The 56,319-nt window shown below is 63.0% G+C and carries 53 protein-coding genes and 1 pseudogene (2 of these 54 cut by a window edge); 36 read left to right on the plus strand and 18 right to left on the minus strand.

Annotation, left to right across the window (positions count from 1 at the left end; genetic code table 11):
* The 7 genes from glpD to ACS3WA_RS04355 all read left to right on the plus strand — a co-directional run.
* Positions 1-917 carry the 3' portion of a glycerol-3-phosphate dehydrogenase gene (gene glpD / locus ACS3WA_RS04325; RefSeq protein ID WP_438277327.1) on the plus strand. 628 nt of this gene lie to the left of the window's left edge, so only the last 917 of its 1,545 coding nucleotides appear in the window; its start codon lies beyond the left edge, outside the window; the stop codon is at positions 915-917.
* A complete protein-coding gene (locus ACS3WA_RS04330) occupies positions 914-1,993 on the plus strand; it encodes an ABC transporter ATP-binding protein (protein ID WP_438277328.1) in 1,080 nt (359 codons plus the stop codon). Before glpD ends, ACS3WA_RS04330 begins: the two co-directional genes overlap by 4 nt.
* Positions 1,994-2,004: 11 nt before the next feature.
* Positions 2,005-3,090 carry an ABC transporter ATP-binding protein gene (locus ACS3WA_RS04335; RefSeq protein ID WP_438277329.1) on the plus strand — a complete coding sequence of 362 codons (1,086 nt, stop codon included), beginning with the start codon at positions 2,005-2,007 and terminating at the stop codon, positions 3,088-3,090.
* Positions 3,090-3,992, plus strand: a complete 903-nt coding sequence (locus ACS3WA_RS04340) for a carbohydrate ABC transporter permease (protein ID WP_438277330.1) — start codon at positions 3,090-3,092, stop codon at positions 3,990-3,992. Before ACS3WA_RS04335 ends, ACS3WA_RS04340 begins: the two co-directional genes overlap by 1 nt.
* The gene (locus tag ACS3WA_RS04345; RefSeq protein WP_438277331.1) at positions 3,992-4,798 is read left to right on the plus strand and encodes a carbohydrate ABC transporter permease; all 807 of its coding nucleotides are present in this window, start codon (positions 3,992-3,994) and stop codon (positions 4,796-4,798) included. Before ACS3WA_RS04340 ends, ACS3WA_RS04345 begins: the two co-directional genes overlap by 1 nt.
* Before the next feature lie 117 nt (positions 4,799-4,915).
* Positions 4,916-5,245: a DUF2160 domain-containing protein gene (locus ACS3WA_RS04350; protein WP_438277332.1), complete on the plus strand. Its 330-nt coding sequence runs from the start codon at positions 4,916-4,918 to the stop codon at positions 5,243-5,245.
* Positions 5,246-5,361: 116 nt separating this feature from the next.
* Positions 5,362-7,098, plus strand: a complete 1,737-nt coding sequence (locus ACS3WA_RS04355) for an ABC transporter substrate-binding protein (protein WP_438277398.1) — start codon at positions 5,362-5,364, stop codon at positions 7,096-7,098.
* A gap of 117 nt (positions 7,099-7,215) precedes the next feature.
* Here the strand turns inward: ACS3WA_RS04355 and ACS3WA_RS04360 are convergent, their stop codons facing one another.
* The gene (locus tag ACS3WA_RS04360; RefSeq protein ID WP_438277333.1) at positions 7,216-7,719 is read right to left on the minus strand and encodes a DUF1993 domain-containing protein; all 504 of its coding nucleotides are present in this window, start codon (positions 7,717-7,719) and stop codon (positions 7,216-7,218) included.
* 490 nt (positions 7,720-8,209) lie between these two features.
* Between ACS3WA_RS04360 and soxC the strand changes: the two genes are divergently transcribed.
* Together soxC and ACS3WA_RS04370 are read left to right on the plus strand one after the other, a co-directional pair.
* Entirely contained in the window at positions 8,210-9,487 is a 1,278-nt protein-coding gene (soxC, locus tag ACS3WA_RS04365; protein ID WP_438277399.1) for a sulfite dehydrogenase, read from the plus strand.
* Complete coding sequence (locus ACS3WA_RS04370; protein WP_438277334.1) at positions 9,474-10,040, plus strand: c-type cytochrome; 567 nt, start codon at positions 9,474-9,476, stop codon at positions 10,038-10,040. Before soxC ends, ACS3WA_RS04370 begins: the two co-directional genes overlap by 14 nt.
* A 95-nt stretch (positions 10,041-10,135) precedes the next feature.
* Here ACS3WA_RS04370 and ACS3WA_RS04375 read toward each other — a convergent pair whose 3' ends face one another.
* Entirely contained in the window at positions 10,136-11,302 is a 1,167-nt protein-coding gene (locus tag ACS3WA_RS04375) for a DJ-1/PfpI family protein (protein ID WP_438277335.1), read from the minus strand.
* Positions 11,303-11,555: 253 nt separating this feature from the next.
* A complete protein-coding gene (locus ACS3WA_RS04380; RefSeq protein ID WP_438277336.1) occupies positions 11,556-13,001 on the minus strand; it encodes a helix-turn-helix domain-containing protein in 1,446 nt (481 codons plus the stop codon).
* A 168-nt stretch (positions 13,002-13,169) separates the two neighbouring features.
* On the opposite strand from ACS3WA_RS04380, the gene aceA reads away from it, so the two are divergent.
* The 3 genes from aceA (at position 13,170) to ACS3WA_RS04395 (ending at position 15,481) form a co-directional block, all read left to right on the plus strand.
* Complete coding sequence (gene aceA, locus ACS3WA_RS04385; protein ID WP_438277337.1) at positions 13,170-14,477, plus strand: isocitrate lyase; 1,308 nt, start codon at positions 13,170-13,172, stop codon at positions 14,475-14,477.
* Positions 14,478-14,489: 12 nt separating this feature from the next.
* On the plus strand, positions 14,490-14,696 hold the full coding sequence (locus ACS3WA_RS04390) for a DUF4170 domain-containing protein (protein WP_011509641.1): 207 nt from the start codon (positions 14,490-14,492) through the stop codon (positions 14,694-14,696).
* A gap of 224 nt (positions 14,697-14,920) precedes the next feature.
* Positions 14,921-15,481 (plus strand): hypothetical protein, encoded by a 561-nt coding sequence (locus tag ACS3WA_RS04395; RefSeq protein ID WP_438277338.1) that lies wholly within the window; start codon positions 14,921-14,923, stop codon positions 15,479-15,481.
* 28 nt (positions 15,482-15,509) lie between these two features.
* Here ACS3WA_RS04395 and ACS3WA_RS04400 read toward each other — a convergent pair whose 3' ends face one another.
* On the minus strand, positions 15,510-16,664 hold the full coding sequence (locus ACS3WA_RS04400) for a PQQ-dependent sugar dehydrogenase (protein WP_438277339.1): 1,155 nt from the start codon (positions 16,662-16,664) through the stop codon (positions 15,510-15,512).
* Between the two features lie 124 nt (positions 16,665-16,788).
* Here ACS3WA_RS04400 and ACS3WA_RS04405 point away from each other — a divergent pair, with 124 nt between their 5' ends.
* Entirely contained in the window at positions 16,789-17,052 is a 264-nt protein-coding gene (locus ACS3WA_RS04405) for a hypothetical protein (protein WP_438277340.1), read from the plus strand.
* A 6-nt stretch (positions 17,053-17,058) separates the two neighbouring features.
* Here the strand turns inward: ACS3WA_RS04405 and ACS3WA_RS04410 are convergent, their stop codons facing one another.
* Entirely contained in the window at positions 17,059-17,712 is a 654-nt protein-coding gene (locus ACS3WA_RS04410; RefSeq protein ID WP_438277341.1) for a glutathione S-transferase family protein, read from the minus strand.
* 161 nt (positions 17,713-17,873) lie between these two features.
* Positions 17,874-19,169 (minus strand): glycosyltransferase family 87 protein, encoded by a 1,296-nt coding sequence (locus ACS3WA_RS04415; protein WP_438277342.1) that lies wholly within the window; start codon positions 19,167-19,169, stop codon positions 17,874-17,876.
* A 236-nt stretch (positions 19,170-19,405) separates the two neighbouring features.
* Here ACS3WA_RS04415 and ACS3WA_RS04420 point away from each other — a divergent pair, with 236 nt between their 5' ends.
* The 9 genes and pseudogenes from ACS3WA_RS04420 (at position 19,406) to feoB (ending at position 29,990) form a co-directional block, all read left to right on the plus strand.
* Positions 19,406-20,608 carry a pyridoxal phosphate-dependent aminotransferase gene (locus tag ACS3WA_RS04420; protein WP_438277343.1) on the plus strand — a complete coding sequence of 401 codons (1,203 nt, stop codon included), beginning with the start codon at positions 19,406-19,408 and terminating at the stop codon, positions 20,606-20,608.
* Positions 20,609-20,895: 287 nt separating this feature from the next.
* Positions 20,896-21,453: a DUF992 domain-containing protein gene (locus ACS3WA_RS04425; RefSeq protein WP_438277344.1), complete on the plus strand. Its 558-nt coding sequence runs from the start codon at positions 20,896-20,898 to the stop codon at positions 21,451-21,453.
* A gap of 163 nt (positions 21,454-21,616) precedes the next feature.
* Positions 21,617-22,099, plus strand: a complete 483-nt coding sequence (locus ACS3WA_RS04430; protein WP_438277345.1) for a DUF992 domain-containing protein — start codon at positions 21,617-21,619, stop codon at positions 22,097-22,099.
* A 163-nt stretch (positions 22,100-22,262) separates the two neighbouring features.
* Complete coding sequence (locus tag ACS3WA_RS04435) at positions 22,263-24,338, plus strand: elongation factor G (protein WP_438277400.1); 2,076 nt, start codon at positions 22,263-22,265, stop codon at positions 24,336-24,338.
* A 274-nt stretch (positions 24,339-24,612) separates the two neighbouring features.
* Positions 24,613-24,932, plus strand: a pseudogene (locus ACS3WA_RS04440) (helix-turn-helix domain-containing protein).
* 7 nt (positions 24,933-24,939) lie between these two features.
* Complete coding sequence (locus ACS3WA_RS04445) at positions 24,940-26,691, plus strand: SulP family inorganic anion transporter (RefSeq protein ID WP_438277346.1); 1,752 nt, start codon at positions 24,940-24,942, stop codon at positions 26,689-26,691.
* Between the two features lie 138 nt (positions 26,692-26,829).
* Positions 26,830-27,681 carry a shikimate dehydrogenase gene (locus ACS3WA_RS04450; RefSeq protein WP_438277347.1) on the plus strand — a complete coding sequence of 284 codons (852 nt, stop codon included), beginning with the start codon at positions 26,830-26,832 and terminating at the stop codon, positions 27,679-27,681.
* Positions 27,682-27,795: 114 nt separating this feature from the next.
* Entirely contained in the window at positions 27,796-28,113 is a 318-nt protein-coding gene (locus ACS3WA_RS04455) for a FeoA family protein (protein WP_438277348.1), read from the plus strand.
* On the plus strand, positions 28,110-29,990 hold the full coding sequence (gene feoB, locus ACS3WA_RS04460) for a ferrous iron transporter B (protein WP_438277349.1): 1,881 nt from the start codon (positions 28,110-28,112) through the stop codon (positions 29,988-29,990). Before ACS3WA_RS04455 ends, feoB begins: the two co-directional genes overlap by 4 nt.
* Before the next feature lie 75 nt (positions 29,991-30,065).
* Here the strand turns inward: feoB and ACS3WA_RS04465 are convergent, their stop codons facing one another.
* Entirely contained in the window at positions 30,066-31,205 is a 1,140-nt protein-coding gene (locus tag ACS3WA_RS04465) for an alpha-hydroxy acid oxidase (protein ID WP_438277401.1), read from the minus strand.
* Positions 31,206-31,314: 109 nt separating this feature from the next.
* Between ACS3WA_RS04465 and ACS3WA_RS04470 the strand changes: the two genes are divergently transcribed.
* The 8 genes from ACS3WA_RS04470 (at position 31,315) to ACS3WA_RS04505 (ending at position 40,558) form a co-directional block, all read left to right on the plus strand.
* Entirely contained in the window at positions 31,315-31,512 is a 198-nt protein-coding gene (locus ACS3WA_RS04470) for a hypothetical protein (protein WP_438277350.1), read from the plus strand.
* Positions 31,513-31,717: 205 nt separating this feature from the next.
* Entirely contained in the window at positions 31,718-33,064 is a 1,347-nt protein-coding gene (glmM, locus tag ACS3WA_RS04475) for a phosphoglucosamine mutase (RefSeq protein WP_438277351.1), read from the plus strand.
* 132 nt (positions 33,065-33,196) lie between these two features.
* Positions 33,197-34,444 carry an MFS transporter gene (locus ACS3WA_RS04480; protein ID WP_438277352.1) on the plus strand — a complete coding sequence of 416 codons (1,248 nt, stop codon included), beginning with the start codon at positions 33,197-33,199 and terminating at the stop codon, positions 34,442-34,444.
* Positions 34,445-34,655: 211 nt separating this feature from the next.
* Positions 34,656-35,507 (plus strand): outer membrane protein, encoded by an 852-nt coding sequence (locus ACS3WA_RS04485; protein ID WP_438277353.1) that lies wholly within the window; start codon positions 34,656-34,658, stop codon positions 35,505-35,507.
* 172 nt (positions 35,508-35,679) lie between these two features.
* A complete protein-coding gene (locus tag ACS3WA_RS04490) occupies positions 35,680-36,516 on the plus strand; it encodes an outer membrane protein (protein WP_438277354.1) in 837 nt (278 codons plus the stop codon).
* Between the two features lie 837 nt (positions 36,517-37,353).
* Positions 37,354-38,526 (plus strand): phosphoserine transaminase, encoded by a 1,173-nt coding sequence (locus ACS3WA_RS04495; protein WP_438277355.1) that lies wholly within the window; start codon positions 37,354-37,356, stop codon positions 38,524-38,526.
* A 165-nt stretch (positions 38,527-38,691) separates the two neighbouring features.
* Positions 38,692-40,281 carry a phosphoglycerate dehydrogenase gene (gene serA, locus ACS3WA_RS04500; protein ID WP_438277356.1) on the plus strand — a complete coding sequence of 530 codons (1,590 nt, stop codon included), beginning with the start codon at positions 38,692-38,694 and terminating at the stop codon, positions 40,279-40,281.
* 76 nt (positions 40,282-40,357) lie between these two features.
* Entirely contained in the window at positions 40,358-40,558 is a 201-nt protein-coding gene (locus ACS3WA_RS04505) for a hypothetical protein (protein ID WP_438277357.1), read from the plus strand.
* A gap of 16 nt (positions 40,559-40,574) precedes the next feature.
* Here ACS3WA_RS04505 and ACS3WA_RS04510 read toward each other — a convergent pair whose 3' ends face one another.
* A complete protein-coding gene (locus ACS3WA_RS04510) occupies positions 40,575-42,140 on the minus strand; it encodes a S10 family peptidase (protein WP_438277358.1) in 1,566 nt (521 codons plus the stop codon).
* Between the two features lie 405 nt (positions 42,141-42,545).
* Between ACS3WA_RS04510 and ACS3WA_RS04515 the strand changes: the two genes are divergently transcribed.
* Positions 42,546-43,838 (plus strand): adenylosuccinate synthase, encoded by a 1,293-nt coding sequence (locus ACS3WA_RS04515; protein ID WP_438277359.1) that lies wholly within the window; start codon positions 42,546-42,548, stop codon positions 43,836-43,838.
* Between the two features lie 153 nt (positions 43,839-43,991).
* The gene (locus tag ACS3WA_RS04520) at positions 43,992-45,515 is read left to right on the plus strand and encodes a hypothetical protein (protein ID WP_438277360.1); all 1,524 of its coding nucleotides are present in this window, start codon (positions 43,992-43,994) and stop codon (positions 45,513-45,515) included.
* Between the two features lie 92 nt (positions 45,516-45,607).
* Here ACS3WA_RS04520 and ACS3WA_RS04525 read toward each other — a convergent pair whose 3' ends face one another.
* The 3 genes from ACS3WA_RS04525 to ACS3WA_RS04535 all read right to left on the minus strand — a co-directional run bounded on the left by ACS3WA_RS04525 (position 45,608) and on the right by ACS3WA_RS04535 (position 46,593).
* Complete coding sequence (locus tag ACS3WA_RS04525) at positions 45,608-45,826, minus strand: hypothetical protein (RefSeq protein ID WP_438277361.1); 219 nt, start codon at positions 45,824-45,826, stop codon at positions 45,608-45,610.
* Between the two features lie 249 nt (positions 45,827-46,075).
* Positions 46,076-46,324 (minus strand): GCG_CRPN prefix-to-repeats domain-containing protein, encoded by a 249-nt coding sequence (locus ACS3WA_RS04530; protein WP_438277362.1) that lies wholly within the window; start codon positions 46,322-46,324, stop codon positions 46,076-46,078.
* Between the two features lie 26 nt (positions 46,325-46,350).
* Positions 46,351-46,593 (minus strand): hypothetical protein, encoded by a 243-nt coding sequence (locus ACS3WA_RS04535; RefSeq protein WP_438277363.1) that lies wholly within the window; start codon positions 46,591-46,593, stop codon positions 46,351-46,353.
* 309 nt (positions 46,594-46,902) lie between these two features.
* On the opposite strand from ACS3WA_RS04535, the gene ACS3WA_RS04540 reads away from it, so the two are divergent.
* Both ACS3WA_RS04540 and ACS3WA_RS04545 read left to right on the plus strand, forming a co-directional pair.
* A complete protein-coding gene (locus ACS3WA_RS04540) occupies positions 46,903-47,862 on the plus strand; it encodes an AraC family transcriptional regulator (RefSeq protein ID WP_438277364.1) in 960 nt (319 codons plus the stop codon).
* 89 nt (positions 47,863-47,951) lie between these two features.
* Positions 47,952-48,497, plus strand: coding sequence for a DUF4112 domain-containing protein (locus ACS3WA_RS04545; protein WP_438277402.1), 546 nt, complete (start codon positions 47,952-47,954; stop codon positions 48,495-48,497).
* Between the two features lie 42 nt (positions 48,498-48,539).
* Here the strand turns inward: ACS3WA_RS04545 and ACS3WA_RS04550 are convergent, their stop codons facing one another.
* The 5 genes from ACS3WA_RS04550 to ACS3WA_RS04570 all read right to left on the minus strand — a co-directional run bounded on the left by ACS3WA_RS04550 (position 48,540) and on the right by ACS3WA_RS04570 (position 51,629).
* The gene (locus ACS3WA_RS04550; protein WP_438277365.1) at positions 48,540-48,827 is read right to left on the minus strand and encodes a hypothetical protein; all 288 of its coding nucleotides are present in this window, start codon (positions 48,825-48,827) and stop codon (positions 48,540-48,542) included.
* Between the two features lie 313 nt (positions 48,828-49,140).
* Complete coding sequence (msrB, locus tag ACS3WA_RS04555; RefSeq protein ID WP_438277366.1) at positions 49,141-49,548, minus strand: peptide-methionine (R)-S-oxide reductase MsrB; 408 nt, start codon at positions 49,546-49,548, stop codon at positions 49,141-49,143.
* Positions 49,549-49,571: 23 nt separating this feature from the next.
* The gene (gene msrA, locus ACS3WA_RS04560; protein ID WP_438277367.1) at positions 49,572-50,294 is read right to left on the minus strand and encodes a peptide-methionine (S)-S-oxide reductase MsrA; all 723 of its coding nucleotides are present in this window, start codon (positions 50,292-50,294) and stop codon (positions 49,572-49,574) included.
* 185 nt (positions 50,295-50,479) lie between these two features.
* Entirely contained in the window at positions 50,480-50,749 is a 270-nt protein-coding gene (locus ACS3WA_RS04565) for a DUF7662 domain-containing protein (protein ID WP_438277368.1), read from the minus strand.
* Between the two features lie 4 nt (positions 50,750-50,753).
* Positions 50,754-51,629, minus strand: a complete 876-nt coding sequence (locus tag ACS3WA_RS04570) for a UTP--glucose-1-phosphate uridylyltransferase (RefSeq protein ID WP_438277369.1) — start codon at positions 51,627-51,629, stop codon at positions 50,754-50,756.
* Positions 51,630-51,923: 294 nt separating this feature from the next.
* Between ACS3WA_RS04570 and ACS3WA_RS04575 the strand changes: the two genes are divergently transcribed.
* Both ACS3WA_RS04575 and ACS3WA_RS04580 read left to right on the plus strand, forming a co-directional pair.
* Complete coding sequence (locus ACS3WA_RS04575) at positions 51,924-53,336, plus strand: lytic murein transglycosylase (protein ID WP_438277370.1); 1,413 nt, start codon at positions 51,924-51,926, stop codon at positions 53,334-53,336.
* A gap of 151 nt (positions 53,337-53,487) precedes the next feature.
* Positions 53,488-55,137 carry an SGNH/GDSL hydrolase family protein gene (locus ACS3WA_RS04580; protein ID WP_438277371.1) on the plus strand — a complete coding sequence of 550 codons (1,650 nt, stop codon included), beginning with the start codon at positions 53,488-53,490 and terminating at the stop codon, positions 55,135-55,137.
* Between the two features lie 102 nt (positions 55,138-55,239).
* Here ACS3WA_RS04580 and ACS3WA_RS04585 read toward each other — a convergent pair whose 3' ends face one another.
* Both ACS3WA_RS04585 and ACS3WA_RS04590 read right to left on the minus strand, forming a co-directional pair.
* A complete protein-coding gene (locus ACS3WA_RS04585; protein WP_438277372.1) occupies positions 55,240-55,566 on the minus strand; it encodes a hypothetical protein in 327 nt (108 codons plus the stop codon).
* A 262-nt stretch (positions 55,567-55,828) separates the two neighbouring features.
* A protein-coding gene (locus tag ACS3WA_RS04590) for a glutamate synthase subunit beta (RefSeq protein WP_438277373.1) crosses the window boundary here: on the minus strand, positions 55,829-56,319 show its final stretch. Its footprint extends 964 nt past the window's final position; the window shows 491 of its 1,455 coding nt (coding positions 965-1,455); the start codon falls outside the window, past its right edge; the stop codon is at positions 55,829-55,831.

Below are 56,319 nucleotides of genomic sequence, written 5' to 3' on the forward strand. Positions count from 1 at the left end.
CGGGCGGCCCCTGGGTCGAACAGGTGCTTACCTTGGGTGCGGGCGTGAACACGCGCGCAAGAGTTCGGCTGGTGCAGGGGTCGCACATCGTGGTCAGGAAGCTCTATGACCACGACCGCGCCTACATCTTCCAGAACAGCGACGGCCGGATCGTGTTCGCGATTCCGTATCAGGACGACTTCACCCTGATCGGCACCACCGATCGTGACTACGAGGGCGATCCCGCCAGGGTAAAGGCCTCGGATGATGAGATCGCCTATCTCTGCGCTTCCGTCGGCGAGTATCTGGCGAAGCCGGTAACGCCGCAGGACGTGGTCTGGACCTATGCCGGCGTGCGTCCGCTCTATGACGACGGCGCGAGCGAAGCCAAGGCGGCGACGCGCGAGTACGCGTTCGAACTCGATACGCCGGGCGGCGTTCCGCTGCTGTCGGTTTACGGCGGAAAGATCACGACCTATCGCCGGCTCGCCGAGGAGGCGCTGGAAAAACTGTCGTCCTATCTGAAAGGTGCCAAAGCGCGCGAGGGCTGGACGGCGAAAGCGCCGCTGCCCGGTGGCGACATGGAGGTGTCGGCGGTCGCGGCGCTGACGGCGGAGTTGATGCGCGGCTATCCTTTTTTGACAAGGGCGCATGCGAGCCGTCTCGCACATGCGTACGGCACGCGCACGGCAAAGCTTTTGGGCACGGCAAAATCCATGGCCGATCTCGGGCGGGATTTCGGCGCGACGCTGACCGAAAGCGAAGTCCGCTATCTGATTTCGCACGAATGGGCCTGCACCGCGGCCGATATCGTCTGGCGGCGCTCCAAGCTCGGCTTGCGGATGTCCGCGTCCGACATTGCAGCCCTCGACGACTGGCTCGCCGCGCAGCGCACACAGAGCGGATGCCCGCCGAGAGAAGCGGGAGCGCGAGCATGAGCGTCGCCCTCGACCATGTCACGCGGGTGGTCGACGGCGTGCCGACGATCCGCGACGTGTCGCTGACGCTGGAGCGCGGTGCTCTCAGCGTGCTGCTCGGTCCGACGCTGGCGGGCAAGACCTCGATCATGCGTCTGCTTGCTGGCCTCGACAAGCCGACGCAGGGCCGCGTGCTGGTCGACGGCAAGGACGTCACCGGCCTTGACGTGCGCAAGCGTTCGGTCGCGATGGTCTATCAGCAGTTCATCAACTATCCCTCGCTCACGGTCTACGAGAACATCGCTTCGCCCTTGCGGGTGCAGGGCAGGCCGAAGGCCGAGATCGATGCACGGGTGCGTGAGGCGGCGCAATTGCTGAAGCTCGCGCCATATCTCGATCGCATGCCGCTGCAACTCTCTGGCGGCCAGCAGCAGCGCACCGCGATCGCCCGCGCGCTGGTGAAGGGCGCCGATCTCGTTCTCCTCGACGAGCCGCTCGCCAATCTCGACTACAAGCTGCGCGAAGAACTGCGCACCGAACTGCCGCGCATCTTCGAGGCCTCCGGCGCGATCTTCGTCTATGCGACCACCGAACCATCCGAGGCCTTGCTGCTTGGCGGCCGCACCATCTGTCTCTGGGAGGGCGAGGTGTTGCAGGTCGGCGAAACGCCAAAGGTCTATCGTCATCCGGAAACCATGCGCGTTGCGCAGGTGTTTTCCGATCCGCCGCTAAATATTGTCGGAATCGAAAAGCGGAACGGCACGGTGCGATACGAAGCGGGCATCGAAGCCCCGGCAAACGGGCTTTACGCTGCGTTGCCGGACGGCGCCTATCGCGTCGGCTTCCGTCCCCATCAGCTTCAACTCGCGGACGGCCGCACCGGCCGCCATGTATTTTCGACTGAAGTGATTGTCACCGAGATCACGGGTTCGGAAAGCTTTGTGCACATCAAGCGTGCGCAGGCCGACTGGGTCGCCGTGCTTGAAGGTGTGCAGGAATTCCTGCCGGGCCAAAAGATCAAGGTCGCGCTCGATCCCGACGACGTATTCGCTTTCGATACCGGCGGCCGTCTGGCCGCCGCACCCGGCACGGCGTGAGGAGACGGCGCATGGCGCGCATCGATCTCGTCGATCTCGCTCACTCCTATGCTGGCAACGACGCCGATCCGGAGTCCTTCGCGCTGAAGCCGATCTCGATGACCTGGCGACAGGGCGGAGCATATGCGTTGCTGGGTCCGAGCGGCTGCGGCAAGACCACGCTGCTCAACCTCATATCCGGCATCGTGCTGCCCTCGCGCGGAAAAATCCTGTTCGACGGGGTCGATGTCACCTCGCTGTCGACACGACGGCGCAATATCGCGCAGGTGTTCCAGTTTCCGGTGATCTACGACACCATGACCGTCGGCGAGAATCTCGCTTTCCCGCTGAAGAACCGCGGCATTGCCAGATCGAGGATCGCGGCGCGGGTCGCCGAGATCGCGGCGCTGCTCGATCTCACACCGGTCCTCGAGCGCAAGGCGACGCGGCTGACCGCGGACGCCAAGCAGAAGATCTCGCTCGGCCGCGGGCTGGTGCGATCGGACGTTGCCGCCGTGCTGTTCGACGAGCCGCTGACGGTGATCGATCCCGAAATGAAATGGGAGCTGCGCTCGAAGCTGAAGGCGCTGCATCGCGCTCTCGATCTCACCATGATCTACGTGACTCACGATCAGACCGAAGCGCTGACCTTCGCCGATACCGTCGTGGTGATGCACGACGGTCGCGTCGTGCAGAGCGGTAGTCCGGCGGAACTGTTCGACAAGCCGGCTCATACGTTTGTCGGCTATTTCATCGGCTCACCCGGCATGAATATCGTCCCGGCCGTGGTGAGCGGCCGCGAGGCGCGCATCGACGGTCATGTCATCCGGCTGACGCGCGCCTATGACAGGCTGCCGGCGGGCGCGGCCATCGAGATCGGCGTGCGTCCCGAATTTGTTCACGTTGCGGCGCCGTCACCGGATCTTCTCGACGCCACGATAGACCGGATCGACGATCTCGGCCGTGTCAGGTTCGCGCGGGTCCGGGTCGGCGATGCGAAGTTCGCGGCGCGTGTGCCGCCTGGCTTTTCGATTCCCGGCACGAAGGCGGGTCTTGTCTTCGACCCCGCCCGCGTGCACGTCTATGCCGATAGTCGCCTTGTCGAAGGAGGCGCCTGATGGACAAGACGGTCAACCAGAAAGCCTGGTTCCTGGTGCTGCCGGTGTTCCTGACCGTTGCGTTCTCGGCGGTGCTGCCGCTGATGACGGTGGTCAATTATTCGTTCCAGGACACGTTCGGCAACAACCAGTTTTTCTGGAACGGCGTCGGCTGGTTCAAGGAACTGCTCGATCCGTCCACCGACCTCGGTAGCCGCTTCTTCGCCTCGCTCTGGCGCAACCTGTTTTTTTCGGCGGCGATCCTCGCCATTGAAGTGCCGCTCGGCATCATCGTCGCGCTGTCGATGCCGCGAGAGGGCTGGCGGGTGGCGGCATGTCTCGTCATCCTCGCCTTGCCGTTGCTCATTCCGTGGAACGTGGTCGGCACCATCTGGCAGATTTTCGGCCGTCCCGACATCGGCCTGCTCGGCTACACGCTGAACAGCATGGGCATCGACTACAATTACGTCTCCAACGAGTTCGACGCCTGGGCGACCGTCATCGTGATGGATGTCTGGCACTGGACCAGCCTGGTGGCGCTGCTGTGCTACGCCGGGCTCAAGTCGATTCCCGACGCTTATTATCAGGCGGCGCAGATCGACGGCGCCTCGCGCTGGGCGGTATTCACCGCGATCCAGTTGCCCAAGATGAAACGCGTGCTGCTGATCGCGGTGCTGTTGCGCTTCATGGACAGCTTCATGATCTATACCGAGCCGTTCGTGGTCACGGGAGGCGGCCCCGGCAATTCGACGACGTTCGTGTCGATCGAACTGGTCAAGATCGCGCTCGGGCAATTCGATCTCGGCAAGGCGGCGGCGTTGTCGCTGGTCTACAACCTCATCATCATCATCGTGTGCTGGGTGTTCTATACCGTCATGACCAATGCCGGCGCGGATCGCAGGCCGAGCGAGGGAACGGCATGATGCAGTCCATTCCCGGCCGCCGGATCATCCTTTCGCTGTTTCTGGTCTTCCTGCTGTTGCCGATCTATTGGCTCGTCAACATGAGCTTCAAGACCAACACCGAGATCGTCACGACCATGACGCTGTGGCCGCACGAGCCGACGCTCGAAAATTACATGCGCATCTTCACCGACGAGAGCTGGTATTCCGGCTACATCCATTCGCTCAACTATGTGCTGATCAACACCGTCATCTCGATCTCGTTCGCGCTGCCCGCCGCCTATGCGTTCTCGCGCTATCGCTTTCTCGGCGACAAGCATCTGTTCTTCTGGCTGCTGTCGAACCGGATGGCGCCGCCGGCGGTCTACGCGCTGCCTTTCTTCAATCTCTATTCCGCGATCGGCCTGTTCGATACGCCATGGGCGGTGGCGCTGGCGCACTGCCTGTTCAACGTGCCGCTCGCAGTGTGGATTCTGGAAGGCTTTGTTTCCAGCGTGCCGCGCGAGATCGACGAGACCGCGTTTCTCGACGGCTATTCATTTCCGAAGTTCTTCGTCAAGATCCTGGTGCCGCTGATCGCGAGCGGCATCGGCGTGGCGGCGTTTTTCTGTTTCATGTTTTCGTGGGTCGAACTGCTGCTGGCGCGCACGCTGACATCGGTGGACGCCAAGCCTATCTCGGCGGTGATGACGCGCACGGTGTCCGCCGCCGGCATGGATTGGGGCTTGCTTGCAGCCGCCGGCGTGCTCACCATCATTCCGGGCGCGCTGGTGATCTGGTTCGTCCGCAACTACATCGCGCGCGGCTTTGCGCTCGGCCGGGTGTGAGGGAAGGCGTCAATGACGAAAAACCGCAGTTTCGTACGAGGCCTTACCTCTCTCCAACCCTCTCCCCAATGGGAGCGGGAGCGCGTTTCGTATCGCGGCAAGGTCCAGGATTAGACCATGAGCCACATCGCATGGATGGCTTGGACGTGGCCGACCGCGATTTTTTTCGCGGCGCTGGCGCTGACGCTGCTGACGATGACCTATCTTGCCGCCGCCTATCCGGAAGCCGAGCGCGTCGGAATCCTGCGCATCCCGACCACGCGCGGCGATCGGTTGTTCATTTCACTGATCGCGACTGCGGTCATCCACCTGTTGTGGATCGGGTTCGCGGGGACGGATTCGATCGCGACAATTCCTGTCGGGGAAGAAGGAGTAGAAATATCGAGCCTGTGGCTCGCGACCGCTATGTCGTTCGGGGCGGCCGTGCTGATCTTCCGCACGGTCTGATGGATGAAAGGAACGGTTTCCGGACCTAAGTCGTATCCAGTGCTGCAACGGAGGAAACGAAGATGCTGAACCTGAGAAAACGAGGAAGCCCCGCAACCCAGTCGCGCCTGCTGGCGATGACGAGCGCCGCCGCGCTGGTTGCGACTTTGACGCTGGCGTCGCCTGTGCGAGCGGACGACGCCACGATCCAGAAGTGGATCGACAATGAGTTCCAGCCTTCGACCTTGTCCAAGGCCGATCAGTTGAAGGAGATGCAGTGGTTCGCCAAGGCTGCCGAACCGTTCAAGGGCATGGAGATCAACGTCGTGTCGGAAACGATCACGACGCACGAATATGAATCGAAGACGCTGGCCAAGGCCTTCACCGAGATCACGGGGATCAAGCTCAAGCACGATATCATCCAGGAAGGCGACGTCGTCGAGAAGCTGCAAACCCAGATGCAGTCCGGCAAGAACGTCTACGACGGCTGGATCAATGACTCCGATCTAATTGGCACGCACTTCCGTTACGGTCAGACCATCGCATTGTCCGACTACATGGCTGGCGAGGGCAAGGACGTCACCGATCCGATGCTCGATGTCAACGACTTCATCGGCAAGTCGTTCACCACCGCTCCGGACGGCAAGCTCTATCAACTGCCCGACCAGCAGTTCGCCAACCTCTATTGGTTCCGCTACGACTGGTTCACCAATCCCGATTACAAAGCCAGGTTCAAGGCCAAGTACGGCTACGAGCTCGGCGTGCCGGTGAACTGGTCGGCCTATGAGGACATCGCGGACTTCTTCACCAACGACATCAAGGAAATCGACGGCGTCAAGGTCTACGGCCACATGGATTACGGCAAGAAGGATCCCTCGCTCGGCTGGCGCTTTACCGACGCCTGGCTGTCGATGGCCGGCAACGGCGACAAGGGCATCCCGAACGGCAAGCCGGTCGACGAATGGGGCATCCGCATGGAGGGCTGCCGTCCGGTCGGCTCCTCGATCGAGCGGGGCGGCGACACCAACGGTCCGGCCGCGGTTTATTCGATCGTGAAGTATCTCGACTGGCTGAAGAAGTATGCACCGCCGCAGGCGCAAGGCATGACGTTCTCCGAAGCCGGGCCGGTGCCGGCGCAGGGCAACATCGCCCAGCAGATCTTCTGGTACACCGCCTTCACCGCCGACATGGTGAAGCCGGGTCTGCCGGTGATGAATGCGGACGGTACGCCGAAGTGGCGCATGGCGCCGTCGCCGCATGGCGCGTACTGGAAGGAGGGCATGAAACTCGGTTATCAGGACGCTGGCTCGCTCACGCTCCTGAAATCGACGCCACCCGATCGGCGCAAGGCCGCCTGGCTGTATCTCCAGTTCATCGTCTCCAAGACGGTCAGCTTGAAGAAGAGTCATGTCGGTCTCACCTTCATCCGTGAATCCGACATCTGGGACAAGTCGTTCACCGAGCGCGCGCCGAAGCTCGGCGGCCTGATCGAGTTCTACCGCTCGCCCGCGCGCGTGCAGTGGACGCCGACCGGCAACAACGTGCCCGATTATCCGAAGCTCGCGCAATTGTGGTGGCAGAACATCGGCGATGCCTCGTCCGGCGCCAAGACGCCGCAGCAGGCGATGGACGCGCTCGCCGCCGCCCAGGATTCGGTAATGGCCCGGATCGAGAAGTCCGGCGTGCAGGGCGCTTGCGGTCCGAAGCTCAATCCGAAGAAGACCGCCGAATACTGGTATGAAAAATCGGCAAAGGACGGCAACATCGCGCCGCAGCGCAAGCTCGCCGACGAAAAGCCGAAGGGCGAAACCATCGACTACGACACGCTGATCAAGTCGTGGCCGGCGACGCCGCCGAAGCGGGCTTCGAACTGACGCGTTTTCTTCACGCGAACTGGAATCCACGTCGCTGGAAAACGCTATAATACGAGAAAGGCCGGGAGCGATCACGGCCTTTTGCTGTAATGCGCAAAGCGCTAATCCATCGGACGTCTACTTCACGCCCATGAAATCCCGTTTGCCGAGTTCGACGCCGTTATGGCGCAGGATGTCGTAGGCGGTCGTCGCATGGAAATAGAAATTCGGTAACGCGAACTGACTGAGATATTGCTGGCCCTTCAGCGTCATCGTCTTGTCCGGGCCTGCGGGAAAGGTGACGTCGCGACCGTCCGCGCCGTCGAATTTGGCCGGCGTAACGCCCTTCACGTAATCCGTCGCTCTGGCGAGGCGCTGCTGCAAATCGTCAAATGTCTTCTCCGTGTCGGGCGTGCTCGGCACCTCCGAACCGGATAGCCGCGCGCAGGTCTTCACGGCGAAATCGCAGGCGACCTGGATCTGGCGCGTCAGCGGCAGCATGTCCGGATAGAGCCGTGCGGTCAGCAGGGTTTCGGGCGCGATCTTTCGTGCGCCCGCATGGGCTTCGGCTTTCCTGAGAATGTCGGAAAGCGCGCCGAGCGTTTGCAGGAAGGCCGGCGCGGCGGAATCGTAAAATGACATGGGAATGCCTTTGTTTGCTCTGTGGTGCGGAAGCTGACGGCGAAACAGCGGAACGTGCTGCCATCTGCAAATGGGAAGCCTTGTTCCATATCGCAACCTCCATCACGGCCGGAAAAGTCCAGCCCATGACGGTCCTTTCGACCGCATCGTCCGCGCCGCTTCATCGCAGAGAAACACGCTGTCGAGCCTACTTTGGTCGAAGCCGTGTTCACCACCATGTTAGTTCACAAGCGAGCCGAGCGGCCGCTACGCTTCATCATCCGCGAGGGATCAGCTTTGCGGAGAATTCGAGTTGAACGTCAAGCCGGGACTTCACCAGGCGTGGTGCGGTTCTCGACTGATCGTAGAATCTCTTAAGGAGAGCAACTTGAACAGCGATGAAAAGGTCGTCTACGACGACAAGGCTCGCCACATGGCCGAGCAGATGGTGATGGCCGAACAGCGCCAGATCGCCCGGCGTCTCCAGGAAGACTGCGACTGCAAGGATGGAATGTTTCCGCGTCGGATGATCTCAAGCCGGCGCGGCTTTCTGTTCGCGGCGGGATCGCTCGTCGGCGCAGCCGGTGCGGCCACGATCGCCCACGCCGAGACGGCGCAAGCGCCGCCCGGTGCCGAGTTTTTCAATGTGCCGGACGATCCGACCAAAGAGCAGGGACGCCCGGTCGCGGATCAAAGCTATGGAACGCGGTCTCAGTTCGAGACCGAAGTTCGCATGCGCTACCCGACGCCCAACGCCAACACCTCCTGGAGTCTCACTCCGCTCGACAAGGGACTGGGCAACATCACGCCCTCAGGACTCCATTTCGAGCGGCATCACGGCGGGATACCGACGATCGATCCTGCCCGGCACAACTTGCTGATCCACGGCATGGTGGATCGGCCGATGACGTTCTCGATGGCCGACATCAAGCGGCTGCCTTCGGTGACACGCAAGCATTTCATCGAGTGTTCGGGTAACGGCCTGACGGAGTGGAACAAGCCGACGATGAAGACCGTGCAGGGAACGCACGGGCTGCTCAGCACGTCCGAATGGACCGGTGTTCAGTTCGCGACGTTCGCACGCGAGACCGGATTGAAAGAAGGTGCAGCCTGGGTGCTGGCGGAGGGCGCCGACGCCGCAGTCATGACGCGCAGCATTCCGATGGAGAAAATGCTGAAGGACGCACTCATCGTCTATGGACAGAACGGTGAAGCGATCCGCCCCGAACAGGGTTATCCCCTGCGGCTTCTGCTTCCCGGTTATGAGGGAAACACCCACATCAAATGGCTGCGGAGGCTACAGGTCAGCGACAAGCCGTTCATGACGCGCGAGGAGACTTCCAAGTACACCGATCTCCTCGGAGACGGCAAGGCGCGCATCTTCACGCTCGACATGGAGGCGAAGTCGGTCATCACGTTTCCGTCCGGCGACATGAAACTGCCCGGTCCTGGTTTCTACAACGTCAGCGGTCTTGCATGGACAGGGCGCGGGCGGATCCAGTCCGTCGATGTCTCGCTCGATTCAGGAAAGACCTGGTATCCGGCGCGCCTGGAATCGCTTCCCGAGCCGATGTGCACGGTGCGCTTCAGCTTCCCATGGATGTGGGACGGCAAGGCTGCGGTGCTGCAGAGCCGCTGCATCGACGAGACCGGCTATGTCCAGCCCACGCTCAAGCAACTGGTCGCGATACGCGGTGACAATGGGCCGTTCGGTTCGGTCTATCACCTCAACGCGATCCAGAGCTGGGCCGTCAGCGAGGCGGGAGATGTGACCAATGTCCATGCGTAGGAAATATCTCGTTCTTGCGATCGGCGTCTGCCTGTTCTCCGGCGGCGCGAGCGCCCAATCGAGGATCGATCACTTCGGATTCGGTCGGGATGCGACAGCGGATGAAATGGCCAGGTATTTAGCGATCCCGCCGTCGGGCGCGGGACTTCCCGCGGGGAGCGGCACGGCAAAAGCAGGCGCGGCCATTTTTGCCAATACCTGCGCCGCCTGTCATGGCGACAAGCTGCAGGGAAATCCGGCCAAGGGCATAGGCGGTGATCGTCTGATCGGCGGGCGGGGCACGCTCGCAAGCAAGACGCCGGTCAAGACGGTGGAGAGCTACTGGCCATATGCCACGACGCTATTCGATTACATCAAGCGTGCGATGCCGTTCAATGCGCCCGGTTCGCTCAAGGACGACGACGTGTATGCGCTGGTCGCCTACATCCTGTCGGAAGCCAAGGTCATCAAACCGAACGAGACCATGGACGCGAAGACCTTGCCGAAGGTGGAGATGCCCAACAGGGACGGCTTTATCCCTGATCCCCGGCCTGAGCTTCAATTGTACCGATGAACTCCCGCGTCGGTGCGGATAAAACGTCCCGCTCCGGCAACAAGCGATGCCAGATGTGTTTGACGTCCGGGAATCCTGACCCGGCCGCGTGGACTTTATAGAGACGGAACAGCGGCTGATGACCGATCGCCGGCATATTCAAGCTGCATGGCGACGGAGTCGGCAGTCCCTCGTCCGTAGCGGGTTTCGATGGCATTAAGCACCTGAGCCAGGACGATAGCCGGCGGCTGATCGGTGATCGCCGGGAGCCGATACTGGGCGGGCCAGTCCGTCGTAATCCGATCCGGGACGAGGCGGATGCCGTTGCGAGTGCGGAGGTCGGCGGCGGGAGCGAACGTGATCGCATGCGAGCGATAGGTCCGCGACCAGGCATCCGCGACCAGCGCCAGCGACACCTCGTCAACGCCGGGCTTGAGTTCGATGCCGAGTTGCTCGCGGTTCCAGAACGCGATGGTGTTGAAGATCGCTGTCAATGCGAACGGACGCGTGAAGCGGAAGGCGTCGCTGTCGTGGCTCGCATCCCACCGGGGAAGGCCAATTTCGCGGCCGACTGCCTCAGCCTTGTCTCGCCCTGCAATGGCCTCGATGAGGGCGAGTGACATCGGCATGGATGCGGAAATCCCTGTCGTCGTTGCGACGCCGCGATCGACAACTATCCTGCGATCGGGGACGTAGCGGATGGCGGGATGCTTGTCGCGCAACTCCTTGAGGTAATACCAATGGGTCGTCGTGCGTCTGCCGTCGAGCAGTCCGGTATTGCCCACAACCTTGGCGCCGGCGCAGACGCCGATAATGATGGCGCCCTTTTCCGCCTGGCTCCTGATCCACTCCAGGGCCGTTGGATCGTCGTCGCGGCTCATGGCAGGGACAATGACGTAGTCGGCGCCTTCCGGATGCTGCCTGTCGAAGTCAGCAGCCGTCGCTTGCGGCTCAACCTTGAGCGCCGGAAAGAGCGTCACTGTTCCCGGCCTCGTCGCCAGCATCACCACGTCGGCGACGTCGGCACGTCGAAGGATGCCATAGGGCATCAGATAATCGGTAGCCTCGGTGGCGTCGTTGATGCCCAGGATTGCGACCAGCGGCCGCTGGCGCTTGGGCGGCTTCAAGGCCACGATGGCGGCGTCGATTTCCTGACGTGCGATCGGCGGCATTGCCTTGCCCGGCGATGGCACCGGAGGCAGCGTGGCTATCCAGACCGCGCCAGCCATCGCGAAGAGAACCAAAGCGGCTGGACCTGCCCATAACACGAATGATCGCTTCATGCTGGGATGCTCCAATAGTCGACGGTGCAAGACTCCTCAGTGGCGAAGCTCTGGATTGTTGATGCGTTTTCTTCACGCGCACCGGATTTATCCTCGGGTCAGGCCAAGGATATGCTTCGCTCGAAAACGCTAATTGCGCGCGCAGCGGCAGGTTCCAAGGAATCAATACCCCAGGTCACGCGATTTCAACTTGCGCCGGCGAAGATTTCCAGATCGCCGCTAACGCTTCCTCCCGAATGACGAAGGAAAATCCTCACACCTCCCTCGCATTCGAAAACGCAAAGCTCGTCACGCGCCGCGTGGTTTCATCCAAAATCAGCGTGCGGGTGATCGGCGGCTCGGCGCGCTGGGCGCAGTTCTCGCGCTCGCACAGCCGGCAGTTGACGCCGATCGGCGTGCCTTCGGCGTTGTCGAGGTCCATGCCCGCGGCATAAACCAGCCTTGATGCGTGTCTGATTTCGCAGCCCAGGCCGATGGCGAAGCGCGGCTGCGCCTGCGGATGCGGCGCAACCGGACGGCGCACCATCTGCGCGATCGAGAAATAGCGGCTGCCGTCGGGCAGTTCGATCACCTGCTTCAAAAGACGATCGGGCGTATCGAAGGTGGAGTGGACGTTCCACAAGGGGCAGGTGCCGCCGAATTTCGAGAACGGAAACGTGCCCGACGAGAAACGCTTGGAGACGTTGCCGGCGTTGTCGACGCGCAGCATGAAGAACGGCACGCCGCGCGCGTTTGGCCGTTGCAGCGTGGTCAGGCGATGGCACACTTGCTCGAAGCCTGTGTTGAATCGCTGCGCCAGGACGTGGATGTCGTAGCCGAGCGATTCCGCGGCCGCATGGAAGGCCTGGTAGGGCATCAGCACACAACCGGCGAAATAGTTCGCCAGCGTGATGCGGTAGAGCCGGCGTGATGTGTCGTCGAGTGGGCCGGCGCGCGCGATGATCGTGTCAAAAGCGGGCGTGCATTCGGCGAGTCCGATCTGGAACGCAAGCTGGAAGGCGCGACCGGGTCCGTCCGCCAGTTCGGAAATCAGAAGTTGGCGGCGGTGACGGTCGAATCGGCGCAGCGTTTCGCGCATGACGTCCACCGGCATGATGCGCGTCTGAATCGAATGCTTTTCCCGCAGCCGCACGCTCAGCGCCACGAAAAGTTCCTGCGCCGGAACGTTGATCTCGTCGCGCAGGTTTTCCGCCGCCTGTTCGAGTTCAGGGAAATAATTGCGATTGGCCTCGATCAGGTCGCGCACGCGCTCGATCGGATTGGTCTCAAAGCGCGCGCCTTCGTCGCGGTCGGCAAACTGTGCGGCGGCCAGCGTCTCGCCGCGCCGCGCCTCGGTGTAGGCGGCATAGAGGCGCTGCAGCGCATGAGTCACGCCGGGGCACAGTTCGGCCAGATCGCGCAGTTCCTGCTTCGGGATGTCGATCCGCCGGAACAGCGGATCGGAAAAGATCTCGTTCAATTCGGCAAAGAAGCGATCCTCGTGGGCAGTGGCGAGATCGCGCAGATCGAGGTCGTAGGTTTCCGCGAGACGAAGCAGGATCTGAGCGGTGACCGGGCGCTGGTTGCGCTCGATCAGATTGACGTAGCTCGGAGAGATGCCGAGTCCCTCCGCCATCTGGGTCTGCGACAGCCCAAGCTGTTGCCGGATACGGCGGAACCGCGGGCCGACGAAGAGCTTTTTACCCGAAACCGTTGCCATACTGGCTCTCGTTTATGACAAGAATTACAAAATAACATCTATGACGTGAATATATGTTACATGACATCATCATTTGAGATCAAGCCGTCTATACGAATTGATTTGATTGGCGTTTATCTAGAGCCACGTTTTGCAACGCAATGTCACGAATGTGGACTGGAGACAATGATGTCAAAGACCTTTGAGCAGCTCGTTCCCGCCCCCAAGGGCCGTTTCGAGGGAATCAGCCGTCCGTACACCCCTGAGGAGGTCGAGCGGCTGCGCGGCTCGGTGGAGATCAAGTACACGCTCGCAGAAAAAGGCGCGAACCGGCTGTGGAAGCAACTCAACGAGATGCCCTATGTGAACTCGCTCGGCGCCGTCACCGGCAACCAGGCGATGCAGCAGGCGCGCGCCGGCCTGCCCGCGATCTATCTCTCAGGCTGGCAGGTCGCCGCGGACGCCAATACTGCGGGCACGATGTATCCTGACCAGAGCCTTTATCCGGCCAATGCAGGGCCTGAGCTTTGTCGCCGTATCAACCGCACCTTCCAGCGCGCCGACCAGATCGAGCACGCCGAAAGCGGTGCCAAGATCGACTGGTTCGTGCCCATCGTGGCCGATGCGGAAGCCGGCTTCGGCGGACCGCTCAACTCCTTCGAGATCATGAAAGCATATATCGAGGCAGGCGCGGCCGGCGTCCATTTCGAGGACCAGCTCGCATCGGAAAAGAAGTGCGGCCACATGGGCGGCAAGGTGCTGATCCCGACCGCCGCGCATGAGCGCAACCTGATCGCCGCGCGGCTCGCCGCCGACGTCTGCGGCGTGCCGACTTTCGTGCTGGCGCGCACCGACGCCGAAAGCGCCAAGCTCATCACCTCGGACATCGACGAGCGCGACCACGAGTTCATCACCGGCGAACGCACGGCGGAAGGCTTCTATCGCCTCAAGCCCGGCAGCGGTCTCGATCACTGCATCAAGCGCGGGCTGTCGTTTGCGAAGTACGCTGATCTTCTGTGGTGGGAGACTTCCAAGCCCGACCTCGACGGCGCGCGCAAGTTCGCCGAAGCCGTGAAGAAGGTCTATCCGAACAAGCTGCTGGCCTATAACTGCTCGCCCTCGTTCAACTGGGAAGCCAATCTGGACAAGGACACCATCGCGCAGTTCCAGAAGGAGATCGCCGCGATGGGCTACAAATTCCAGTTTGTCACGCTGGCGGGCTTCCACTCGCTCAACCACGGCATGTTCGAACTGGCGCGTGGCTACAAGGCCGAAGGCATGGCGGCCTATTCCCGTTTGCAGCAGGCCGAGTTCGCCTCGGAGCAGTTCGGCTATTCGGCGACGCGCCATCAGCGCGAGGTCGGCACCGGCTACTTCGATCTGGTCTCGACCACGATCAGCGGCGGTCAGTCGTCGACGACCGCGCTTCACGACTCCACCGAAGCCGCGCAGTTCAAATCGCAGGGTTCGGATATCAGGGCTCAGGCGGCCGAATAAGAGGAGGCTTTCATGACTGGCAGCAATTTCTGGGTGATCGGCGGCGAGTTCGGTTCGATGAATTTCCACAAGCTCGTGGAAGGCTCGGCGCAGGTCCAGGGTCCGTTCAAGACGAGGAAGGAAGCCGAGGACGCCTGGCGGGTGGTGTCGGAAGAAAACCGTCACCGCGCCGGCGTGCGCTTCTCCATCGTGGAAGAGCCCAATCGCATGGCGAGCTGACGCGCCAATCTTCACGTAGAAACGTCCAGGGAAGCGGACGGCCCTGCCCGGGCAACCGGGGCGGGGCCGTTCGTTTTTTGGCAGCGATGTGCCAGGCGGATCGCCGGTTTCGTTGGCTATAAGCCTTTGATCTTCAATGGCCTTTGCGGAAAACGCTGTTGCTGCTAGGTTGCATGGTTACCGGCGGGTTAATGGCGGCCGGGTTCTGCGGGAGAGGCGACTGAATGTCGGACGCACCGGGCAAGGGAACGGGGGCGGCGGAAACCGTCAAGCCCACGCGGCTGCGCGATGCGCTGCGCCGGGCTCGGATCGAGGCTGCTGATCGCACCGGCGTCGTCGTCGACCTGCGCGATGCGGAAGAGGCGCGGCTCGAGATCCTGAATGAGGCACTCGATCCGCTGTTTGCGGAGGTGCCCGACCAGATTGATCTGTTCGAGCGCGGCATCAGTCACGGTGACACGCCACGGCTGTGGATCGACGTGGTGGCGCATGTCCTGATGGGCCGCGACAAGCGCATGTACCGTTTCGTCCAGGATACCCGTCATGGCCGGATCGTGCTCGCGGAATCCCACGACGTGGCCGCGGTCGCGGACGCCGTCACCGATTATGTCGCCCGCCGCATGATCGAGCGCGAGCGTGCGCTGGCGGCGACATCGACGACGCCGCAGCAAGTTGAGGCGCAAGAACCGCGCCGCAGCCGCTTCTGGGCGTTCGCATTCGGATTCATCGCCGGCATTGTCGCATTGTTCGGGCTCGCGCTCGTCGCGGCGCTCAGGAGCCCATAACGCGCGGCGGCCTTGATCGTGGCGTGGTTCACTTCCCCGCCGGCGAGACCCGCAGGATACGCCCGTCCGCATTATCGGTCAAAAGCCACAACGCCCCGTCCGGGCCCTGCCTGACATCGCGGATGCGCTCGTTGAGATTTTGCAGGAGCCGCTCCTCGGCGGTGACGGCATTGCCATTGAGCGAAAGCCGCACCAGCATCTTGCCCGCCAGCGCGCCGGTGAACAGGCTGCCTTGCCATCCCGGAAACAGCGTTCCGGTATAGAACGCCATGCCGGAAGGCGCGATCGACGGCACCCAGTATTTGATCGGCTGCTCCATGCCGGGCTTCGATGTGCTCTCATGGATCTTCGCGCCGTTGTAATCGATGCCGTAGCCGATCACCGGCCAGCCATAGTTCTTGCCTTTGCCGATGATGTTGACCTCGTCGCCGCCGCGCGGGCCATGCTCTATCTCCCAGAGATCGCCGGTCGCGGGATTGAACGCGAGGCCTTGTCCGTTGCGGTGGCCGTAGCTCCAGATTTCCGGACGCGCGCTGTCATGGCCGACGAACGGATTGTCCCGCGGCACCGAGCCGTCGGGTGCGATCCGGACCAGCTTGCCGTTGTCGACGCGAAGGTTCTGCGCCTCGTCACGCGGGCCGAAATGGTCGCCGAGCGTGACGTAAAGATCGCCGTCGCGCGCGCCTTGCGCAATACGGCAGCCATGATTGGCCTGGCCGCCGGGGCCGACCTGCGTGAAGATCACCTTCACCTGATCGAGCGCGGTGGCATCCTCATTAAGCCGCGCCCGGGCGACGGAGGCATTGCCGCCGCTATCGGCGGAGTAACAGATATAGAGCGTGCGATTGTCCGCAAAGTCGCGGTCGAGCGCGACGTCGAGCAGGCCCGCCTGGCCCCTGACATAGGGCTTCGGCACGCCCTTCAGGGGTGACGACAATACGCCATCGGGAGTGACGATGCGGATGCGCCCCGGACGTTCGGTCACCAGCATCCGTCCGTCCGGCAGGAAGGCGAGAGCCCAGGGATTGACCAGGCCGCTGGCGATGGTTTGCACCTGAAGCTGCCCGGCCGACGATTTGAATGCCGTGCTTTCGGCGCGCACGCCGGCGGCGTTCCCGAACAGAGCGGTCAGCACGATGGCTGCACTTAGCACGACCGTAGCCCACGCGTTGGATGCTCTCATCGAATCGTCCCGTCGTCGAGCGGATAATCCCGACGACAAACGCCGGTGACCGCAAAAAGATCACGAGGCGCGATCCGCGAAAACCCGATCGGTTCAGGCGGGGATCGGCACAGTCATCGAGACCTTGATCGATATCATCGCGAAGGCCAGGCAAAGGCAAATAGCGGCGGCCGCAATCGCCAGCGACGCGGCGACCGCCTTGGTCAGGCGCGGGGAGGCGAGGCGTGTGATGGGTGCCACAAACCCACTACTCGTGCTCTGCGATCGCATCGTTCATCAATCCTTCGAGGACGAATCACTCGCAATGCGCGAGTCTTTCACCTTGCGCGGGCAGGATTGGGGCAGCGGCGGCATGAAAGATGTCCAAAGCAAGGCTAGCGCCGGCTGAACGCGATCAGGTGCTGGCGGCGATGCCGGCCGTCGCATTCCCCGACGGGGCGGCGCGCCCGTCCATGCCCGCAAAGCCGGGCTGCTGTTCGATCCGTCGCAGCCAGGTGCGGATCGAAGGAAACGCGGTGAGGTCGAAGTCGCACTTGTCGGCGACATGGGTGTAGGCATAAAGCGCGATGTCGGCGATGGTGAGTTGCTCGGCGGCGAAGAAGTCGTGGGTTCTCAGATGATTCTCCATGACCTGAAGCGCCGCATAGCCGCGCTCCATCCAGTCATCCAGCGCATGGGTTTGCAGATCGCGGCCGCCCTTCACCAGCGAGAGCCAGAAATAGGCGGCGCCGATATTGGGCTCCAGCGCGTGCTGTTCGAAGAACATCCACTGCAGCGCTTCGGCTCGCTCGATCGGGGAGTCCGGAGCCAGCGCGGTTCCGAGCGCGACATACCACAGGATCGCATTGGACTCCGCCAGGTAGCGTCCTTCCTCCACCTCCAGCAAGGGCACCTGTCCGCTCGGATTCTTCGCGAGAAAATCCGGCGTGCGGCTTTCGCCGCGCAGGATATCGACCTCGACGGCCTGATAGGGCGCGCCAAGCAAGGACAGCGCAAGGCGAACCTTGTAGCTGTTTCCCGAGCGTTGCATCGAATAGAGCTTATACATGCGGGGAATGGCTGGATCCGTTCGGGCCGAAGAAGCGGGCTGGTTCTGCACGGGTAAACAATGATGCGGCCGGCGGCGCATCGCAAGGGCTGGAACGGTCTGATCGTTCAACACATGCGAAAAGCCCGATAGCTGCTGCCGCCGCGCGTTTCAGGAGAAAATCATGTCGGCAAACCGCGCGGATCGATATCACATGCGCGCGAGTTCGCGGTTCCGGAGCGCTGATCCTGGCGGTCGCGCCACGCGCGACGGAGCGTGAGCGCATAGAGCGCAAGCAGAGCGATCGCGCCGAGCGGTATGCCCGTCGCACCGGCCACGGTGCGGGCAAGCAGCGGCGACGCCCATGCCGCCGCCAGCACATTGATTTCGAAATCCCGGAAGCCGCCGGCGAACCCGAGAGTCGTCATGAATGCGATCGCCGGCGCGAGGATCGTCAGGTCGTAGTCGAGCGTGTGCGGCGAAGCCAGAAGAGCGGCGATGATCAGGATCGCGGCCTTGAGATTGTTGTCGTAACGGCCGCGCCAGATCCATGCGACGCCGCAGATCGTTGCGGCCGATGTCAGGCCCTGGGCGATATAGGCGAGAGATAAGCCGCCGCCCCACATCCGTATCGCGGCGAACACGCTCTGCAGTTTCTCGAACCCGACGCTGCCTTGTTCCAGCAACAGCCGGCGCGACACATCGGTCGATGCGAGAAAGGCGAACCACACATCGGTGCCGAATGCGAGCGAAGCGATCAACGCAAGCACGATCACCGCGAGCGTCGCCGCGGCAACGGTTCGCCAATGGCCGGACACGATCAGCGCGACCGGAATCACCAGCGCGAATTGCGGCTTGTAGGCGAGACAGCCGAACAGCAGGCCGGAGAGCAGCGGCCGTGTCGGCAAGGTGAGCAATGCCGCGCCGAACAAGCCGGCGGTGAGCAGGCCGTTCTGACCGTGGCCGACATTGATGAAAATGGCCGGAAAGGCGAGCGCGGGAAAGATCCAGATGGCGGCCGGATCGCCGCGCGCCTGCCGCAGGGGCCGGAGAATCGCGGCGATCACGCCGAGATAAAAGGCGAATGTCGCCGCCTGCCACACCGCGAGCGCGATCGGATAGGGCATCAGCGCCAGCGGCGCTGCGAGCAGGAGAAAGAGCGGCGGATAGAACCAGGCGTAATAGGGTACGCCGGCGCCGAAGATCTGCTGCTCGCGCGCGTAATGCGCAGCCATGTCGTAGACCTCGACCGCACGCCCTTCGAGTGCGAGCGATCCGGCAGCGTAGAAGCTGGAGAAGTCGGTGCCGAGCGGTTTACCCTGGGGGTCGATCAGGCCATGGGACAGCGCGACCCATATCACCGCTGCGACCACGTAGAAACCGAGCAGCATGATGCTGTAGCCGCGGACGCGCTCGACCGTCAGCCACGCACCGGTCCGAAGGTTGTCCGTTAAGCCAGCTTGCCAGAAATAAGTCATTTCGCTGTTTAAATTTGCGAATATTTCGCAACGCTGCAGGGAAAATGCTGCGAGGACATGCGACGTCTGCACACTAGCCGCCGCGCTTTAATGTTTCCTGAAGCGGAAGAGACCAAAAAGTTATAGCCAATCTTCTTGCGGTGCAGCGGAACGCGATTTAGTGTGCATCGATCTCATCATGAAGATTTGTGACAGTCGCGGCGTTGCTGGATCACGGCGCCCGTATGGAGACGATGATGCCTTTTCTCTCTGCTGCGCTCGATCGTGTGAAGCCGTCCGCGACCATCGCGGTCACGGATAAAGCGCGTCGGCTCAAGGCGGAGGGACGGAACGTCATTGGCCTCGGCGCGGGCGAGCCGGATTTCGATACGCCGGCCAATATCAAGCTGGCGGCGGTCCATGCGATCGAGGCCGGCAAGACCAAGTATACGGCGGTCGATGGCATCCCAGAGTTGAAGGAAGCGATATCAGCCAAATTCGAGCGCGAGAACGGCCTGACCTACAAGCCGAACCAGATCATCGTCGGCACCGGCGGCAAGCAGGTTCTCTACAACGCGCTGATGGCGACGATCAATCCGGGCGACGAGGTCATCATTCCCGCGCCGTACTGGGTCAGCTATCCCGAGATGGTGGCGCTGGCGGGCGGCGAATCCGTGCCCGTCATTTGCACGGCGGAATTCGGTTTCAAGCTGCAGGCCGACGCGCTGGAGCGGGCGATCACGCCGAGGACGAAGTGGATCATCCTCAACTCGCCGTCGAATCCGACCGGCGCGGCCTATACGCGCGCCGAGTTGAAAGCCCTGACCGACGTGCTGGTGAAGCACCCGCAGGTCTGGGTGATGACCGACGACATGTACGAGCATCTGGTCTATGACGACTTCGAATTCACCACGCCCGCGCAGGTCGAGCCGAAACTGTTCGACCGCACGCTGACGGTGAACGGCGTGTCGAAGGCCTACTGCATGACCGGCTGGCGGATCGGCTATGCCGGCGGCCCCGCGCAACTCATCAAGGCGATGGCGACGATCCAGTCGCAGTCGACCTCGAACCCGTCGTCGATCTCACAGTGGGCGGCGGTCGAGGCGCTGAACGGGCCGCAGGAGTTCATCGGTGCGAACAACAAGGTGTTCAAGGAGCGCCGCGACCTCGTGGTGGCGATGCTGAACCAGGCCAAGGGCATCGATTGTCCGCGGCCGGAAGGCGCGTTCTACGTCTATCCCTCCTGCGCCGGAACCATCGGCAAGACCACGCCGTCGGGCAAAAAGCTCGAGACCGACGTGGATTTTGTCACCGAACTGCTGGAGGCCGAAGGTGTTGCAGTGGTGCAGGGCTCGGCCTTCGGTCTAGGCCCGGCGTTCCGGATTTCCTATGCGACCAAAACCGCCGATCTCGAGGATGCCTGCAACCGCATCCAGCGTTTCTGCGGCAGCTTGCGCTGACGGCTGCCTCCGTCGTCGCGTTATCACATGTCGTCCCTGCGCAGGCAGGGAGCCATGTCCTCGTCACCATGTCTTTGTCACCGAGGTGAAGATGCGAGACTGTGTTGAGCCTCGCGCCATCTTGCAGATGTCGCGTAACTTCGCTGGCTCTGCTTTTCGGCCCTTCATTAAGTTTTAGCAACGTTGCCGGCATTTTGATGCCGCGATGTGGCAGCCGCCTTGTTTTGGACACGGCGGTTCCATCATGTTCCACCCACCTTTCCCAACTTCCCAGCGGAGATCAACTCATGCGTTTCCCAAGACTTCTTGCCGTGGCCGCCGTGACGCTCGTGGCGTCGGTTGCGGGCGCCCATGCCCAACATCGTCAGGTTCAGGCCGGAATCCTCGAATGCGAGGGCGGTCAGAACGTGGGCTATGTGGTCGGCTCGACGACGGAATTGCAGTGCGTCTTTCGCAGTAACTCCGGCGCGCCGCTTGAACCCTATATCGCGCGGGTGCAGCGTTTCGGCCTCGACCTTGGCGTAACGTCGCAGACCGGGCTCGCATGGGTGGTCAATGCACCGAGCCACAGGCTCGGCCCCGGCGCATTGGCCGGTCACTTCGGCGGGGTCGGCGCCAACGCCACGGTCGGCGTCGGCATCGGCGCCAACCTGCTGGTCGGCGGATCCGACAACTCGATTTCGCTGCAGCCGCTGAGCCTGCAGGGCCAGACCGGCCTCAGTGCGGTGGCTGGCGTCGTGGACGTCGATCTGCGTCCGGCGGATATGCGTCCGACGCCTCGCTACAAGCGGCATCGGCATCACCATCGCCGTCATCATCACCATCACCATCGGCATCATAGCTGATCGGATCGGACGAAGACCCGAGAGAGGCCCGCGACAGCGGGCCTCTTTTTTGATGTTCATGGCTGCAAGTTCGCGTCTGGCGAGAGGCGGGCCGCTGTGCAATAAAATGCGCACGCCATAAGTGTGGCGATCGGTGTCTGCATCACTTTCATCCGGAGTTTTCATGCGCGGAATTCCAGTTCTGACGGGCGCTGCGGCGGCGGTCGTCATGTCGATCGCGGGCGCTCTTGCGCAGCAGCCCGCTGAGCGCGTCAAGGTCGGCGTTCTCGAATGCCGCGGCGCAGCCAGCGTCGGGTTTATCGTCGGTTCGGTGACCAATCTCGGCTGCGTGTTTCACATGGAGGGCCTGCCCGAAGATCGCTATGTCGCGACGATCCGCAAAGTCGGCGTCGATCTCGGCATCACCCAGGAATCGGCGCTGGCCTGGGCCGTTTACGCGCCAGTGGCGCGGCTCGGCCCCGGCGATCTCTCCGGCGACTACGCGGGCGCGCAAGGCAGTGCCTCGATCGGCGTCGGACTTGGCGGCAACGTGCTGATCGGTGGCTCCGCCAACTCGATTGCCCTGCAACCGCTCAGCATACAGGGGCAGGTCGGCCTCAACATTGCGGCCGGTCTCGCCGCGCTGGAATTGCGTCCGGGGCGTTGACAACTTTTGGGGAGCCCGGATTTGCTCCCCGCAGCGATTGAAACCGCCATTTCCGCGCCTCACCTTGCCGCACGATGTTTTCCCGCTTGCCAAAACCGGAGCGCGGGAGGAGCATCATCGTGCCGACCCAATCATGGGCCGACTTCCCAATCACGAGGCGGCAATGGGACCAGACCTCAGAGGTCCGCAAGGCACCCCCCAAGGCACCCAAGCATCGGGCCCCCGGTGCATTGCGCTGGTGGGCCCTTTCCAGAGCGGTAAAACCACCCTTCTCGAAGCGATCCTTGCCCGAACGGGCGCAATCCCCAAAGCAGGCAGTGTCGATCAGGGCACCAGCGTCGGCGACGCCAGCGCCGAAGCACGCCAGCACAAGATGGGCGTCGGGCTGACCTCAGCCACCACCAGTTTCATGGGCGAAACCTATTCCTTTATCGACTGTCCGGGTTCGATCGAATTCGCACACGACATGCGCGCGGCGATCCCCGCGGTCGATGCCGCCGTCGTGGTCTGCGAGGCCGATGAGCGCAAGCTGCCGCAGTTGCAGATCATCCTGCGTGAGCTGGAAGACCAGAACATTCCCCGATTTCTGTTTCTCAACAAGATCGACAAGGCGAACAAGCGAATTCGTGAAACGCTGGCGACGTTGCAGCCGGCGTCACGGACGCCGCTGGTATTGCGCCAGATTCCGATCTGGAACGGCGACCTGATCGCCGGCTTCGTCGATCTCGCGCTGGAGCGCGCCTTCGTCTATCGCGAACACATGGCCTCCGAAGTGGTCCAACTGGACGGCGGCGATCTCGACCGCGAAAAGGAAGCCCGCTTCTCGATGCTGGAGAAACTCGCCGATCACGATGACGCGCTGATGGAGCAATTGCTCGAGGATATCCCGCCGCCGCGCGACGCGGTGTTCGACGATCTCGCGCGCGAATTGCGCGAAGGCCAGATCTGCCCGGTGCTGCTCGGTTCGGCTGCGCGCGAGAACGGCGTGCTGCGGCTGATGAAGGCGCTGCGGCACGAGGCTCCCGGCATCGGCGCGACCGCGAAGCGCATGGGCGTGGCCGGCAGCAAGGAGGCGCTGGCCTACGTTTTCAAGACCGTGCACCTTCAGCATGGCGGCAAGCTGTCGCTGGCGCGGGTACTGACAGGTCGTTTCGACGATGGCGCCGCGGTGCTGGCGTCGTCCGGCGAGGGCGGAAAAATCTCCGGCATTCTCGCCGCGACCGGCGCGCAGGAGACCAAGCGTGCATCGGCTGAAGCCGGCGAGATGATCGCGTTCGGCAAGCTCGAGGCCGTGAAGACCGGCGATACGCTGACGACCGCAAGGGTCGCGCCGCCGTCGCTGGTCAGCCTCGCGGCGGCCGCGCCGGTGCTGGCGATGGCGCTTGCGGCCGGAGACCGCAAGGACGATGTCAAGCTCGGGCAGGCTCTCGCCAAGCTCAACGAGGAAGATCCCTCGCTTGCCGTCATTCACAATGCGCAGACCCACGATACCGTGCTGTGGGGGCAGGGCGAGATGCATCTGCGCGTCGCGCTGGAGCGACTGCACGATCGCTTCGGCGTCAACGTGAAATCGCATCCGCCCGCGATCGGCTATCAGGAGACCATCCGCAAATCCATGACCCAGCGCGGACGCCACAAGAAACAGTCCGGCGGACATGGCCAGTTCGGCGACGTAGTTCTGGAAATCACCCCGCTACCGCGCGGTTCGAACTTTGTTTTCGTCGACAAGATCGTCGGCGGCGCGGTGCCGCGCAACTATATCGGCGCGGTGGAGGAAGGCGTGGTGGACGGACTCTCGCGAGGCCCGCTCGGCTTTCCCGTGATCGATGTGCAGGTGACGCTGGTCGACGGCTCCTATCACAGCGTCGACTCCTCGGATCAGGCCTTCCGTACGGCGGCGCGCATCGGCGTGACCGAGGCCCTGCCTCAATGTCAGCCGGTGCTGCTGGAGCCGATCCATGTGGTCGAGATCGTTTGTCCGAGCGAGGCGACCGCGAAGATCAACGCCATCCTGTCGGCGCGGCGCGGCCAGATTCTCGGCTTCGATACCCGTGAGGGCTGGACCGGCTGGGACTGCGTGCGCGCCATGATGCCGGAAGCCGAGATCGGCGATCTCATTGTCGAACTGCGGTCGGCGACGGCGGGAGCGGGGAGTTTTACCCGCCAGTTCGATCGCATGGCTGAAGTCAACGGCCGGGCCGCGGACCAGATCATTGCCGCGCGTCGGGTCGCCGCTTAGAGTCTGTTTGGAAAGTCACCCGGCACCTCCCGACCGTTCCCCGGACGCAGCGCAGCGTGAAACGGTGCGCTGCTGAGCCGGGGTCTTTGCGAGGTTTTCTGCAACGATCCCGGGTCTGCGCAGCGTCACTTCGTGCCACAGCGGCCGGAGGTCTTGCGCGCCTGATCGCCGGGACTTGGCGGGCCGCCCTGTCTTGGCCGTACAATGATGTATTTTACATCATTGTAATTATGTAAGACATCACTTATAACATCCTACATATGTATATCAAGCGTTGATCACATCCTTTCAGATGCGGGCGGCGCGCGCTCCTGGGCATTGACCAGAAAACGCTCGCCGCGCTGGCGGGAGTCCTTGCTGGCCATCCAGCGGATGGGAGCGAGCGAGGGCCGGTGCGCGGCGTTGTCGATATGCTGGTGAAAGTGGTCGACGCATTCAATTGCGCCGGCGTCGAACGGATTGGAAAAACATGCGCGCAGCGACGATGGCGGGCGCGGCGTGCGCCTGAAACAGCCGGGACCTCGCGCCGTCCCGGCGGCTGATACGGTCACCGAACCGCACTTACCGGCGACCCGCGCGCGATGCGAGGACTGAGTGCGGGATGAGCATTGCCGACGGACGACCCCACCCAATCCGCCAGCCGACCTTCGCAGAACTGTTCACGCCGAAACTCCTCACGGTGTTGCGCGAGGATTACCGTGGCGCTGATTTCCGCGCCGACGTCGTCGCCGGACTCACTGTGGCGATCGTGGCGCTGCCGCTGTCGATGGCCATTGCCATCGCCTCCGGCGTCACGCCGGATCGCGGCCTGACCACCGCGATCGTAGGCGGATTTTTTGTCTCGCTGCTCGGCGGCAGCCGGTTCCAGGTCGGCGGTCCCGCCGGCGCGTTCATCGTGCTGGTGGCGCTGACGGTCGAACGTCACGGAATCGACGGCGTCATCCTCGCGACTTTCATGGCGGGCGTCTTGCTGATTGCCGCCGGGCTGATGCGGCTCGGCACCTACATCAAGTTCATTCCCTATCCGGTTACGGTGGGCTTCACCGCCGGCATCGGCGTCATCATCTTTGCGGGCCAGATCAAGGACCTTCTTGGAATCACACTGGCGAAGGAGCCGAGCGGGCTTATTCCGAAGCTCGCGGCGCTGGCGCGGGCCGGCGACACCATCAGTATGTCCGCGGTCGCGGTAAGCATCATCGCGGTCGTCATCATCGTCGGCCTGAAGAAGCTGCGGCCGGCGTGGCCCGGCATGTTGATCGCGATCGTGGTCGCCGCCAGTGCCGCATGGGCGCTGTCATTACCGGTGGAGACCATCGGCACGCGCTTCGGCGGAATTCCGCGCGAATTGTCCTGGCCGGTCTGGCCGACATTTTCGCTCGACAAGATGCAGGCGGTGTTTCCCGACGCGGTGGCCTTCGCGCTGCTGGGATCGATCGAGTCGCTGTTGTCGGCGGTGGTGGCCGACGGCATGACCGGACGGCGGCATCGCTCGAATTGCGAATTGATGGCGCAGGGCGTCGCCAACGTCGCTTCCGCGCTGTTCGGCGGCATCTGCGTCACCGGACTGATCGCGCGGACCGCGACCAATATCCGCGCCGGCGCTCGCGGTCCTGTCGCGGGGATGCTGCATTCGGCGTTCCTGTTGCTGTTCATGCTGATTGCGGCGCCGCTGGCGAGCTATATTCCGCTTGCGGCGCTGGCTGCAGTGCTGGCGGTTGTCGCCTGGGACATGGTCGAGAAGCGCGAATTCGCGACTCTGATCCGCGCATCGCGGGGTGACGCCGTCGTGCTGCTCGCCACCTTCCTGCTGACCATCTTCCGCGATCTCACCGAGGGCATTCTGGTCGGATTCGCGCTCGGCGCGGTGCTGTTCATCAACCGCATGGCGCAGACTACCGGCGTCGAAGCCGGCATTCCGCTGGTGGCCGAGGACAAGGCCGATGACGCCAACGGTGATCGTCAGCCCTACGATGCCGCGCTGGTGGCCGATCCGGACGTCGTCATATACCGCATCACCGGAGCATTCTTCTTCGGGGCGGCCTCCGAGGTCGGATCGGTGCTCGATGCCATTATGGAGCGACAAAAGGCGTTTGTCGTGGATTTCGCCGCGGTTCCGCTCCTCGATTCCACCGGGGCAAACACCATCAGCCGGATCGCCGCCAAGGCGCGGCGGCAGGGAATCCCTTTTTTCGTTACAGGGGCGTCGCCGGCGGTGCGGCGGGCGCTCCTGACCCATGGGGTCAGGCCGCCGCTCGCGAAATTCCGGGAGACCATCGCGCGCGCCGTCGCCGACATCAAGGCGTCCCGCCACGCGCTGCCCGTTGCCGCGAAGGAAGCGCAACCGGTGCTCTGAGCCGCGCCGGGCGACTTGCGGTGTCTGCTGATACGGGCAATTGCGGCCCGCGGCATTGACAGCGGGCACGCCTTGCATGATCTCATCCGATCGCGCCGCCCGATCGTCGGGCGCGCGCGCCCCGCGATGGGACCAGCCATGTCAGCCGAGAGTAAAGTCCCTGCCGCCTGCCTGATCGGATGGCCTGCGGCGCATTCGCGCTCGCCGCTGATCCATCATTACTGGCTGCGCCTTTATGGGATCGATGGCGGCTACAGTATCGAGGCGATTCCGCCCGAGGGTTTCGCCGAATTCATCATGAATCTGTCCAAGCATGGCTTTGTCGGCGCCAACGTCACGATCCCGCACAAGGAGCGGGCACTGCAACTGACCGCACCCGATGCGCGCGCAAGGGCGGTCGGCGCCGCCAACACGCTCTATTATGAAGGCGAGACGTTACGCTCCACCAATACCGACGTCGAGGGTTTCATCGGCAATCTGGATGTCGCCGCGCCGGGCTGGGATCGCACCGATGATGCGGTAGTGCTCGGCGCCGGCGGATCGTCGCGTGCCGTGGTGTTCGGCCTGATCGAACGCGGCATCAAACGCATCCATCTCGCCAACCGCACGATGGAACGGGCGCAGGCGCTTGCGGATCAGTTTGGCGGATCGGTCGTGCCGCTGGCCTGGAGCGGACTCGATGATGTGCTGCCGCGCGCCGGGCTGCTCGTGAACACCACCTCGCTCGGCATGGCGGGGCAGCCTGCGCTGAACGTCGAACTGCCGCTGCTGCCATCGGACGCGGTGGTCGCCGATCTGGTCTATGTTCCGCTGGAAACGCCCTTGCTCGCGGCGGCGAAGGTGCGCGGCCTCAGGACCGCCGATGGTCTCGGAATGCTGCTGCATCAGGCGGTGCGCGGATTTGAACTGTGGTTCGGACGACGTCCCGCTGTGACGTCGGAATTGCGCGCCCTGGTCGAGGCCGATCTCTGCGCTCATTCGTCGACTTGAGTTTGGCGCCCCAATTTTTTAACCGTTCTAATCTGGCGACTAATCAACGCTCTTTGTCTTGACCCCCATGAAAGCATGATCCAGTTGGTAGAGTGTCATCCTGAAGCGACCATTATGTCCGATTTTGAAACCAGCATCCCTGACGCCGCGGAGACCACTCCGCTGGGCCTTGCACAACGCGGCTTTAGCGGCCGCGTCAATGCAATCATGGTCGACGGCGATCACCTTGGAGTGTCGGCGTTGGAGATCGAGCGGCGCCTTCTCGAACTCGGAATCGTCGAAGGCGCGTCGGTGCAGATCCTGCATGAGGGACCGATCGGCCGGGATCCGATCGCGATCCGCGTCAACGGCACGACGATCGCGCTGCGCCGGCGCGAAGCCATGGCGATCATGGTCGGCGCTCTCGAACCGACGGCGAAAACCACAGCATGAGCGTTATCGACGTGAATGACTGGCGCATCGCCCTGGTTGGAACGCCGAACAGCGGCAAGACGGCCTTGTTCAACGCGCTCACGGGCAGCCGCCAGAAGGTGGCCAACTACGCCGGCGTCACGGTGGAGCGGAAGTCCGGGTTTTTGAAAACCGCATCCGGCCACCGGGTCAACCTGATCGACCTGCCGGGAACCTATTCATTGCGGGGCCGCAGCCCCGATGAGGACATCACTCGCGACGTTATACTCGGCAAGCTTGCAAGCGAAAGCCCGCCTGACTTCCTGCTCTGCGTCGCCGACGCCACCAATCTTCGCGTGGCGTTGCGCCTTGTGATCGAATTGAAGCGTGTGCACCGTCCGATGCTGCTGGTGCTGAACATGATCGACATCGCGCGGCGGCGCGGGGTCGACGTTCATCTCGACAAGCTCTCCGCCGAACTTGGCGTGCCGGTGGTGACGTCGACCGCCGTGCGGCGCGGCGGCATTGACGATCTGCTGCGACATATCGACGACATCGTCGGCAAGCCGGCCGGTGCCATCGCCGCGAGCGACTGGACGACGCCGGCCGTGTCCGACCTGCGCGCGGCGCAGCGCGAAGCCGATCGCGTGATACGCGCCTCCGTGAGCGAGCCCGCCAAGCCCGATACGTGGACCACGCGCGTGGACTCGGTGCTGCTGCATCCGGTGTGGGGCATGGCCGCGCTGCTGTTGTTGCTGTTCGTGATGTTTCAGGCGGTGTTCGCCTGGGCGGAGCCGGCGATGGACCTCATCACTCAGGGGTTCGATGCGCTCGGCGCGTTTTCGGCGACCGTGCTGCCGGAGGGATTGCTGCAGAGCTTTGTCCAGAACGGCGTGATCTCCGGTGTCGGCAGCGTCATCGTGTTCCTGCCGCAAATCCTCATTTTGTTTCTTTTCATCCTGCTGCTCGAGGATCTCGGCTACATGGCGCGCGCGGCGTTCCTGATGGATCGCATCATGGGCGGCGCCGGACTGCACGGTCGCGCCTTCATTCCGTTGTTGTCGAGTTTTGCCTGCGCGATCCCCGGCATCATGGCGACGCGGGTGATCGATAACAAGCGTGACCGGCTGACCACCATCATGGTTGCGCCGCTGATGACCTGTTCGGCACGCATCCCGGTGTACACGCTGATTATCGCCGCCTTCATACCGAACAGGCCGGTGTTGGGCGTTCTTGGATTGCAGGGGCTCGTGATGTTCGGGCTCTATGCGATGGGTATCTTCAGCGCGCTCGCGGTGTCGTTCGTGGCCAACCGCTTTTTCTGGCGTGACAGCGCGACTCCGCCCTTCATGCTGGAACTGCCGGATTACAAGCTGCCGCAATTGCGTAGCGTGCTGATGAATCTCTACCAGCGCGCAATGGCGTTTCTGAAACGCGCCGGCACCACGATCTTTTCCATGATGGTTCTGATCTGGTTTCTGGCGTCGTTTCCGCGTCCGCCGGCGGGCGCGACCGAACCCGCGATCGATTTCAGCCTTGCGGCCATGATCGGCCGCTGGATCGAACCGTTGCTCGCGCCGATCGGTTTCAACTGGCAGATCAGCGTCGCGCTGATTCCCGGCATGGCCGCGCGCGAGGTGGCGGTGGCCTCGCTCGGCACCGTCTATGCGATCGAGGGTGGCAAGGAGGCGGCGGACCAGGTCGGCCACATGCTCGCCTCGCAATGGAGTCTCGCGACCGCGCTGGCGTTTCTGGCCTGGTATGTCTTCGCGCCGCAATGCGCCTCGACGCTGGCCGTCATCAAGCGCGAGACCGGCGGCTGGCGCTGGATGCTGATCACGTTCTTCTACATGCTGGCGCTGGCCTATCTCGCCGCCTTCGTCACCTATCGCATCGCGCTCGCTATGGGCTGGGGCTGAGCGCCTTTCCAGCGCACGGTTTCATGCGCGGCGTTGCGGTGCTGGAAAGAAAGGCCGCGTCAGCTTTTCAGGCGTTCAGACCGCCAGCACGCGGCGGTCGATGTCGGCGATCGTATTGACGCCGCACAGGCCCATGGTCACGCTGAGTTCATTGGCGATGATGTCGAGCGCCTTGGTCACGCCCGCGCCGCCGAACGCGCCGAGACCGTAGACGTAGGCGCGTCCGATCATGCAGGATCTTGCGCCGAGCGCGAGCGCACGCATCACGTCCTGGCCCGAGCGGATGCCGCCGTCAAACATGACTTCTACCGTCGATCCGACCGCATCGACGATCCTCGGCAGCATTTCGATCGAGGATTGCGCGCCGTCGAGCTGACGGCCGCCATGATTGGAGACCACCAGCGCTTGTGCGCCGGTCTTCGCCGCTTCCTGCGCGTCCTCGACATCGAGGATGCCCTTGAGGATGAGCTTGCCGGGCCAGATGCCGCGGATCCAGCCGACATCCTTCCAGTTCAGCGCTGGGTCGAACTGTCCGGCGACCCAGGCCGCCACCGATCCGAGATCGTCGACGTTTTTGACGTGGCCGGCGATGTTGCCGAAATTCCGGCGCTTCGCGCGCAGCGTGCCGATCAGCCACGATGGCTTGCGCATGAAGTCGAGCATGTTGGAAAGGCTGAACAGTTGTGGTGGCACCGACAGGCCGTTCTTGATGTCCTGATGACGCTGCCCCAGCACCTGCAAATCCACCGTCAGCACCAGCGCGCTGCATTTCGCCGCCATGGCGCGCTCGACCAGTTCCCTGACGAAGCCGCGATCCCTCATGACATAGAGCTGAAACCAGAACGGCTTGCCGACGCTCTCCGCCACGTCCTCGATCGAGTTGATCGACATCGTGCTCAGCGTATACGGAATGCCGGCGGCTTGCGCGGCGCGGCAGGCATGGATCTCGCCGTCGCCGTATTGCATTCCGGTCGAGCCCACCGGCGCCAGGATCAGCGGCAGGCTTGCCTTTTCGCCGAGGATGTTGGTCGCGAGATCGCGCCTGGAGATATCGATCAGGATCCGCTGACGAAACTTGATCGCATGAAGGTCGTCGCTATTGGCGCGATACGTCTGTTCGGAATATGAGCCGCAATCGACATAGTCGAAGAATGCCTTGGGAACGCGGCGGCGGTGAACCTCGCGCAGATCTTCGATACAGGTGATCCGATCCATCCGCATGTCTGGCTGTTCCTATATTCGCTGCTGGACCCCGGACCCGGAACCTGGCAGCAAGGAACGGAACCCGGCGACGATAGTTAAATCTGTTCCCCAGGAGAAAGCCATGATGAGCGCTCACGCTGAGAAGGACGACCAGAAGAAAAGGGCGAAGACGAAGAAGGAGCTGGATGAGGAACTCGACCGTGGCCTGAGAGAGTCGTTTCCCGGCTCCGACCCGGTAAGCGTAACCCAACCGGCGCCCGCAAAGCCGATAAAGGACAGGCCGGCGGGCCGTCGCGAGAATCGCGGGGAGGACGGCTGAGGTCGTTGGAAACGGGGATTTATGCGTCTTTTCCCGGGGAAGCCGTCATTTTTGTCGCCATATTCCGGTAACGATTCATTATATTTCTTGAAGTCGTTTTAGCTATCTGGGCGTTATAAGCGGCTTTGCGCTATGCTTGTCGTTCAACGATTCGGCGGACCAGCTTCAAGGCGGCGTGCGATTTGAGAGCGTCGTGGGGGGTAGGATGAGCCGCAAGTATTTTGGAACCGACGGCATTCGCGGCCGCGCCAATGGCCTGATCACACCGGAACTGGCGATGAAGGTCGGGCAGGCGGCCGGGCTGGTGTTCCAGCGCGGCGAGTACCGTCACCGCGTCGTGATCGGAAAAGACACCCGACTTTCCGGCTACATGATCGAGTATGCGCTGGTTGCCGGCTTCACCTCGGTCGGTATGGACGTACTGCTGCTCGGCCCGATGCCGACTCCCGCGGTGGCGATGCTGACCAAGTCGATGCGCGCCGACCTCGGCGTCATGATCTCCGCCTCCCACAACCTGTTCGAGGACAACGGGATCAAGATGTTCGGGCCTCGGGGCTTCAAGCTGTCCGACGAAGTCGAAAAGAAGATCGAACAGTTGCTCGACGAAAACCTCGACAGGAAACTGGCCGAGAGCGCAAGCCTTGGCCGGGCTCGCCGCATCGACGGCGTGCACGATCGTTACATCGAATTCGCCAAGCGCACGCTGCCGCGCGAACTCAGCCTCGACGGGTTACGGGTGGTGATCGATTGCGCCAATGGCGCCGCCTACAAGGTGGTGCCGGAGGCGTTGTGGGAACTGGGCGCGGACGTCATTCCGATCGGTGTCGAGCCCGACGGCTTCAACATCAACAAGGAATGCGGCTCCACCGCGCCGGAAGCGCTGTGCCGCAAGGTCCGCGAGATGCGCGGCGACATCGGTATCGCGCTCGACGGTGACGCCGACCGCGTCATCATTGTCGACGAGCGCGGCCATGTGGTCGACGGCGATCAGCTTCTCGCCGTGATCGCGCAAAGCTGGAAGGAAGACGGTCGGCTTACCAAGCCCGGCATCGTCGCCACCGTGATGTCGAATTTGGGTCTTGAGCGTTTCCTTGAAGGGCACGAGCTGTCGCTGGTGCGGACGCCGGTGGGCGATCGCTATGTGCTCGAGCAGATGCTGAAGCACGGCTACAATCTGGGCGGCGAGCAGTCCGGCCACATCATCCTGTCGGATTATGCGACCACGGGAGACGGCTTCGTGTCCGCGCTTCAGGTGCTCGCCGTGGTGCAGAAATTCGGCCGTCCTGTCTCGGAAGTCTGTCACAGGTTCGAGCCGCTGCCGCAGATCCTGAAGAACTTCCGTTATCGCAGCGGCAAGCCGCTGGATCGGGCCGAGGTCAAGTCGGCGATCACCGCGGGCGAGAAGCGCCTCAATGGCCACGGCCGCCTGCTGGTTCGTTCCTCCGGAACCGAACCGGTCATCCGCGTAATGGGCGAGGGCGACGACCGTGTGCTGGTCGAAGAGGTCGTTGACACCATCGTTTCGGCACTGGGCGGCCCAGCCGCGGCGTGAATCCGCCGAAAGTCTGATCGCGGTTCCGCCGCGAACACTTGCCGGTGCAGCCCTGCTATAATTTATTGTCGCTGGTCGACGGGGCGTCTCGCGTCGTAACAGGCGGCGCTCGTAAACAATCCGGAATCTGTCGTGGACAAACCTGTCATCGCCTCCGAGGAAACACTGGTCGCGCCAGTCGTGGTTCCCGCGGCTCCCGAAAAAGCGGCCATTGGCCCTGCCTATCTCGTCCTCGGCGGCATCAGCTTCTCGCATTTTCTCAACGACACGATGCAGTCGCTGATTCCCTCGGTCTACCCGATCCTGAAGGAGAACTACGCGCTCGACTTCGCACAGATCGGCATGATCACGCTGGCATTCCAGGTGACCGCGTCGCTGCTGCAGCCCGTGGTCGGATATGTCACCGACAGGAAAGCGCAGCCTTTTTCGCTCGCCATCGGCATGGGCTCAACTTTCGTCGGATTGCTGTTGCTGAGCGTGGCGCATGTCTACGGGATGATCCTGATTTCCGCAGGGCTCATCGGTCTGGGATCGGCGGTGTTCCATCCGGAGTCCGCGCGCATCGCGCGAATGGCGTCGGGCGGCCGCTACGGATTTGCGCAGTCGGTTTTTCAGGTCGGCGGGAATTTCGGCTCCGCGATGGGACCGGTGCTGGCGGCGCTGATCATCGTGCCGTTCGGGCAGCCGAGCATCGCGTGGTTCTCATCGATCGCCTTCGTCGCGATCGTTCTGCTGTTTCAGATCGGTCGCTGGTACAAGCCGCGGATTGCGCCGCGCCGCAGCGCCATGCAAGCTCGCTCGCCGGAGGCGCCGACGCCCGCACGAACCGCGGTCGCGCTGGCGATCCTGATCGTGCTGGTGTTCTCGAAATTCATCTACATGTCGAGTCTCACGAGTTACTACACCTTTTATCTCATCGAGAGATTTCACGTCTCGACGCAGACCTCGCAACTGCTGCTGTTCGTGTTTCTCGCCGCGGTGGCTGTCGGCGTGTATTTCGGCGGCCCGCTCGGCGATCGCTTCGGACGACGCTATGTGATCTGGTTGTCTATCCTCGGAGTGCTGCCGTTCACGCTGCTGCTGCCGTTTGCAAATCTTCCCGGCACCGTGGCGTTGACCGTGATCATCGGCCTCATCATCTCATCGGCGATGCCGGCGATCATCGTGTTCGCGCAGGAATTGATGCCGCATCGGCTCGGCATGATCTCGGGAATGTTCTTCGGTTTCGCGTTCGGCGCCGCGGGAATCGGCGCAGCGATCCTCGGCGAGGTCGCGGACGCGAAGGGGATCGAGTTCGTCTATCGAACCTGCGCGTTCCTGCCCGCGATCGGCCTGCTTGCGATGTTCCTGCCGAAGATGCCGAGAACCCATCACGGCTGATCGCCGCCGCGGGGCTTTTGTCAACGAACTGTTAGCAGGTGTGGCAGCACCGCGGCATTTGCGCCGCCGATTTTTAATCCAGCGTGAAAATGCTCACCGAATATCAACCTTAAAAATTAGGGTTAAGCGGCGCTTAAGCATTTGGTGTCATCGTCCGTCCGATTTCGGGAGTGGGGCCTTCGCCGCCTCACCGGACAAAGGGACGAAGCTGATGCGTAGAGTTAGATTTCTCCTTGCCGCGGGAGCGGCATCACTGTTGTCATCGGCCGCCTTCGCCGCCGACATGCCTCTCGCGCCCCCGCCGTATTCCCCGCCGCCGGCCGCGGATTTCGGCGGCTGGTATCTGCGGGGCGATATCGGATTCAGCAATCAGCATGTGAAGAACATCGCGATGGCGGATGGTCGCAACGCTCAACTGCTGTCGCTGAACGAGACCACCGCTTTCGATGCCGCCGGCATCTACGGCGTCGGCGTCGGCTATCAGTTCAACAACTGGTTCCGTGGCGACATCACCGGCCAGTATCGTGGCAATTCGAATTTCAAGGGCACTGATCTGGTGACCTTTCCGGCTGGCGGCGGCGTCATCGGAAACGGCATCAACAACTATAACGCCACCAAGTCGGAATGGCTGGTGATGGCCAACGGCTATGTCGATCTCGGCACCTGGTGGTGCGTCACGCCGTTCATCGGCGCCGGCGCCGGCATGGCACGCGTGACCATCGCGAATTATACCGATACCGGTTCGGTCGACAATAACGGAGTCGGCCCTGGCACGTTCCCGAGCTATGCGAGCGCGCCGTCCGCCTCGAAGTGGAATTTCGCGTGGGCAGCGCACGCCGGTCTGGCTTACCATGTCAACCCCGGCCTCACGCTTGAACTGGCCTACAGCTACGTCAATCTCGGTTCAGGAACGACGGGCCCCGTGTCTGATTACCAGGGGTTCACGCGGGGCGTTCCGATGCAGTTCCATGACATCACCTCGCATGACGTGAAGCTAGGCGTGCGTTGGGATCTCGATAGCCCGCCGGTCTATGCGCCGCCGCCGTTGATCACCAAGGGCTGAGACTACTCTCCCTTAATACTTCTTAACGGCGCGGACGTTGTCCGCGCCGTTTTGTTTGCGGATGTGCGATCGACAACGCGTCAAATATGCGTCCACGGCGTCGCGCGACAACGATTGATTAAGGTTAACAGGCGATGATTGCGTCAACCAAGCGGCGGCGATGGAGTTTGCAATGCGTCGATTTCTAGTGGCGGCAGTCATCTTCGGGACGGCGCAGGGCGCATACGCAGCCGACATGCCCGACCTTCCGGTTCTGCGCGGATCGCTGCCGGAGGGGCTCAGCACCGTTCGCACGGTATGGCAGGGCTATTACATCGGCGGGCAGGCGGGGTACGGATCTGCCGACATGGATTTCAGTCGCGCCAATTCCGGGCAGACCGCGCGGCTGCTCGAGAACACCGTGATCCAGAACGGCATGCAGGTGTCACAGTGGCCGATCGGTATCGGTAAATCGTCGCAACAAAATGAAGCCTTCGGCGGCTTCGTGGGTTACAACAGCCAATGGGATGATGTCGTCATCGGTGTCGAAGCCAGCTACATGCATGGCAGGTTTTTCGGCAGCCAGTCTGCCACGGTTAGCCGCGTCTCCGGCGCTGCTCTTAGCGACAATAATTTCCACGCCGTCGATGTGACGTCGACGGCGTCGCAGGAAATCACCGACATGGGGACGTTGCGGGCCAGAGCGGGTTACATCGTGGGCAGCTTCCTGCCTTATATGTTCGGCGGTGTCGCGCTGGGCAATGCCGACATCGTCCGCGCGGTGACCATCACGGACTCGTGGGGGCCGACGCAGGCCGATGCGGTTGCACCAGGTGCTGCGACTGCAACGCTCTCCGCCGACACCACGCAACACAATCATCTGCTCGTCGGCTATAGCGCCGGTGTCGGCGTCGACGTGGCGCTGGTGGCCGGGTTGTTCCTGCGAGCGGAGTGGGAGTACGCACGGTTCACGGGTGTGGTCGACACCAGCATCAACACGGTGCGCGCCGGCGTTGGCTACAAGTTCTGATCGCGAACGGCGTATGAAAGCGCTTCGATCTCGCCTTCGAAGCGAGGCCTGCGCGGCTCTTTCGATGGGCGAGCGCATCGGCAGTACGTTTCCATCCGGCATGTTCCCTTCATTCTCGGATCGTTGGGCTGTTTTCCGGGTGACGGAACCGGAACGGTGGTGAATGCCGCTCGTTGATTCCATCCCTAGAGATGGAGCAACGCATGCAATCCCGACTGACTTTCTCCGCAGTTGTCGCTGCAACCGTCATCAGTTTGCTTGCATTGAGCGCTTATGGCGCGGGTATTGGTGGCCCGGGTGCGACCGGAGGCGGATCCGCAGGCATGCCGAGCGCGGGCTCGGTGAATAATCAGAACTCGGGTTCGACTGGTATCCAGTCGGCGCCCGGCGGTTCCTCGACGACCGCCACGGGCACCGGTTTGAACGGATCGCCGGGCACGACCGGCACAGGAACTGGAAATCAGTCTGGCGTTCCTAACACCTCCGCGCCCGGGCACATCGGTGCCGGTGCGTCGCCGAGCGGTCTGCCCGGCGATGATCCCAACGCGCCGGGATATCCCGGCCGCGTCGGTAACTAGCGCATTGATGATCGGGTACGCGATCGACGCTGTAGGTCGGACGCTGTAGGTCGTGGGGTCATGATGAAGCCGGACGCGCCGGGGGGACGCCACTCCGCTCGCCTCGCACACGCTCGTGGCGTTCCTTCCCATGACGGCCAGGGAGCCGTCTGGCGCGACCGTCGGCCGGAATATCCTTGACGAAAGCGAGTGATTCCCATATCCCCAGCGGCGGGACACCTCCCCCCAACGGGAGGCTTGCTATCTGGAAGGATAGATCATGACCGTTGCGAAGCCCGCTTCGCGGCCGACTGTGCCGCATTTCTCTTCCGGCCCCTGCGCCAAGCGTCCCGGCTGGACCCCCCAAAATCTCAAGGACGCAGCCCTCGGCCGTTCGCATCGCGCGAAGATCGGCAAGACCAGGCTCAAGCTCGCGATCGACCTGACTCGCGAGGTTCTGGAAATTCCATCCGACTACAAGGTCGGCATCGTGCCGGCGTCGGATACCGGCGCGGTGGAGATGGCGCTGTGGTCGCTGCTCGGCGCGCGACCCGTCACCATGATCGCATGGGAATCCTTCGGCGAAGGCTGGGTCACCGATGTCGTCAAGCAGTTGAAGCTCAAGGACGTCACGACGCTGAAGGCGGGCTATGGCGAACTGCCTGATCTCTCCAGGGTCGATCAAGCCTCCGATATCGTTTTCACCTGGAACGGCACCACCTCTGGCGTGCGCGTGCCGAACGCCGACTGGATCAGCGCTTCGCGCGAAGGTCTCACGATCTGCGACGCGACTTCGGCTGCATTCGCCCAGCCGCTCGATTGGGCCAAGCTCGATGTCGTGACCTTCTCCTGGCAGAAGGCGCTGGGCGGCGAGGGCGCGCACGGCATGCTGATCCTCAGCCCGCGCGCTGTGGCGCGGCTTGAAAGCTACACACCGCCATGGCCGATGCCGAAAATCTTCCGCATCACCAAGGGCGGCAAGCTCATCCAGGGGATCTTCGAGGGCGAGACGATCAACACGCCATCGATGCTGTGCGTTGAAGATTATCTCGACGCGCTGAATTGGGCGAAGTCGGTCGGTGGTCTCAATGGCATGATCGCGCGCGCGGACGCCAATGCCAAAGTGATCGCCGACTGGATAGCGAAAACGCCATGGATCGATTTTCTGGCGAAGGATCCGGCGATCCGCTCCAACACCTCGGTATGTCTCAAATTCACAGATCCCGCGATCACGTCGTTGCCGGCGGATGCGCAATCCGACTTCGTCAAGAAACTCGTCGCCGCTGTCGAGAAAGAGGGCGCAGGCTACGATTTCGCCTACTACCGCGATGCGCCGCCGGGCCTGCGCATCTGGTGCGGCGCCACGGTTGAGGCGAACGACGTTGCATTGCTGACGCGGTGGATCGACTGGGCCTTTGCCGAGACCAAGGCCTCGCTCGCAAAGGCGGCGTAGGTTTTTCACCCTCCCCTAGACGGGGAGGATGGCGCACCGCAGGTGCGGCGGGGTGGGGTCATCTTCCCCCAATCGCCTCACACGAAATTCACATTGATCGCTTCACCCCACCCCGGCGCCGCGCGCCGACCCTCCCCCTTCAGGGGAGGGTGAAGGACAACACCCATGACCAAACCCAAGGTTCTCATTTCCGACGCATTGTCTCCGGCTGCCGTGCAGATCTTCAAGGATCGCGGCATCGAGGTCGATTTCCAGCCCGCGCTCGGCAAGGACAAAGAGAAGCTCGCCGAGATCATCGGCAACTATGATGGCCTCGCCATCCGTTCGGCCACCAAGGCGACCGCGAAGATTCTCGCCAACGCAAAAAAACTGAAGGTGATCGGCCGTGCCGGCATCGGCGTCGACAACGTCGAGATTCCGGCGGCGACGGCCAGGGGCGTCATCGTGATGAACACGCCGTTCGGCAATTCGATCACGACCGCCGAACATGCGATCACCCTGATGCTGGCGCTGGCGCGCGAGATTCCCGCCGCCGATGCCTCGACCCAGGCCGGCAAGTGGGAAAAGAACCGTTTCATGGGCGTCGAGATCACCGGCAAGGTTCTCGGCATCATCGGCTGCGGCAATATCGGCTCGATCGTCGCCGATCGCGCGCTCGGCCTGAAGATGAAAGTGATCGCGTTCGATCCGTTTCTGTCGCTGGAGCGTGCCAAGGACCTCGGCGTGGAGAAGGTCGAACTCGACGATCTGTTCAAGCGCGCCGACTTCATCACGCTGCACACGCCACTCACCGACAAGACCCGTAACATCATCGACGCTGCCGCCATCGCCAGGATGAAGAAAGGCGTGCGTATCATCAACTGCGCGCGCGGCGGTCTGGTGGACGAGCAGGCGCTGGTCGATGCGCTCAATGCCAAGCAGGTCGCAGGTGCGGCGTTCGACGTGTTCGTCGAGGAACCGGCCACCAAGAATGTGCTGTTCGGTCATCCCAACGTGATCTGCACGCCGCATCTCGGCGCCTCCACCACGGAAGCGCAGGAGAACGTCGCGCTGCAGGTCGCCGAGCAGATGTCGGACTATCTGCTCACCGGTGCGATCGCCAATGCCATCAACTTCCCCTCGATCACGGCGGAAGAGGCCCCGAAGCTGAAGCCATTCGTCGAGCTTGCGGAAAAGCTCGGCTCGTTCGCGGGCCAGCTCACGGAGAGCGGAATTTCCAAGGTGACCATCACCTATGAGGGGCAGGTCGCCGAAATGAAGATCAAGGCGCTGACTTCGGCGGCGCTGTCGGGCCTGCTGCGGCCGATGCTGGGCGATATCAACGTGGTGTCCGCTCCCGTCGTCGCCAAGGAGCGCGGCATGGTAGTGGACGAGGTGGTGCGCGCCGCGCAGAGCGACTACGAAAGTGTCATCACGGTGACGGTCGCCACCGAACAGCAGGAACGTTCGGTATCCGGCACGGTCTATGCCGACGGCAAGCCACGCCTTGTCGATGTCAAGGGCATCCGCGTCGATGCCGAGTTTGGCAAGTCGATGATCTACGTCACCAACGAGGACAAGCCCGGCTTCATCGGCAAGTTCGCCTCGCTGCTCGGCGACGCAGGCGTTAACATCGCAACGTTCAATCTCGGTCGTCACAGCCAGGGCGGTGACGCCATCGCGCTGGTCGAGGTCGACGGCAACGTGCCGGAGAACGTGCTCGCGAAGGTGAAGGCGCTGCCGCAGGTCAAGCAGGTGAAGTTACTGACGTTCTGACGGCGAAAGGTCATTGGCGCGAAAATGCCAGCGCATCCGCCACGCCGCGGCGCCCGATCCGTGAAGGAGTTGCCTGATGGATGACCCTGCACAGCAACACGATCCCGAGCCCGGCGGGGGAAGCCGCCGCGGCGCGGTAGTGGGATTGGTCATTGTCGTCGTGCTGTTGGCGGTCGGGCTCTGGCTCGCGCGCGAACTCAAGTCTGCGAGTCAAATCCAGGACTGCGTGATGTCGGGCCGATCCAACTGCGAGCCGATCGACACGCCTTCGCGATAACGCGGTTGCAGGCGTATCACTTCATCAACGCGCGAACCTCGTCGCGCAGCGCCTGACGTGAGCCGTCGTGCGAATAGAACATGTGGCCGCCTTGATAGACCACGAGTTTGACGCGGTCGCGTGAGCCGAAGGTCGGCAGTTGATCGAGGCGTATCTGGGACGCGAAATACGGCGTCGCCAGGTCGAATAGTCCGTGCGCGATCAGGATCTTGAATTGCGGGTTTGTCGCCAGCAACTCGCGGATGTCGGATACTGACTCCACGGCAGTCCGATGCTTGCCGAAATCCCATTCGCGGTTGACGGTGCGGCTGAGCAGTTCGTAGGAGCCGTCCGGCCGCCAGTTCAGCTTGTGCGCATAAAGCTCGAAAGCCGCCGATGTCAGCGCGGCCAGCAACGGCTCCTCCGAGGGATCGTTGAAGTCGCTGTTGGTCGAGTCCGGATAGGGATCGAAGCCAAGAACCGATCCGTCGTAGCGTCCGGTCACCTTGCCGTTGCGGCGATCGAAGGCGCGACGGAATTCGTTGATATCGAATCGCCCGGCGAGGCGGCGGCTTTCCGCCTGATCGATTCCGGTCAATGACGCGAAGCGGTCGGCAAGCCGTCGCGTCGCCTCCGCATCGGCCTGCCCCTTGACGAGGTCGCTGAGAAACTCGCCCCTCGCATAGGCTTCGACGTCGCCCATGTCGGCGCGGGTCAAGGTTCCGCGCTTCTTGTTGTCCCGTGCGACCGCCGCCATGCTCGGAAGACTCGCCACGAACCGGGACAGTCCGGTGCCAAGCACGTCGCCGAAGTCGAGCGCTGGCGAGATCAGCACCAGCCCGTTGATGGCGACGCCTTGCCGCGTCTGCAGGTTGCGGACGATCTTCGGCCCGCGAATGCCGCCATAGCTTTCGCCGGTGATGAATTTCGGCGATTGCATCCGATCGGCTTTTTCCAGCCAGCGCCGGATCACCAGTGCGATCGAGGCCACATCGCCCTCGACCGTCAGGAAGCGTTTCCGCGCCTCGTCGCCGCTCGCGACCATGCGGCTGTAGCCGGTGCCGAGCGGGTCGATGAAGACGAGGTCGGTGAAGTCGAGCCAGGTTTCTGCGTTCGGTTCGAGCGCAAGCGGCGCGGCGGAGCCGGTGATCGCGCGGTCCATCGCGATGCGCCAGGGGCCGTTGCTGCCGAACTGCAGCCACGCCGAGGACGCGCCGGGGCCGCCGTTGAATACGAAGGTCACTGGCCGGCTGCGAGGATCGGCGCCGTCGAGCTGATAGGCGGTGGTGGCGATGTCCGCCTGCGGTTCGCCCTTGTCGTCGAAAATGCGTATCGCGCCGGCGGTTGCGGTGAAGGCCAGCGTGCGGCCAGGCAGCGCAAGTTTGTGCCTGGTGGTGGAGGACGGCGGCAAACGATGATCGTTCGCGGTAGCAGCGGGTCCGTTGTGTGCGTTGCCGCTGTCGGCCTTCGAGGCGGGCGGCTTCGCCTCCGCCTGATGCGGCATCGTAACGGGCGCCACATCGTCGGCGCGGGCGGCGGAGGCAAGCAGCAACGCCAGCAGCATCGCCGCGGCGCAGGCATGACGGAACATCCGACCGGGCATTTGCTGCTACTCCTCGTGCGTCCCGCCGTTTTGGGCGGCAACCTGAGACCAAGCCTTGCCTGAAACTATGGCAGGCGCTGGACCCGGTGGAAACGGCCGGGCTTCCGTTTGGATTTTCCGGCCGAATCAATGGTTTGGAGAGATCTGGGGGCCGTTCCGGCTTGCGTCGACCGCAGCCATCCTTTATCCGGTGGAACGCCTCGCATGCTGGCGGTCCGTATTGCGTCTGTCGTGTTTCGGCTAGCGTGGTGGTCCGGAAGCTCGTTTTCGCCGGGAAGCGTTTCAAGCGAACTTCCGAACCGCACTGTACTACGATCATGAGTTGCCGGTGCCCTTCGAATCCGACGTTTGCCTCGGAGGGCGCGGTATGAACGCGTCTCACCTTTGCAAGGAATTTCCGCGAAAATGACCAACGTTGTCGTCGTCGGTGCCCAATGGGGCGACGAGGGAAAGGGCAAGATCGTCGACTGGCTGTCGGAGCAGGCGGATATCGTCGTTCGCTTCCAGGGCGGCCACAATGCCGGTCATACGCTCGTCATCGACGGCAACACCTACAAGCTGGCGCTGCTGCCATCGGGCGTCGTGCGCTCGTCGAAGCTGTCGATCATCGGCAACGGCGTGGTGTTCGATCCTCGGGCCTTCGTTGACGAGGTCGGGAAGCTGAAAGGGCAGGGCGTCGATGTCGGTCCCCACAATCTTCGCGTCGCCGAGAACGTCACGCTGATCCTGCCGCTGCACCGCGAACTGGACTCCTTGCGCGAAAACGCCAGCGCCGCGACGGCGATCGGCACCACCCAGCGCGGCATCGGTCCAGCCTATGAGGACAAGGTCGGCCGTCGCGCCATTCGCCTGATGGACCTCGCCGACCCGCAGACGCTGCCGCACAAGATCGAGCGGCTGCTCACCCATCACAACGCGCTGCGCCGCGGCCACGGCATCGCGGAAGTGGATAGCGGGGCGCTGCTCAAGGATCTCGCCGCAATTGCGCCGCGGGTGCTGCCCTATGCTGACAGCGTGTGGAATCTGCTCGATCACAAGCGCCGCGAGGGCAAGCGTATCCTGTTCGAAGGCGCGCAAGGCGCGTTGCTGGACGTCGATCACGGTACCTACCCTTACGTCACGTCGTCCAATACCGTCGCGGCCCAGGCCGCCACCGGCACCGGAATGGGGCCCAGCGCGCTCGGCTACGTGCTCGGCATTTGCAAAGCCTACACCACACGCGTCGGCCAGGGGCCTTTCCCGACCGAACTCACCGACGAGATCGGGGAACTCATCGGTCAGCGCGGCAAGGAATTCGGCGTCAACACCGGGCGCAAGCGGCGCTGCGGGTGGTTCGATGCCATGCTGGTCCGGCAAACCGTCCGTACCAGTGGCATCCATGGTCTGGCCCTGACCAAGCTCGACATCCTCGACGGCTTCGACACCATCAAGGTTTGCACCGGCTACAGGCTCGACGGCCAGGAGATCGACCATCTGCCGGCGGGCGAGGGGGCGCAGGCCCGGATCGAGCCGGTCTACGAGACGATCGAGGGCTGGAAGGAGCCGACCGCCAACGCCCGGTCCTGGGCCGATCTGCCGGCTCAGGCCATAAAATATGTTCGCCGGATCGAGGAACTGGTCGGTTGCCCCGTGGCTCTGCTGTCCACCAGCCCCGAACGCGAGGATACCATTCTGGTGCAGAACCCGTTCGAGGCTTGACAAGATGATGTTACGGGAATGCGTTCAAGGCTGGAGCGTGATTTCGAAATGGAAACCGGTTTTCGGATAAGATCGTGCTCAACCAGAAGAATAGACTAGAGTCTGGTTCAACGCAGTCGAATCAGACTTTCATGGTCCCGGCATTGAAGAGATATGGCTGATTATTACCCGCTCATCGCGCGCGCCATCGCCGGTCTGGACGTCAGTGCGCCCGGCGAGCAAAGGCGTGCGCTCTATGAGCGGGCGCGGACGGCGCTGATCGCGCAACTCCGCAGCGTCGAACCGCCATTGAGCGAATCCGAGATCACCCGCGAGCGGCTGTCGCTGGAGGAGGCCGTGCGCAAGGTCGAGTCCGAGGCCGCCCAGCGCGCCCGCGAAGCCTCGCGCGTGGCCGGTTCGCGAGCGGGCGATGCTTTCCGCGCCTCGACCCGTGCGGCGATGAAGTCGCAGGACCCGGCCGCGCCGCCGCATGTCCGCCCGCGCGCCAACGTAACCCCTCAACCGCGCAACCCGCGTGCAGATCAGCCTGCCGATCCGCCGTCGTGGCGGCCGCCCGCGCCGCCGGGTCCGACGCAGGATGCGCCGCCGCCGACCCGGGAGCGGCAGGGCCAGCCGCGCCGCAATCCGGAGTCCGATCGTTCGCCGCCTCCAGTGCCGGGTTTCCGCGATGTCACCGCGGATGCCGACGATCTCGGCCGTGCCGCCGCCCAGGCCAACCGCTCGGCCCGCCGCACCTACGCCAACGTGCCCTCGCCATCACCCGAATTCGACCGGCTGGAGCCGAGCCTCGAGAATCGGGGTGGCTTCGAGGGATCATATCCTTACGATGAAGCGGCCGGCCCCACCGACGACCAGCCGCCGCCGCTGCCGCGTTCATGGCCGCAACCGGGCCGCGACAAGCCGAAGCGCTTGTTAGGCGACGGCTTTCCGTTCAAGAGCGCGATCGCCGTCGGCCTGGTCCTGATCCTTGCCGGCGCCGGCATCGTATGGGGTCCGAAGGCGGTCTCGGCAATTCGCGGACTGTTCGGTTCGTCGACGGACCAGACTGCCGAGACACCAAAGCCGGTGACACCGGGACCAAAGCCGAAAATCACCGATCGGGTCGGCCAGCCGCCGTCGTCCGAGACGGTGGCGCCGGTGGCGCAGCGCGTCGTGCTGTATGACGAAGATCCGTCCGATCCGAAGGGCAAGCAATATGTCGGATCGGTGGTGTGGCGCACCGAAGAGGTAAAGGGCGCAACCGGCAAGACGCCGGAGATCGCCGTGCGCGCCGATATCGACATCCCCGAACGCAAGTTCAAGATGACGATGTCGTTCCGCCGCAATACCGATACCTCGCTGCCGGCGAGTCATACGGCGGAGCTGACATTCGTGCTGCCGCAGGATTTTGACGGCGGCGGCGTCGCCAACGTGCCCGGCATTCTGATGAAGTCCAACGAGCAGGCGCGCGGAACGCCGCTCGCGGGTCTCGCCGTCAAGGTCACCGACGGTTTCTTCCTGGTCGGACTGTCCAATGTCGAGGCCGACCGCGCGCGCAACCTTCAGCTCCTGAAGGAGCGTTCGTGGTTTGACGTGCCGCTGGTTTATGCCAATCAGCGCCGCGCCATCATCGCCATCGAGAAGGGGGCTCCGGGCGAGCGCGCCTTCAACGAGGCGTTCACCGCCTGGGGCGAATAACCTTCAACGCGTAAGGCCGTCTTGCAAGCGCGGCTTCGCCCCGAAGTCCCTGGACGATAAGCCTCGCAGCCATGATGTCGGTTCGTGGAGATTCAGGCGGGGCTGTCCTCGCCTGCACGCACGGCCACATTCATCAGATGATGCGCGTCGGTGATGCCGTCGGCGGCATTGCGCACCAGTGTCTCCGCCATTCTGGCTTTGGCTGCCGGCGTGCGATGCTCAGGTCCGATCTGCTCGACCGCCATGTCGAGCAATTCACGCAGATGCGCAACATATTCGGCGTCGAATTTCTGCGGCGGAATCTGGCTCATGCGATGCGCTCCCTCATTCGCGAATGGAAATGGTGGCTTCGCAATAGGGCGGGTTTGAGTCCTGGAAAGGGAGATGTCGGGGCGGAAAAGTGAACGATTGTCCTGATCGCTGCGAACGCGACTTTCGCCCGAATTTCATACTGCCGAGACCGCGAGTCGTAAGGTTTTGCAGCGACTGGGCAAAAGAAAACGGCGGGCTATCGGCCCGCCGCCATGCGCACGTCATGCACAATGATTGGGTGAAAAACCTCAGCGCCCGTTGCCGCGACAACGGCCGCCAGGACCGATGTGGTAGCCACGCGGACAGGCATGGGCGGCCGGGTGAGCCCAATTGCGGCGGCAGCCTCCATAGGGACCGCGGTGCCATCCGCCGCCGCATCCGCCGGCGACTTCGATGATATCAGCATTCGGCGCGGACGCAGCCGGGCCGAGCGGCATGGCGCTGGCGGACCCGATGAACAGGCTTGCGAGAAACGCAGCGGCAACGAGTGTCTTCATCTGTTGTCTCCTGGTTGATGAACGGGTTAGCGGCCGCCGGCGAAGGCGATGCCTGCCTGCACTTCGCCGATGGCCTGATCGATCAGCGCGAGCGCGCGTTCGCGATGGCCGCCTTTATTCGGCGTCGCGGAGGCCAGTTCGGCGCGCGCGGAGCGCAGCATGCCAATGGTCGCGGTCATGTGCGGTTGGGCGGCGAAGGCGTAGCCGATGCCCACGCTCGTGGCGATGACCACGCCGGCCAGGGCCGCGCGCGGGAAGAACACTTTCATGCTGGGGGTCTCCTCGTCACGGTAATCGGTGGCCGATGGGTCTTTTGCGCTGCCGCATCGTTGCCGGCATTGCCGTCGAATCACCCCCACCGCGGTTATCGATAGGACGGTAGTCCGTCCGCTGTCTTGGACCGGAGGGCGCTCGATTTGGACTGGGAGGCGCAGTTATCGCCCGCCTTGTTTTCAGCCAGCGTTCATATTGCCGCAGGCAACCTGTCGCCGGCCTTGCGGCGCGTGGTTGTCCGGATGTAGCCGGACTGTCGTTTGGAGTTTGTCCTCACCCTCAGCGATTCGGATTTTTGGCGCGCCATGTCCGTCATCAAGAAGGCCCTCTCGACCGATATGCTGCCCGAGGGTCTTGACGACCGGCAGCGTTATCTGTCGTTCGCTGAACTGTTCGAGCACTTCTCCAATACTGGCGAACTCGATCCTGCCGAGGATGTGCCGTTTCGCGCGGCGATGAATTCCATCACCATCGGCACGACTTTGCTGGGCCGCTGTGAAGGCACGTTCCGGACGGTCCGCCGCAGCAAGCGGCTGGTCCGCATCACCAACGACGACCGTTATTGCCTCGCGCGCCATGCCGGCTTCACCACGGCGCAATTGGTGCATCGGGGCCGCGAATTTTCATTGCGGCCGGGCAGCCTCGTGCTGCTGCGGCTCGACGAGCCCTTCCACACTGCAGATGGTGCCGACCACAAGAAATTCACCAACGTCCATCTGCCGGCCGGGCTGCGCGCCAGAATCCGTGGCCTCGACGATCTCGTCGGCCGCGAACTGGCGCCAGGCGGAGCGCTGTCGCTCGCCATGGATTACAGCGATCTGCTGCTGGAACATCCCGGCGCGGTCGATGAGGCCGGCATGACGATCGCGAACCATCTGGTTGATCTCGTGACGCTGGGTCTCAGCGCGCGGAATGACGCACAGGATGCGGCGCGGCGCGGCGGGCTGCGCGCGATACGGTTGCGGGCAGTGACGATGATACTGGAAAAGCGGTTCGCGGAGCCTGGCTTCTCGGCGCGCAGGCTCGCGGCTGCGGCCGGCCTGTCGGAGCGTTATGTCAACGAACTGCTGTACGAAGACGGCGCCAGCTTCAGCGTGCGGCTCAACGAACTGCGGCTGCGCAAGGCGGCCGATCTCCTCCTACGTGGCGATCGGCGCATTAGCGATATCGCCTTCGATTGCGGCTTCAACGATCTGTCCTACTTCAATCGCTGCTTTCGCCGCCGCTTCGGCCTCACGCCGAGCGCCGCGCGCGGACCTTCGTGATGGAACTGATCAGCGACGGCGTGCCGCAGCTTGCGAAAGTGGTCGAACGAGCCCATGTGAACGCCATGAAAGCGAACGCCACGAACTCCATGCCGAACGACGATCCGTTTTTTTCGGGCAGCCGCTCCCGTCGATCTTCGGCGCGTGCGAAGATTATCGATCAGGAGGGGCGAGAGATCCATCAGGGTCCGTTCGGATCGGATGGTTCTGACTTTGACGCGAGTGCATTCCGGAGCTTTCAGCACGGTCCGTTCGTGTCCGGCTTTGATTTCAGCGCAGCACTCCGGCCGCTCACCCGCGAGCAGCGACTGGCGCGACTGGACGCGATCGCGAAACTGCTCGACGTGGCCTTTATTGTGCCGGGAACGAACATCCGGTACGGCATCGACGGTCTGATCGGATTGGTTCCGATCGTCGGCGATATCGTCACCACCGCGATCTCGCTGTGGCTCGTGCGCGAAGCACGCGCGCTGGGCGCGCCCTGGTACATCACGGCGCGGATGCTCGGCAATGTCGCCGTTGACGGCGTGGTCGGCCTGGTGCCGGTGGCGGGCGATGCCTTCGACGTGATGTTTCGCGCCAACATGCGCAACGTGCGGATGCTCAAACGCTGGCTTGACCGGCAGCCGCGTTAGAACACCAACCGACGCTGTTGAATTTTTCGAGACGCGAAGTTGTCAGGCGGCGTCTTTCGACGCGCCCGCCTCGGCGGAAGCCGTCGGGGATTTGCGGCGGGGCAGCGGAAAATCGCGGCTCTCATAGAGCGAGCGGATGCCGTTCTGGTCGAAGCGGGCTTCGTCGACCTGAAGATACGCGCCGTTCAGCGAGTCAACCGGTAGTTCCTCGATCGCGAAACGCACCGCGTCGGCCGCGGTATCGAAGCGGCGATAAGCGAAGCCGGCCCGCTTTTTCTTGCGGATCGCAGCTGGGAACAGTTCGGCGGATTTCTTGAAGCTGAATGCCATGGCGGAACCTCTACGGATAGCGCTTTTGGAGAACGAACCTGCTGAAAGCGCAGCCCATCGGCAATCGCTTGGCATGCAGCATGTTCGTGATGCCTCGTTTATATAGGGTAGGAGGCGGAAATTGCGACCTTCCGGAGCCGGAATCGTGAAATTCAGCGCGACGATCGAAATTCCATAAATAAGTTATTGATATCAATGCCATGGCTTGGTCTGGCAGACGTTCCAGCGCATTCCGCCATGGGGGAAGCGGAGCCTATCCCGCGAAACCCGAATCCGATCACGGGAAAAGGTCGGATTCGGAGAACGCGCGCCGTTATTTAGGCTCGAGTTTCAAGGCCGCGGAATTGATGCAGTAACGCAGACCGGTCGGGCCCGGACCGTCGTCGAACACATGGCCGAGATGGCCGCTGCAGCTCGAGCACAGGACCTCGGTGCGGATCATGCCGTGGCTGGTGTCGCGTTCCTCATCGACATGGCTCCCGACCGCGGGCGCGGTGAAACTCGGCCAGCCGCAGCCCGAATCGAACTTGGCGTCGGATTCGAACAGCGCTTGACCGCAGCCGGCGCAGACATAAGTGCCTTCGCGGTGCTCATGCTCGTATTCGCCGGAGAAGGGCTGTTCGGTCGCTTTCTCGCGCAGCACGGCGTATTGCATCGGCGTCAGTTCCTTGCGCCATTCGCTGTCGCTCTTCGTGACCTTCGCCGTCTTGCTGTCTGGCATGATTTCTCCTTTGTCTCACGCGATCAATTCGTGATCTTCGCGCTGCTGACCAGCGTCGGTTTCTCGACGTAGCTGTCTGCAAAAATCTTCTTCAAATTCCGGATCTTCGGAATGTCATAATAAGCAATATAGGGCTGGCTGGGATGCAGCGTCAGGTAGTCCTGATGATAGGACTCGGCCGGAAAAAATCCCTTCAGCGCCGCAACCCTCGTCACGATTGGCTTCTTGTACACGCCGGCGGCGTTGAGCTGGGCGATATAAGCGTCAGTGATCTCCTTCTGCTCATCGTTGAGCGTGAAAATCTCCGAGCGATACTGCGGTCCGCTGTCCGGTCCCTGGCGGTCAAGCTGGGTCGGATCGTGCGCCACCGAGAAGAATATCTGCAGGATTTTTCCATAGCTGATCCGCTTCGGGTCGAACTTGATTTCGACCGATTCCGCATGCCCCGTGGTGCCGGTGCTCACCTTGTCATAGGTCGCGCTCTCCCTGGCGCCGCCGGCATAACCTGAAACCGCATTGAGCACGCCCGCGGTGTGCTGGAACACGCCCTGCACGCCCCAGAAGCATCCGCCGGCGACGACCGCGGTCTGGATTCCCGGCGCAGTCTTCGCATCCAGGGCAGGTGGCGGAATGATCACGGCGTCTTCCGCGGCGCGGGAAGATCCGGGCAGAAGGCACGACAACGCAATCGTTCCGGCAACGGCAGCGGCGGCGAGAGCATGACGGCTGAACGAATTGCGGTTCATGGACGCTTCCTTTCGCGCAGTTGCGCGGTTGAATTCAGAGGGCGCATCCTGCGCGCCTGACGCCGCGCCGCTCCGGCATTCGAGAATATAGGGAGCCGGCCAGCTTGTTACCGTCGGACGCCGCGGGCCCAGGCACACGAATTTGTGAGCGAATTTGAGTTTTGAGAGCACGGCCCGCGGCTGCGCTATTTGAAGCGCGGACGTCGAACGTCGGCCCGGCGGAAGCGCACGCCCTCCTTGTCGCCAAGACGCGTTGCGACGTAACCGGCCTCGATGCAGGCTTGGCGTTGCGGCATCCGCTCTTCCGGCGCACGTGCCGTGTCCCACCACGACGCGCGTTGGGCCGCGCGGGGAAGATCGTCGTCGATGATGTCCTCGATCTGCGCGAAGCTCAGGACGAACTCGACCTGCGTCTGGTGTTTGAGATAGTCGCGCAGCGCGTCGTAGTTCGGCACCGCCCTACGCCTTGAGATATTTCTGCATATCCGCGCGCAAGCCGTCGCGGAGATCGGCGCGCGCCATCCCGAATGCGATGTTGGCGCGCAGGAAGCCTGCGCGCGAGCCGCAGTCGTGGCGCTCCCCTTCGAATTCGAGGCCGTAGAAGGCTTGCGATTTCGACAGGCCGATCATGGCGTCGGTGAGCTGGATTTCGCCGCCCGCGCCGCGTTCCTGGGTTTCCAGAATGGTGAAGATCTCGGGCTGCAGGACGTAGCGGCCGGTGATGGAAAGATTCGAGGGGGCGGTACCCTTTGCCGGCTTTTCCACCATGCCGTCGATCTCGAAGATATTGCCGCTGCGCTTGCCGACGCCGCAGATACCGTAATTGTGGGTCATGTCGTCGGGCACGGCTTCGACCGCGACAATGTTGGATTTCGGTCCGAGATTCGTTGCCGCCTGTATCATCTGCTTGAGGCAGCCGGGCGTGTTCAGCACCAGTTCGTCCGGAAGCACCACCGCGAACGGCTCGTCGCCGACGATGTCGCGGGCGCACCACACCGCATGGCCAAGCCCGAGCGGCGCCTGCTGCCGGGTAAAGCTCACGGCGCCCGCCGCGGGCTGGAATTGCGCCAGAAGATCGGCCTCGGTCTTCTTGCCGCGCGCCTTCAACGTTTCGTCCAGTTCGAACTGGCGGTCGAAGTGGTCCTCGATCGTACCTTTGTTGCGGCCGGTGACGAAAACGAAGTGTTCGATACCCGCTTCCCTCGCTTCATCGAACACATATTGAATGAGCGGCCGATCGACGATCGTCAGCATTTCCTTCGGCATCGCCTTGGTGGCGGGAAGGACACGGGTGCCGAGGCCGGCGACCGGAAAAACGGCTTTGCGGATTTTCATGTCGGGTCTTCAGGATTGTTTTGCGGACGGAAGATGAGCGGTCGATTCGTGTCTTGTTAGCCGTTTTGCATCCGGGAACAAAGGCGGATCTGTGGTGGCGGTGTGGCTGCCGCGTTGGGCACGGACAATTCCGGATGCCGAGCGTGAGGTATTGGTGCAAACTGCGACGGATTTCCGCATCCGCCTTAAAAAAGACCCTCCGTTAAGCCGATGGAAACCGTGACAGGGCCTCCTGAGATCGGGGATACTCATCGAAACGGGTCAGCCATGGTCGCGACGGTGATGCAAATCAGGATGCGCGGGATAACAATAGCGGCAGTCGTGGCGCTTGCGGTGCTTGCGCTGCCGGCCGGCGTACGCGCGCAGACATCGTCCAGCAACGGCATTCAGGGTTTCCTCGACAATCTCTTCACCGGCTCGATCGCAAGGCGCGAACAGGGCGCGTCCCTGGCGCCGCGCGGCGGATCGGAGCAACTTCAGCCCGCGCCGAAGCAGCCCGCGAGCTCGATCGCGTTGCCATGGAGCGGCGAGGATGGCGCATCGGGGCATCCGCTCATGACCGCGAGCGCGATCCGCCAGGCGGCGGCGAACTTTCCGAACTGCGTTGCCGCGATGTGGCCGGATGCGGTACGCCGTCATATTACGCGCGAGAATTTCGAGCGGTTCACAGCGGGATTGTCGCCCGATCTGCGCATCATGGACCTGATGGATTCGCAGCCGGAATTCACCAAGGCGATATGGGATTATCTGGACATCCTGGTCAGCGATGCGCGTCTTGCACGCGGGCGCGAGATCCTCGCGACCTATAAGCCGCAGTTCGATGCGGTCGAAAAGGCCTACGGCGTCGATCGCTACGCGATCGCCGCGATCTGGGGCATTGAATCGAACTATTCGACCCAGATGGGCGATCGCAGCGTGCTGCAATCCACCGCGACGCTGGCCTGCATCGGGCGCCGTCAGAATTATTTCCGCGACGAATTCCTGTCGGCGCTTGAAATCCTGAATCGCGGCGACCTGCGGCCGGAGCAGATGCGCGGCTCGTGGGCGGGCGCGTTCGGTCCCACGCAGTTCATGCCGACGGCGTTCAAGCGCTATGCGGTCGATGGCGACGGCGACGGCCGCCGCGACGTGGTCGATGACCCCGCTGATCTGATCGCCTCCACGGCGAACAACCTTAAGAAGGACGGCTGGCAGACCGGCCGGGCCTGGGGCTATGAGGTCGTGGTGCCTGCCAACTTCAATTACATGATGGCCGATCGCGCCAAGGCGATGACGCTGGCGCAATGGGAGCATCTCGGCATCCGGCGCGCGGGCAACAAGGCCTTCCCGCATCCAGCCGACCGGGCCTATCTGCTCGCGCCGGCGGGCGCCGAAGGGCCGGGCTTTCTGATGTTGCAGAATTTCCGGGTTTTCATGAAGTACAACCCCGCGGAAGCCTATGCGCTGGCGATCGGCCATTTTGCCGACCGGCTGCGCGGCGGAGCGCCGTTCGTCCAGCCGTGGCCGCGCCAGGAACGGGTACTGTCCCGCGCCGAGCGGCTCGAACTGCAGCAGCTTCTGGTCCAGCGGGGCTTCTATCGCGGAACCCCCGACGGCCAGTTCGGCAGCCAGACGCGGGAGGCGCTGCGCAGCTTCCAGGCCTCGATCGGAGCGCCGGCCGACGGATTTGCATCGTCCGACGTGCTGGAACGGCTGCGGCAACGGTAGGTCCGTCTGCAGCGACAGTACCTTCCGGACCGGCACGAGATGTGCCCTTGACGCCACGCGCCGATGCCCGGCTTATGAGGCGAACGCCGCCCGCTTGCGGCCCGATTCCGCTACTATTAAGTCCTTATCGGCCTCTTTTTGCGACGCGCACATGCCCGGACCGAAATCGCTGTTCCGCCGACTGACCGAACGTGGGCCATTGATAGCGCTGGCCGTCGCTGCAACGCTGGTTGCAGCGCCCGCGTCGGCACAGTTCTTCAATTTCGGCTTCCAGCAGCAGCAGCGTCCTGCGCATCGCGGCGGAGGCGGGGGCTGGTTCGGCTCCGACAATCCGTTCTTCTCACCTTTTCAGGAGCCGCCGCCGAGGCAGCAACAGCAACAACAGCAGCAGCGGCCGGCGGAGAACTATTCGCACGCGCCGCCGCCCGAAAAACGCGACACCGTTCCCGAGCGGAATGTGGTGGTGCTCGGCGACGGCATGGCCGACTGGCTTGCTTACGGCCTCGAGGATGCTCTCAGTGAAACGCCCGACATGGGCGTGATCCGCAAGCACAAGACCGTCTCCGGCCTCATTCGCTATCAGCCGAAGGGCGAACCGGCGGATTGGGCGGCTGCGGCAAAAGCCATTCTCGCCACCGAAAAACCGGATGCCATCGTGGTCATGCTCGGCCTGCACGATCGTGTGTCGATTCGCGAGACACTGGAGAAGGAGAAGACCGGCAAGCCGGAGGACAAAAAAAAGGCGGATACCGACAAGAAAGGCGTCGACAAGAAGGAAGCGGACAAGAAAGAGACGGACAAGACCGACAAGACGGATGCCGCCGCCGCCAAGCCCGACGACAAGCCGGCGGATTCCGAATTACCGCCCGACGAGGCGGAAGGCGATCAGCCTTCGACCGCGAGGGAGAAAAGCGCGCGTTCACCTAACGGAATTGCCGAGTTCCGCAGCGATCGCTGGGCCGAACTCTACAGCAGGAAGATCGACGAGATGATCGCGGTCCTCAAGTCCAAGGGCGTGCCGGTGTTCTGGGTTGGCCTGCCCGCGGTGCGCGGGACAAAATCGACGTCCGATATGCTGTTCCTCGACTCGCTCTATCGCGCCGCCGCGGATAAGGCAGGCATTACCTATGTCGATATCTGGGACGGATTCGTCGACGAGAGCGGCCGCTACATCCAGCAGGGGCCGGACTTCGAAGGTCAGACCCGGCGGCTGCGTTCTTACGACGGCGTGTACTTCACCAAGGCCGGCGCGCGCAAGCTCGCCCATTATGTCGAGCGCGAGATCACGCGCGTTTTGGCGGCCCGGTCCGGCCCGGTGGCAATTCCTACCGAGCCCGGTACGCCCGACACCGACGTCAAGCCGGGACAGCCTGCGCCGCGTCCGCTCGCCGGACCGATCGTGCCGCTGGCGCTGTCTTCTGTCGGGACAGACCAGTTGCTCGGCGGCCCCGGCAGCCATTCCGCCGCGATCGATGCGCTGGCGGCGCGAACGCTGGTGAAGGGTGAACCATTGACCGCGCCCGCCGGGCGCGCCGACGATTTTGTCTGGCCGCGCCGCGAGGTCGGCCTTGAACCGGCCAAGGCCGACGCGCCGGTTGCGACGAATGACTCCGCTCCGGCTCCGGCATCGCCGCCGAAGAAGCCGCGCGCAGCCCATTCCGCCGAGCAGGCCCGCTCGGAAGGATCATCGGGATTGCGCACTTCCCCACCTTCCCAGCAGGCGCCAAGACCGCGCGCCGCATCGCGCCCGTCCGGCAATTCCGGACCGGCCGGATTTTTCTCGGACCTTTTCTCGCGATAGATCGGGGCCGCGCCGTCACGACGCCGGGCCCGCTCGTCATGAGCGTGAGTAAAGATTTTGGTGTTCGAATATCGCTCGACGCGCGTGAGGTCCGTCGCGGTCTTATTCCCCGAGTTGCGTCCTGTAATCGTCGAGCACGCCCTGCACGCGGTAGCAGCTCGTGACATCGGGCGTGAAGCTCACCCATTTCTTCTCGGACTCGACGAACACCTGGGAGTCCTTATCGCCGCGCGCGCGGCCGGCCTCCATATTGGTCTTGTCGGATTTGGAAAGATAAGGATCCAGCGCCCTTAGAAGATCGTCGGTCTGACCGGATGTGATCAGGCTTTGCTCCTCGCAACGCGCGGCGGCGGCGAAGAAGGAACCGGCGCTGACGGCGACGTTGCGCGACATGGCCCGCACGGGCATCGTCGGGATGACGACGATCAAGAAAACGATCCAACGCGATGCCGCCACTTCGTCGCCCCCCACTTTGGCGCGAGAGTAACCTGCGGCGGATGACGATCAATTCACAGATTGTCTCTGTGCACTGTTACGTTGCGTGTGGATGACTGCCGTTGCGACCGGAGAGGTCCAACACTCCTGGCGCAATTGTCTGGAACGATTCTCGACGATGCACGCGAGTGTAGTTTGCATCTGTTTATGACCGAGGTTTTATTGGTAACCGCAGCGAAGAACGCTTCGCTGTGGCTCACCGCGGCAGCGTGGTTGCGCCCATCAGCGTCTGGTCGATGGAGCGTGCACACAGGCGGCCTTCGCGAATTGCCCACACGACCAGCGACTGGCCGCGGCGCATGTCGCCCGCCGAAAACACCTTGGGTAGCGAGGTGCGATAGTCCTGCATGTTGGCGCGGACATTGCCGCGCGGGTCACGTTCGAGGCCGAGCGTCGTGAGCATGCCCTCGTGCACCGGATGCACAAAGCCCATTGCAAGCAGCACGAGATCGGCATCGAGTTCGAACTCGCTGCCAGCGACCGGCTTGAATTTGTCGTCCACGCGGACGCAATGCATCTTCTTGATCTTGCCGTCTGTGCCCGAAAACTTCTGCGTCAGCACGGCGAAGTCGCGCTTGGCACCCTCGGCCTGGCTCGACGACGTGCGCATCTTCAACGGCCAATTCGGCCAGGTCAGCGCCTTGTTCTCATGCTCCGGCGGCGCAGGCATGATCTCGAGCTGCGTCA

This window comes from Nitrobacter sp., from assembly GCF_051535235.1.
Lineage (GTDB): Bacteria > Pseudomonadota > Alphaproteobacteria > Rhizobiales > Xanthobacteraceae > Nitrobacter.

Bases quoted from the DNA above. Each gene is read 5' to 3' on its own strand.
- ACS3WA_RS04330 (WP_438277328.1), top strand. From the start codon at position 914: ATGAGCGTCGCCCTCGACCATGTCACGCGGGTGGTCGACGGCGTGCCG.
- ACS3WA_RS04335 (WP_438277329.1), top strand. From the start codon at position 2,005: ATGGCGCGCATCGATCTCGTCGATCTCGCTCACTCCTATGCTGGCAAC.
- ACS3WA_RS04340 (WP_438277330.1), top strand. From the start codon at position 3,090: ATGGACAAGACGGTCAACCAGAAAGCCTGGTTCCTGGTGCTGCCGGTG.
- ACS3WA_RS04345 (WP_438277331.1), top strand. From the start codon at position 3,992: ATGCAGTCCATTCCCGGCCGCCGGATCATCCTTTCGCTGTTTCTGGTC.
- ACS3WA_RS04350 (WP_438277332.1), top strand. From the start codon at position 4,916: ATGAGCCACATCGCATGGATGGCTTGGACGTGGCCGACCGCGATTTTT.
- ACS3WA_RS04355 (WP_438277398.1), top strand. From the start codon at position 5,362: ATGACGAGCGCCGCCGCGCTGGTTGCGACTTTGACGCTGGCGTCGCCT.
- ACS3WA_RS04360 (WP_438277333.1), bottom strand. From the start codon at position 7,719: ATGTCATTTTACGATTCCGCCGCGCCGGCCTTCCTGCAAACGCTCGGC.
- soxC (WP_438277399.1), top strand. From the start codon at position 8,210: ATGTTTCCGCGTCGGATGATCTCAAGCCGGCGCGGCTTTCTGTTCGCG.
- ACS3WA_RS04370 (WP_438277334.1), top strand. From the start codon at position 9,474: ATGTCCATGCGTAGGAAATATCTCGTTCTTGCGATCGGCGTCTGCCTG.
- ACS3WA_RS04375 (WP_438277335.1), bottom strand. From the start codon at position 11,302: ATGAAGCGATCATTCGTGTTATGGGCAGGTCCAGCCGCTTTGGTTCTC.
- ACS3WA_RS04380 (WP_438277336.1), bottom strand. From the start codon at position 13,001: ATGGCAACGGTTTCGGGTAAAAAGCTCTTCGTCGGCCCGCGGTTCCGC.
- aceA (WP_438277337.1), top strand. From the start codon at position 13,170: ATGTCAAAGACCTTTGAGCAGCTCGTTCCCGCCCCCAAGGGCCGTTTC.
- ACS3WA_RS04390 (WP_011509641.1), top strand. From the start codon at position 14,490: ATGACTGGCAGCAATTTCTGGGTGATCGGCGGCGAGTTCGGTTCGATG.
- ACS3WA_RS04395 (WP_438277338.1), top strand. From the start codon at position 14,921: ATGTCGGACGCACCGGGCAAGGGAACGGGGGCGGCGGAAACCGTCAAG.
- ACS3WA_RS04400 (WP_438277339.1), bottom strand. From the start codon at position 16,664: ATGAGAGCATCCAACGCGTGGGCTACGGTCGTGCTAAGTGCAGCCATC.
- ACS3WA_RS04410 (WP_438277341.1), bottom strand. From the start codon at position 17,712: ATGTATAAGCTCTATTCGATGCAACGCTCGGGAAACAGCTACAAGGTT.
- ACS3WA_RS04415 (WP_438277342.1), bottom strand. From the start codon at position 19,169: ATGACTTATTTCTGGCAAGCTGGCTTAACGGACAACCTTCGGACCGGT.
- ACS3WA_RS04420 (WP_438277343.1), top strand. From the start codon at position 19,406: ATGCCTTTTCTCTCTGCTGCGCTCGATCGTGTGAAGCCGTCCGCGACC.
- ACS3WA_RS04425 (WP_438277344.1), top strand. From the start codon at position 20,896: ATGCGTTTCCCAAGACTTCTTGCCGTGGCCGCCGTGACGCTCGTGGCG.
- ACS3WA_RS04430 (WP_438277345.1), top strand. From the start codon at position 21,617: ATGCGCGGAATTCCAGTTCTGACGGGCGCTGCGGCGGCGGTCGTCATG.
- ACS3WA_RS04435 (WP_438277400.1), top strand. From the start codon at position 22,263: ATGGGACCAGACCTCAGAGGTCCGCAAGGCACCCCCCAAGGCACCCAA.
- ACS3WA_RS04445 (WP_438277346.1), top strand. From the start codon at position 24,940: ATGAGCATTGCCGACGGACGACCCCACCCAATCCGCCAGCCGACCTTC.
- ACS3WA_RS04450 (WP_438277347.1), top strand. From the start codon at position 26,830: ATGTCAGCCGAGAGTAAAGTCCCTGCCGCCTGCCTGATCGGATGGCCT.
- ACS3WA_RS04455 (WP_438277348.1), top strand. From the start codon at position 27,796: ATGTCCGATTTTGAAACCAGCATCCCTGACGCCGCGGAGACCACTCCG.
- feoB (WP_438277349.1), top strand. From the start codon at position 28,110: ATGAGCGTTATCGACGTGAATGACTGGCGCATCGCCCTGGTTGGAACG.
- ACS3WA_RS04465 (WP_438277401.1), bottom strand. From the start codon at position 31,205: ATGGATCGGATCACCTGTATCGAAGATCTGCGCGAGGTTCACCGCCGC.
- ACS3WA_RS04470 (WP_438277350.1), top strand. From the start codon at position 31,315: ATGATGAGCGCTCACGCTGAGAAGGACGACCAGAAGAAAAGGGCGAAG.
- glmM (WP_438277351.1), top strand. From the start codon at position 31,718: ATGAGCCGCAAGTATTTTGGAACCGACGGCATTCGCGGCCGCGCCAAT.
- ACS3WA_RS04485 (WP_438277353.1), top strand. From the start codon at position 34,656: ATGCGTAGAGTTAGATTTCTCCTTGCCGCGGGAGCGGCATCACTGTTG.
- ACS3WA_RS04490 (WP_438277354.1), top strand. From the start codon at position 35,680: ATGCGTCGATTTCTAGTGGCGGCAGTCATCTTCGGGACGGCGCAGGGC.
- ACS3WA_RS04495 (WP_438277355.1), top strand. From the start codon at position 37,354: ATGACCGTTGCGAAGCCCGCTTCGCGGCCGACTGTGCCGCATTTCTCT.
- serA (WP_438277356.1), top strand. From the start codon at position 38,692: ATGACCAAACCCAAGGTTCTCATTTCCGACGCATTGTCTCCGGCTGCC.
- ACS3WA_RS04505 (WP_438277357.1), top strand. From the start codon at position 40,358: ATGGATGACCCTGCACAGCAACACGATCCCGAGCCCGGCGGGGGAAGC.
- ACS3WA_RS04510 (WP_438277358.1), bottom strand. From the start codon at position 42,140: ATGCCCGGTCGGATGTTCCGTCATGCCTGCGCCGCGGCGATGCTGCTG.
- ACS3WA_RS04515 (WP_438277359.1), top strand. From the start codon at position 42,546: ATGACCAACGTTGTCGTCGTCGGTGCCCAATGGGGCGACGAGGGAAAG.
- ACS3WA_RS04520 (WP_438277360.1), top strand. From the start codon at position 43,992: ATGGCTGATTATTACCCGCTCATCGCGCGCGCCATCGCCGGTCTGGAC.
- ACS3WA_RS04525 (WP_438277361.1), bottom strand. From the start codon at position 45,826: ATGAGCCAGATTCCGCCGCAGAAATTCGACGCCGAATATGTTGCGCAT.
- ACS3WA_RS04530 (WP_438277362.1), bottom strand. From the start codon at position 46,324: ATGAAGACACTCGTTGCCGCTGCGTTTCTCGCAAGCCTGTTCATCGGG.
- ACS3WA_RS04535 (WP_438277363.1), bottom strand. From the start codon at position 46,593: ATGAAAGTGTTCTTCCCGCGCGCGGCCCTGGCCGGCGTGGTCATCGCC.
- ACS3WA_RS04540 (WP_438277364.1), top strand. From the start codon at position 46,903: ATGTCCGTCATCAAGAAGGCCCTCTCGACCGATATGCTGCCCGAGGGT.
- ACS3WA_RS04545 (WP_438277402.1), top strand. From the start codon at position 47,952: ATGCCGAACGACGATCCGTTTTTTTCGGGCAGCCGCTCCCGTCGATCT.
- ACS3WA_RS04550 (WP_438277365.1), bottom strand. From the start codon at position 48,827: ATGGCATTCAGCTTCAAGAAATCCGCCGAACTGTTCCCAGCTGCGATC.
- msrB (WP_438277366.1), bottom strand. From the start codon at position 49,548: ATGCCAGACAGCAAGACGGCGAAGGTCACGAAGAGCGACAGCGAATGG.
- msrA (WP_438277367.1), bottom strand. From the start codon at position 50,294: ATGAACCGCAATTCGTTCAGCCGTCATGCTCTCGCCGCCGCTGCCGTT.
- ACS3WA_RS04570 (WP_438277369.1), bottom strand. From the start codon at position 51,629: ATGAAAATCCGCAAAGCCGTTTTTCCGGTCGCCGGCCTCGGCACCCGT.
- ACS3WA_RS04575 (WP_438277370.1), top strand. From the start codon at position 51,924: ATGCGCGGGATAACAATAGCGGCAGTCGTGGCGCTTGCGGTGCTTGCG.
- ACS3WA_RS04580 (WP_438277371.1), top strand. From the start codon at position 53,488: ATGCCCGGACCGAAATCGCTGTTCCGCCGACTGACCGAACGTGGGCCA.